The sequence below is a fragment of the Hymenobacter miniatus genome (assembly GCF_016427455.1).
Taxonomy (GTDB): Bacteria; Bacteroidota; Bacteroidia; order Cytophagales; family Hymenobacteraceae; genus Hymenobacter; species Hymenobacter armeniacus.
On sequence record NZ_JAELXR010000011.1, the window covers coordinates 114,632 to 162,972 of the forward strand.

At 64.4% G+C, this 48,341-nt stretch carries 37 protein-coding genes (1 of these 37 cut by a window edge); 9 read left to right on the top strand and 28 right to left on the bottom strand.

The genetic code is table 11. The annotated features are described in order from the left end of the window. On the top strand, positions 1 to 306 hold the 3' portion of the coding sequence (locus JAO73_RS17220) for a DUF3140 domain-containing protein (protein ID WP_198978378.1). 45 nt of this gene lie to the left of the window's left edge; the window shows 306 of its 351 coding nt (coding positions 46–351); its start codon lies off the left edge, out of view; its stop codon occupies positions 304 to 306. Positions 307 to 335: 29 nt separating this feature from the next. Here the strand turns inward: JAO73_RS17220 and JAO73_RS17225 are convergent, their stop codons facing one another. The 4 genes from JAO73_RS17225 to JAO73_RS17240 all read right to left on the bottom strand — a co-directional run bounded on the left by JAO73_RS17225 (position 336) and on the right by JAO73_RS17240 (position 5,209). Then, entirely contained in the window at positions 336 to 1,646 is a 1,311-nt protein-coding gene (locus JAO73_RS17225) for an amidohydrolase family protein (protein ID WP_198978379.1), read from the bottom strand. A gap of 333 nt (positions 1,647 to 1,979) precedes the next feature. Further along, entirely contained in the window at positions 1,980 to 3,302 is a 1,323-nt protein-coding gene (locus JAO73_RS17230; RefSeq protein ID WP_198978380.1) for a glycoside hydrolase family 28 protein, read from the bottom strand. A 111-nt stretch (positions 3,303 to 3,413) separates the two neighbouring features. Next, positions 3,414 to 4,100: a spondin domain-containing protein gene (locus JAO73_RS17235; RefSeq protein WP_198978381.1), complete on the bottom strand. Its 687-nt coding sequence runs from the start codon at positions 4,098 to 4,100 to the stop codon at positions 3,414 to 3,416. Between the two features lie 245 nt (positions 4,101 to 4,345). Beyond that, on the bottom strand, positions 4,346 to 5,209 hold the full coding sequence (locus tag JAO73_RS17240) for an ETX/MTX2 family pore-forming toxin (RefSeq protein WP_198978382.1): 864 nt from the start codon (positions 5,207 to 5,209) through the stop codon (positions 4,346 to 4,348). A gap of 338 nt (positions 5,210 to 5,547) precedes the next feature. Between JAO73_RS17240 and JAO73_RS17245 the strand changes: the two genes are divergently transcribed. Continuing rightward, on the top strand, positions 5,548 to 6,021 hold the full coding sequence (locus JAO73_RS17245; RefSeq protein ID WP_198978383.1) for a hypothetical protein: 474 nt from the start codon (positions 5,548 to 5,550) through the stop codon (positions 6,019 to 6,021). 376 nt (positions 6,022 to 6,397) lie between these two features. Then, positions 6,398 to 7,771, top strand: coding sequence for a phage tail-like protein (locus tag JAO73_RS17250; RefSeq protein ID WP_198978384.1), 1,374 nt, complete (start codon positions 6,398 to 6,400; stop codon positions 7,769 to 7,771). Positions 7,772 to 8,008: 237 nt separating this feature from the next. Here JAO73_RS17250 and JAO73_RS17255 read toward each other — a convergent pair whose 3' ends face one another. The 8 genes from JAO73_RS17255 to JAO73_RS17290 all read right to left on the bottom strand — a co-directional run bounded on the left by JAO73_RS17255 (position 8,009) and on the right by JAO73_RS17290 (position 24,045). Then, a complete protein-coding gene (locus tag JAO73_RS17255) occupies positions 8,009 to 8,419 on the bottom strand; it encodes a putative toxin-antitoxin system toxin component, PIN family (protein ID WP_198978385.1) in 411 nt (136 codons plus the stop codon). Beyond that, positions 8,419 to 8,640, bottom strand: coding sequence for a DUF8507 family protein (locus JAO73_RS17260; RefSeq protein WP_198978386.1), 222 nt, complete (start codon positions 8,638 to 8,640; stop codon positions 8,419 to 8,421). Before JAO73_RS17260 ends, JAO73_RS17255 begins: the two co-directional genes overlap by 1 nt. A gap of 344 nt (positions 8,641 to 8,984) precedes the next feature. Next, positions 8,985 to 9,545, bottom strand: a complete 561-nt coding sequence (locus JAO73_RS17265) for a hypothetical protein (RefSeq protein WP_198978387.1) — start codon at positions 9,543 to 9,545, stop codon at positions 8,985 to 8,987. 36 nt (positions 9,546 to 9,581) lie between these two features. Further along, positions 9,582 to 11,072 carry a P-loop NTPase fold protein gene (locus tag JAO73_RS17270; protein ID WP_198978388.1) on the bottom strand — a complete coding sequence of 497 codons (1,491 nt, stop codon included), beginning with the start codon at positions 11,070 to 11,072 and terminating at the stop codon, positions 9,582 to 9,584. A 113-nt stretch (positions 11,073 to 11,185) separates the two neighbouring features. Then, positions 11,186 to 20,938: a DUF8693 domain-containing protein gene (locus tag JAO73_RS17275; protein ID WP_198978389.1), complete on the bottom strand. Its 9,753-nt coding sequence runs from the start codon at positions 20,936 to 20,938 to the stop codon at positions 11,186 to 11,188. 14 nt (positions 20,939 to 20,952) lie between these two features. Beyond that, entirely contained in the window at positions 20,953 to 21,954 is a 1,002-nt protein-coding gene (locus JAO73_RS17280; protein WP_198978390.1) for a hypothetical protein, read from the bottom strand. Between the two features lie 365 nt (positions 21,955 to 22,319). Then, positions 22,320 to 22,979 (bottom strand): NAD-dependent epimerase/dehydratase family protein, encoded by a 660-nt coding sequence (locus JAO73_RS17285; RefSeq protein ID WP_198978391.1) that lies wholly within the window; start codon positions 22,977 to 22,979, stop codon positions 22,320 to 22,322. Between the two features lie 229 nt (positions 22,980 to 23,208). Then, complete coding sequence (locus JAO73_RS17290; RefSeq protein ID WP_198978392.1) at positions 23,209 to 24,045, bottom strand: CvfB family protein; 837 nt, start codon at positions 24,043 to 24,045, stop codon at positions 23,209 to 23,211. 105 nt (positions 24,046 to 24,150) lie between these two features. Between JAO73_RS17290 and JAO73_RS17295 the strand changes: the two genes are divergently transcribed. Beyond that, complete coding sequence (locus JAO73_RS17295; RefSeq protein WP_198978393.1) at positions 24,151 to 24,687, top strand: hypothetical protein; 537 nt, start codon at positions 24,151 to 24,153, stop codon at positions 24,685 to 24,687. 154 nt (positions 24,688 to 24,841) lie between these two features. Here the strand turns inward: JAO73_RS17295 and JAO73_RS17300 are convergent, their stop codons facing one another. From JAO73_RS17300 to JAO73_RS17330, 7 genes are all read right to left on the bottom strand, one after another. Further along, the gene (locus tag JAO73_RS17300) at positions 24,842 to 25,594 is read right to left on the bottom strand and encodes an SDR family NAD(P)-dependent oxidoreductase (RefSeq protein ID WP_198978394.1); all 753 of its coding nucleotides are present in this window, start codon (positions 25,592 to 25,594) and stop codon (positions 24,842 to 24,844) included. 94 nt (positions 25,595 to 25,688) lie between these two features. Then, on the bottom strand, positions 25,689 to 26,633 hold the full coding sequence (locus JAO73_RS17305; protein WP_198978395.1) for a helix-turn-helix domain-containing protein: 945 nt from the start codon (positions 26,631 to 26,633) through the stop codon (positions 25,689 to 25,691). 107 nt (positions 26,634 to 26,740) lie between these two features. After that, on the bottom strand, positions 26,741 to 27,418 hold the full coding sequence (locus JAO73_RS17310) for an MIP/aquaporin family protein (RefSeq protein WP_198978396.1): 678 nt from the start codon (positions 27,416 to 27,418) through the stop codon (positions 26,741 to 26,743). Continuing rightward, positions 27,418 to 27,930 carry a GNAT family N-acetyltransferase gene (locus tag JAO73_RS17315; RefSeq protein ID WP_198978397.1) on the bottom strand — a complete coding sequence of 171 codons (513 nt, stop codon included), beginning with the start codon at positions 27,928 to 27,930 and terminating at the stop codon, positions 27,418 to 27,420. The genes JAO73_RS17310 and JAO73_RS17315 overlap by 1 nt, the downstream gene beginning before the upstream one ends. 109 nt (positions 27,931 to 28,039) lie before the next feature. Further along, positions 28,040 to 28,471, bottom strand: coding sequence for an arsenate reductase ArsC (locus JAO73_RS17320; RefSeq protein WP_198978398.1), 432 nt, complete (start codon positions 28,469 to 28,471; stop codon positions 28,040 to 28,042). Between the two features lie 30 nt (positions 28,472 to 28,501). Then, positions 28,502 to 28,960: a DUF6428 family protein gene (locus tag JAO73_RS17325; protein WP_198978399.1), complete on the bottom strand. Its 459-nt coding sequence runs from the start codon at positions 28,958 to 28,960 to the stop codon at positions 28,502 to 28,504. An 84-nt stretch (positions 28,961 to 29,044) separates the two neighbouring features. Then, positions 29,045 to 29,383, bottom strand: a complete 339-nt coding sequence (locus tag JAO73_RS17330; RefSeq protein WP_198978400.1) for an ArsR/SmtB family transcription factor — start codon at positions 29,381 to 29,383, stop codon at positions 29,045 to 29,047. A gap of 374 nt (positions 29,384 to 29,757) precedes the next feature. Here JAO73_RS17330 and JAO73_RS17335 point away from each other — a divergent pair, with 374 nt between their 5' ends. After that, positions 29,758 to 30,255: an energy transducer TonB gene (locus JAO73_RS17335; protein ID WP_233169265.1), complete on the top strand. Its 498-nt coding sequence runs from the start codon at positions 29,758 to 29,760 to the stop codon at positions 30,253 to 30,255. A 208-nt stretch (positions 30,256 to 30,463) separates the two neighbouring features. Here JAO73_RS17335 and JAO73_RS17340 read toward each other — a convergent pair whose 3' ends face one another. After that, positions 30,464 to 32,392, bottom strand: a complete 1,929-nt coding sequence (locus JAO73_RS17340; protein ID WP_198978402.1) for a BamA/TamA family outer membrane protein — start codon at positions 32,390 to 32,392, stop codon at positions 30,464 to 30,466. A 229-nt stretch (positions 32,393 to 32,621) separates the two neighbouring features. On the opposite strand from JAO73_RS17340, the gene JAO73_RS17345 reads away from it, so the two are divergent. From JAO73_RS17345 to JAO73_RS17360, 4 genes are all read left to right on the top strand, one after another. Next, the gene (locus tag JAO73_RS17345; protein ID WP_198978403.1) at positions 32,622 to 33,890 is read left to right on the top strand and encodes a putative DNA modification/repair radical SAM protein; all 1,269 of its coding nucleotides are present in this window, start codon (positions 32,622 to 32,624) and stop codon (positions 33,888 to 33,890) included. 95 nt (positions 33,891 to 33,985) lie between these two features. Then, on the top strand, positions 33,986 to 34,168 hold the full coding sequence (locus JAO73_RS17350) for a hypothetical protein (protein ID WP_198978404.1): 183 nt from the start codon (positions 33,986 to 33,988) through the stop codon (positions 34,166 to 34,168). Between the two features lie 116 nt (positions 34,169 to 34,284). Continuing rightward, the gene (locus tag JAO73_RS17355; protein WP_198978405.1) at positions 34,285 to 35,142 is read left to right on the top strand and encodes an alpha/beta fold hydrolase; all 858 of its coding nucleotides are present in this window, start codon (positions 34,285 to 34,287) and stop codon (positions 35,140 to 35,142) included. Positions 35,143 to 35,145: 3 nt separating this feature from the next. Next, entirely contained in the window at positions 35,146 to 36,090 is a 945-nt protein-coding gene (locus JAO73_RS17360; protein WP_198978406.1) for a TIGR03915 family putative DNA repair protein, read from the top strand. 35 nt (positions 36,091 to 36,125) lie between these two features. Here JAO73_RS17360 and JAO73_RS17365 read toward each other — a convergent pair whose 3' ends face one another. From JAO73_RS17365 to JAO73_RS17400, 8 genes are all read right to left on the bottom strand, one after another. Continuing rightward, positions 36,126 to 36,326, bottom strand: coding sequence for a hypothetical protein (locus tag JAO73_RS17365; RefSeq protein WP_198978407.1), 201 nt, complete (start codon positions 36,324 to 36,326; stop codon positions 36,126 to 36,128). A gap of 214 nt (positions 36,327 to 36,540) precedes the next feature. Then, positions 36,541 to 37,989 carry a hypothetical protein gene (locus tag JAO73_RS17370; protein WP_198978408.1) on the bottom strand — a complete coding sequence of 483 codons (1,449 nt, stop codon included), beginning with the start codon at positions 37,987 to 37,989 and terminating at the stop codon, positions 36,541 to 36,543. 51 nt (positions 37,990 to 38,040) lie between these two features. Then, complete coding sequence (locus JAO73_RS17375; protein WP_198978409.1) at positions 38,041 to 39,996, bottom strand: LVIVD repeat-containing protein; 1,956 nt, start codon at positions 39,994 to 39,996, stop codon at positions 38,041 to 38,043. 96 nt (positions 39,997 to 40,092) lie between these two features. Then, positions 40,093 to 42,315 (bottom strand): phage tail-like protein, encoded by a 2,223-nt coding sequence (locus tag JAO73_RS17380; protein ID WP_198978410.1) that lies wholly within the window; start codon positions 42,313 to 42,315, stop codon positions 40,093 to 40,095. Between the two features lie 100 nt (positions 42,316 to 42,415). After that, positions 42,416 to 43,042, bottom strand: coding sequence for a response regulator (locus JAO73_RS17385; RefSeq protein ID WP_198978411.1), 627 nt, complete (start codon positions 43,040 to 43,042; stop codon positions 42,416 to 42,418). 96 nt (positions 43,043 to 43,138) lie between these two features. Then, a complete protein-coding gene (locus tag JAO73_RS17390; protein ID WP_198978412.1) occupies positions 43,139 to 45,139 on the bottom strand; it encodes a tetratricopeptide repeat-containing sensor histidine kinase in 2,001 nt (666 codons plus the stop codon). A 130-nt stretch (positions 45,140 to 45,269) separates the two neighbouring features. After that, the gene (locus JAO73_RS17395) at positions 45,270 to 46,733 is read right to left on the bottom strand and encodes a T9SS type A sorting domain-containing protein (protein ID WP_198978413.1); all 1,464 of its coding nucleotides are present in this window, start codon (positions 46,731 to 46,733) and stop codon (positions 45,270 to 45,272) included. A gap of 33 nt (positions 46,734 to 46,766) precedes the next feature. Beyond that, positions 46,767 to 48,236, bottom strand: a complete 1,470-nt coding sequence (locus tag JAO73_RS17400) for a hypothetical protein (RefSeq protein ID WP_198978414.1) — start codon at positions 48,234 to 48,236, stop codon at positions 46,767 to 46,769. Positions 48,237 to 48,341: the final 105 nt, after the last annotated feature.

Genomic DNA, 48,341 nt, shown 5'->3' on the forward strand with positions numbered 1-48,341 from the left:
TTCAAGCAAGACGTGAACATGACGGCCAGTGAGCTGGAAAAATGGCTGAAAACCGACGAATCCAAGTCGGTGGGCCAGGACAGCGGCGACGGCACCAGCATTGGCCGCCACTCCGGCGAGCACATCATCGACATTCTGCACAAGAAGAAGGCCGACCTCACGCCCGCCGACGAAGCCCACATGCACAAGGTGCACAGCTACGTGGCCCGGCATTCGGCCCAGGGCCCGCACGACAAGAAAGACATCGAAACTTCGCGCTGGCGCTACTCCCTCATGAACTGGGGCCACGACCCGCTGAAGAAATAGGGAAAGCGGCTACCGTTGGCCCCAGGGCGCTACTTCGCCGGTTCGTTTTTGATGATTTTCCCGGCCTTCATCACGAAGCGCACCTTTTCCAGCGCCGTGATGTCGGCCAGCGGGTCGCCGTCAACGGCAATGAGGTCGGCGGCCATGCCCGGCTCCAGCGCGCCTATTTTGCCTTTCAAGCCCAGCAGCTCGGCCCCGTTGACGGTGGCGGCCCGGATGATGTCGAGCGGGGCCATCCCGGCCGCGGCGTAGGCCCTGAACATGAGCAAGCTGCTTTGGCCGCGCGTCATGCCCGGGGCCTGGTAGTAAGAGTCGGAGCCGGCCGCAATGCGCACCCCGGCTTTCACCGCTCGTGCGAGGCGCTGGCGGTTGCTGGCGGCAAAGTCTTTAGCGCCTTTTTCGGCCCGCTGGCGCTGTTCGGGGGTGGCGTTGGCGAGTGCACCGCTGGTGTAGTACTCGGCCGGGAAGTCGGTGGGGACCAGGAAAATTTGTTTGGCCTTCATCATTTTCAGCACGTCGTCGGGGATGGTGTAGGCGTGTTCGATGGAGTTCACCCCGGCCTGCGCGGCCATGCGCGTGGCGTCGTCGCCAATGGCGTGGGCAGCCACGGTTTTGCCCTGTCGGTGGGCTTCCTCCACAATGACCTTCAGCTCCTCAAGCGACACCACCCGCGGGTCAGTGTTCACGATGACCTTGATGCAGTCGGCGCCGTCGTAGAGGGCCTGGCGCACGGCCCGGCGGGCTTCCTCCACGCCGCTGACGGCCACGTACTCCTGCGCCACCAGGGCCTGGGCCTCGGGCGTGAGGCGGCCAAACTGCCCGCCCGCTGCCGACAGCGCGCGGGTAGAAGCCACGATGCGCGGCCCCACCACCTCGCCCCGGTTGATGGCGTCGCGCAGGGCCACGTCGCCGTTCAGGCCGCTGTTGCCGAGGTCGCGCACGGTGGTGATGCCGGCTTCCAGGTCTTCGCGGCCCATGGCGGCGCCCAGCAGGGCCCGGCGCGCGGTGCTCATGGTGGCCACGGTGTGCAGCATGTTGTTGTCGTCGCCGCCCAGCTCGGGCAGGTAGTTTTGCAGCAGGTGGGTGTGGGCGTCCACTAGGCCGGGCAGTACCAGGGCGTTGCCCAGGTCCAGCACCTCGGCCCCGGCCGGAATGGCCACGTTGGCGCCCGCCTGCAGAATGGTGCGGCCCTGCACCAGCACCACGGCGTTGGCGATGACGCGGCCGGTGCGCACGTCCAGCAGGCGGCCGCACTTCACGGCCCGGATGGGGGCGGCTGCGGGAGTTTGGGCAAGGCCATTCCGCGGCTGGCTTAGTAGCAGCAAGCCGGCGCAGGTCATTAGGATGTGTCGAAGAAAAAGTAGTTGTTTTTGCATGGTGAAAGGTAGGGCAACAAATGTTCAGATGAAGCAAAGCCTGGCAGAACCAGCCAGCACAAATCAAACAGCGCCACGTCGGTGAATGCGGGGCCGTGCTCCGGCACCCAGTAGCGCTTACCGGCGCATTATCAGCTTTGGGCGCGATGGCCGGTGCGGCCCTCGCCACCTCTTTTTCGCTTGCCTGCCTGTCCGCCTCCTGGCCGCGCCGCCCGCCGGAGCTGGCGGGTGGGCCAGTAAAGCAAAAAGCCCCGCCAGTGACTGGCGAGGCTTTCCGGGGCTAAGTAAGCTGGGGGCTTAATCGGGCTTCAGGGGTGTGACGGCTTTGGCTTCCTGCACGGTTTGGGCCGTGAGGGGCGCGCCGTTGAGGGCCACGTTGACGAATTTGATGTCGGTGTACTTGTTGGGGAAGGCGGCCTGGTCGGCGGTGGCCGTCACGTTTTTGAAGGTGATGTTGCTCACCTTGTCGGTGGGGTTGCCATTGAGGACGGCAAACTGCTTGCACTTCACCTTCACGTTGGAAACGGTGATGTTGCGGATGGTGCCGAAGGGCTTTTCGGTGCTGCCGGCCATGTTGAAAAACTGCGTCCAGGGCGAGAGCGTCACAATGGTGCCGCACTTGCCGGTGATGCCGTCGACGGTGATGTTTTCGTAGACCTGGTAGGTGTCGGGGCGCATTTTGAAGAGCAGCACGGGGCGCTCGTTGTCCATGCGGCAGTTGCGCAGGGTGATGCGGTTGGCGTGAATGCACTCGCTGCCGCAGGTGAGGGCCGCGTGCACTTCGCCGAAGGTGCAATTCTCAATGAGCACGTCTTCGATGGGGCCGTTTTCGGGCAGCTTCTGGGCCGTGGGGCCCTTGCCGCCCTTGATGGCAATGCCGTCGTCGTTGACGGAGATGTAGCAGTTGCGCACGGTCACCTTGCGGCACACGTCGATGTCGATGGCGTCGGTGCTGGGCGCCTTCACCGGCCGGAAGGGCGAGCGGATGTCGCAGCCGTCGATGAGCACGTTGTTGGACTGGTAAAGGTGGGTGGTCCAGAAGCCGGCGTTGTGCAGCTTCACGTTCTTGATGGTCACGTTGTTGGAGCCCCAGATGAAAACCAGGCGCGGGCGGTGCACCTCCAGGTTGGTGGCGTACTTGCCCAGCTTCTGCATCGAGTCGCGGTAAAACCAGAACCGCTTCCAGAACTTCAGCCCGTTGCCATCGATGGTACCAGGCCCGCTGATGGTGAAGCCGTTCACCTGCTTGGCATTTACCAGGGCGGCGTAGTAGTCCAGCTTCTGGCCTTCCATGCGCGAGGGCACCAAGGGGTAGTCGGCAATGTTGTCGGAGCCCTTCAGCTTGGCGCCGGCCTGCAGGCGCAGGTGGGTGTTGGGCTTGAAAAACAGGGCGCCGCTCAGAAACACGCCCTTGGGCACCACCACGGTGCCGCCGCCGGCCGCGCTGGCCTTGTCGATGGCCTGCTGAATGGCTTGGGTGCTGAGTGTGGTGCTGTCGGTGCCGGCTCCGTACTGCGTGATGACGTAGTCTTTGGGGGGCGCGGGCGTTTTCGGGGGCGTGGGGGCGTGCAGCGAAAAAGCCGCCAGGCAGGCCGCCAGCGGCGCAAGGAGAAGTTTCATGGGGCGGGAAATGGGTTGAACGGCGCAAAGAAGCGGCGGGACCGCGGCCGCACTGTTCTGTAGTTACCCGCCCGCTGCCCCACCGGCGCCCGGTACCCGCACCGGCCCGGGTTAGTTGAGGCGCTCCAAGTGCCAGGTGCCCAGGGGCGGGCCATCGGGCGCGGGGCCCTGGGCGGGGGCTAGCCGCAAGGGCGTCACCACGCCGGCGGGCAGCGTGGGTTGGTCGGGCGCGGTGAAGGTGGGGCCGCTGTCGGTGCCGGCGTCGTAGGCGCGGGCGGGCAGGTGGCGCTGCGTGGCCCACTGGCCGGTGGCGTCGAGCAGGTTTTCGTCTTCGAGGGCCACAAACCAGTCGGGGCTGGGCGCTATCATCGTCACCAGGCTCAGGCGCGGGTGGGCAGCGTCGAGGCGAATGGTGTCGGAAACGCTGCCCGGCGAGTTGAAGTAAGGCGCTTCCAGCAGCCGAAACGCGGCTCCGCTGCTTTGCAGGGCGTTTATCTCGGACCGCAGGGCGGTGTTGTTGCCACGCTCGGCCATGTTCTTTATGCCGAGACTGGCCGCCTGGCCGGGCCGGAATAGCAGCGCATCGGCCCGGTGCGAAGCCCCGATGACGGACGAAAAGTGCGCCCCGGCCGGAAAGTTGGCGTGGGTGCCGGCGCTCCAGGTGGCCTCGAACGTGACGCGGTAAAGAGCTGACCCTATTGCCGGCGCGGGCAATGTTTCCCCGGTGTCGGGGGCTGTGGAGCAGGCGGCCAGCCCGACGGCAAACAGCAGCGGAAGGCGATGGAGCGAACGAGGCATGGCACAAAAAGGATGAAGAACCCGGGGCATGTGCCGGGCCAGACGCTGGCTATGTACTGCCCTTACAGGTTCAACGGTTTTTATTGCAAAGTAGCCGGGGCTGGTAGAAATGCCCCCGGGCCGTCAGTCTTCCCTTCACTGCAGCCGCCGCCGGTTTTCTGCGGCCTTCTCCCCAATGCCGGTACCACGCAAAACGGCCCGGAAACGCAGGGTTTCCGGGCCGTTTTTTTAGGCAAGGGGCAAGGTCAAGCTTCCACGCCTTCGGCGGCTACGGCCAGGATGGGGCTCATCGAAGCCTCGGCCACCGGCTCCAGCGCCTGCGGGGCCGCGGCCTTTGCGCTGGCGGCTGAGCTGCGCAGGGGGTATTGCTTGGCCGTGACGCCCACGCTGACGCCCTGGCTGCCCTGGAACACGCCGGTGGCCTGCGTCGTGACGCCGCCCGACACGATGGAGTAGCCCGAGGTGTCGATGATGTTGTGGTCGAGGCAGTCCTGAAACACGGACTGAATGGGGATGAACCACAGCCAGTGGCCGTTCACCTTGTCGTTGTTCCAGATGGCCACGCTGCCCTGCAGCAGCACCGCTTGCGTGAAATTGACGTCGTAGCTCTGCGTCGAAATCACCATGTCGGCCTTCACCGAGCTGTTCGCCGGCACGTTGATGGGCGAGTTCACGCTCCAGGTCTGCGTGTTGGTCTTGGTCTGGCCCTGGGTGGACGACAGCCCCAGGGTGACGGTCACTTTCTGCGAGCTGGAGGCCACGGCCGGCACGCCTTCGGTGGCCGATATCTCAATGCCCACCGACAGCGACTCGGTGATGGACCAGGTGAAGGACTGCTGCGAGGTCTGGGTTTCCTGGAAGGTGTTTTGCTGCTGCACGCTCGTGCCGTTGTCGTACCACAGCTGGTAGGCCACTTCCGAGCCCCCCACCGGCGGGGTGTTGCTGGTGTACACAATGTCCTGCACCTGCACGTTGGTCTGGTACTGGTGGTAGTTGTCGAGGAAGCTCTGGCTGCCGTAGTTGGTGCTGGCCGTAAACCGGCAGCTCGTGCCGTGCTGGCTCGAATACCAGTTGCCCCAGGCGTCGGTGATTTGCTGTAGAGAGTTCATGCGCTGTGCTGTGTAGAAAGGTGAGAAATTAGGTAGTTGTCTTTTGGTATGGCAAAGTAAAATGCTGATATACAGTGGTGATTAACGTAGAAATACCCGCTTTTGAAAATGGGGTAATTCTACCTACCGGGCGGCGGGTGGCCCCACCAGCCCCGCCCCGAAGCAGGCCGCCCAGGACGCGCGGGCCCGGAAAGCCCGGCCAGCTGCTGTCGGAGCATTTCGTGAAATAATGTTCCGATAAGGAGGTTACCTTGTGCCAGAAATACCACCGGTTTCGTACACCACCTGCCCCGCAGGGCGCGCTTGGCCGGGGCGGCATTGGGCATACTAGCGAGCTTATGCAATACTCCTTCTTACTCCTGCTCGGCGGCTGTGCGCTGCTGGCCGGCTGCGGCGCCGATGAAAAGCCGAGCCTCCCCGTGCCCGCCGCCGGCGACAACCGGAGTACCCTCCGCTACCAAATCAACGGGCAAACCTTCGAGGAAGAGGCCCGGGTGAGCTACCAGCCCGCCGCCCCGCCCACCCGCCCCTTCGACGTGCTCAACGTGGAGGCCGGGGACTCGTCCCGGGCTTCGAGCGGCGCCTACGTGCTGGTGGCCTTTCTCAAAGGCGCGGGCCGGCCCGACAGCAACTACGGCGTAGTGTCCATTCGCTACCGCAACCCGACCATCCAGCTCGCGTGGGGCATCAGCCCGCGCGGCACCCTGGCCCAGTGGAACGGCGGCTGGCGCGGCTCATTTAGCGGCCCTGCCACCGACCAGCTGAGCGGCCCCCGGGTGGCCATCGAAGGCGAGTTCATAAACGTGCGCTGAGGCGCCGCGCGGCTGAAGAGCAAGCGGCTACGCTTTCCTGCCCACGGCTCCCGGCCCGTTTCGCTACCCCCAAGCTCATCGTCTTCGGCGGGGGCGGCCCCAAAAACGACCCCGCCGCGAAGCAGCGCCGCGGGCCGCTCCGGCAGCGGCCGTGCGCCGGGACCGGCTGTGGGCCCGTGTCCTGCCGCCTTGCGGCCGTGAAAGCCGCTTCCGGGCCCGCTGCCGGCGCAGCCACACTCCGTGTGGGCCCGCCGACTTACCGGCTGCGGTCGTTCACATACCGCGCTAGGGCAAAAATGGGAATGCCTTGTATTTTTGATTGGCCATTGAAGTCCTTACTTCAGTTCTTGTGTCCATTATCCACGCTTTTACCGCTATGAAGAAAAACTACGTCTGGAACTGGCTGCTGCCGGCTCTGCTCAGCCTGCCGCTGGCCGCTACGGCCCAATCGGTGGGCATCGGTACCACCACCCCCGACCCGAAGGCGGCCCTCGATGTCTCGGCCACGGACAAGGGCCTGCTGGTGCCGCGCCTGACGGCGGCCCAGCGCACCGCCATCAGCAGCCCGCCCGTGGGCTTGCTGGTGTTCCAGACCGACGGCACCCAACCGGGCTTCTGGTACTACTTCGGCGGGGCCTGGACCAGCATTCCCAACGCCAGCACCAGCGGCGACAACCTGGGCAACCACACCGCCACCCAAACTTTCGACCTGAACAACGAACGACTAACCGGGGCGGCCACCCTGTCGCTGGGCGACTCGACGGCCCAAGTGGAGCTCAGCGCCAACGTGCAAGGCCCCAGCGCGGCCCTGCTGACGCGCAGCAAATCCAACCGATTCTTTAGCCGGACCATGCTTTCCGGCTACGGCCGGGGGCCTTATGGGCAGGACATCGACTACGCCGTGTGGGGCAACGCCTACCGCGCCGACGGCTGGGGCGGCATCTTTTCGGCGGGCAAGCCCGGCGGGCCCGTGCGCTGGGTGGGGCTGGCCCAGCACCCGGGCTTCGTGGGCTCGGGTGGGGTCATCCGCATCGTGGACGGCAGCCAGGGCGCGGGCAAGGTGCTCATGTCCGACGGCGTGGGCTACGGCACCTGGCAAAACCCCAAGGCCAACGCCAACTTCGACCTCGGTCCCTACTTCTTGGTGGGCAACGGCGGCAGCGTGGGCCTGCGCATCAGCAACACCGGCAACGTGGGCATTGGCCCCGACGCGCCGCGGGGCAAGTTCGATGTGAACGGGGGCGGCGACGCCTACCTCGTGGACGACCCCAACAACGGCACCAGCCAGAGCGTGTACCTGCCCGGCCACCTCTACCTGGCCCCCTACAGCGGCACCAGCGGCACGGCCTTCGTGCAGGCCCGCGTGCCCAGCCCCGGGGCCGGCACCAGCATCGGCCTCACCCTGCGCACCACCAACGCCGGCACCCTCACTGATGCCCTGCAGCTGAGCGCCAGCGGCGACGCCCGCTTCGCCGGCACCCTGGACCTGGGCCTGACCACGAGCTACACGGATTACACGCTCAACGGCAACAGCTACGGCCAGTTTACCGCCAGCTGCCCCGCCGGCACCGCCCTCGTGAGCGGGGGCGGGGGCCACCGCGACTTCAACAGCGCCCAGCAGGACATCACCGTCAACTTCAGCTCCCCGGACCCCAACGCGCCCAGCTCCACGTGGCTGCTGCGCGTGAGCAACAGCAGCGGCAGCTCGCGGGCCATTCGGGTGTACTGCAACTGTGCCCGCATCCGGTAGGAGGTGCCTGATGGCGCGGGGGTGGCTGCGCTTCCAGGGCTACCCCAAGCTCATCGTCCTCGGCGGGGGCGGCCCCCAAGACGACCCCGACGCGAAGAAGCCCGCCTAAGCCGCGGAAGAAACGAAAAGCCCCGCCAGTTGCTGGCGGGGCTTTTGTTTGTGGGTAAGCGGTGGGCGCTACCTCCTTCATCTGGGGTTTCGCCGTCGTAGTGCCTGCACAGACGTAGACGCGCAGGGCTAAGGCCAAAACACGTCTAGGAATCCTGCCAATGATATCACTGGTACCAAAGGAAATTCGATGGCCTGCAACACCTGAAAATGACGGTCGTTGGTGACAAGAAATTCGGCGCCGGCAGCAATGGCTACGTCCACGAACTTATTATCGTCGCCATCGGCCGTGATGAGTTGCCAGTTATAGTAGGCTTCCTGAAAATGCGTATTGGGAGCCACCGTGAGAATGGTAAGTACCAAGTTGGCGGTGGCGGCCGAGTAATGCTTGGTTAGCTGTTCCTCGTATTCGGTCAGAATTTCGTTGCTGACCACCCATTCAAACGCCTCGGCTTCGAATAACCGGTAAAGCCGGTAGTAGGGGCTGCGCGGGGAGATGGACGCCAGCAGGCAGTTGGTATCAACGACGACCCGGCGCATCAGGACGCCTGATGGAGCAAGCGGTCGAAATCATCGGGAGTGTAGCCCCGCTCGTCGCTGGCGCGGGTGGCTTCCTGCTGCAACCGGGCCGAATAGTGGCGCACCAGCACCCGCTTCAACTCCAGTACTTGGGCATCGGTCATGCCGTGGCCAAACAGCCGAAGCAGGCTGATTTGAAGCTCATTCAGAGGCGCAGAAGGGGCGGTGGGTTGGGGCGACATGGGAAAAGCGTTTCGGTGAAAACGGGCCGGGCAGCTGGGAAGTTCGGGGAGGGTGGTTGCGTGCTGTCCAAAGATAGAAAACGCCCTACGAAAACTCGCCCACCAAGCACGAAGTGTGGCTGCGCTTCCAGGGCTACACCAAGCTCATCGTCCTCGGCGGGGGCGGCCCCAAAGACGACCCCGACGCGAAGAAGCCCGCCTAAGCCGCGAGCGAAACGAAAAGCCCCGCCAATTGCTGGCGGGGCTTTTTTTGTGGTGGGAGTTGTAATGATGCCCTAACTGAAATGTTTGCGCCTCTTTCTGCGGTATTCTAACTTCAATCACACATTTAACATGAACCCATTTTATGGGTTCATGTTAAATGTTATGAGTTCATGAGTAAAGTGGTCAAAAAGCTCTTCTGAACTCATTGGATTCGTGTGTTCATTCTCTATAACCCATCCATATTTATTGCCAGAAAGCATCATCCTATATGTATTTACGTTTACCCGTTTGGGTTCTTCGCCTGGAAAATAGCCTGAAAGGTTAGACTTGAGTCCGTCAATTGAGATATTGCTTTGCCATGCTGCAATTCTTAATCGTATTCCATCAAAATCCTCTGATTGAGGAATTGAAATCACTAAAGCTTGCCTAGCTGGATATTCTCTTTTGCCACCTATTGAATGTAAAGTGTACAACAGGGTGTAGTTGTAGTGAAAAGGCCCCTCAAGTTTTAAACTGATAGACGCGTCTTTCGACAAAGAACTATCGTTGAATGAATCAACAAGTGTTTTTATTATATTTCCTAGTGCATATACCTCTTGAACAGCAGTTTTTTTTAACGCCGGATGTGTCTCTTCAGCGGCTCGCAATGCTTCAGTGTCTTCGATTACTTTCCGTAATAAATCTTCTGTCTTCTTATTCATTTTGAATTTTTGTTAAGTGGTTGTGAGGAACTAGGGTTATTTCAGTAGTCCATCTCTCAGTAAAACTTCTACCGTTGCCGAAAGAATTTCAAAAAAATCAAAATGAGATACTTCTCCTATTGTTCTCGCGTAATATTGTTCGCGTCTGTTACCGCTTTCGAGTAATTCGTATTGAATGAAGTTGCCGTTTGCTGTAGTATATGAGTAATTGCTTGGTATGTTGGGGTTGTGTACCTTGAATTTATGGGATTTGTAATCTGCTATTGGTAGTAAGTTTCCAATAAGCCAATCGTTGTTGCGTTCGGTTGCAGCATGATAGTCGCTGCTTCTTCTGTAACGAATTACAGTTTTGATGGATTTCAGCAGAGCTTCACCTCCGCCTATTATTCTACTTAGTATCTCTATGGTAACGACGGCAGGGATTTGCCAAACTTCAATTTGCTTTTGATACGGTCCAGGCACATCTATTTTCTTCCCGGATAAGGAGATGCGCAAGCCATAGCTGTTTTTGAACCTACGTATTTTTAACGCGCCGGAGAGAACAAGTTCGGTTAGAATAATAGGAAGTAGTCCCTTTTCACTGTAATTTCTTCCCTGTACAATTTTCTCTTTTACATATGATGCGAAATTTTGGTCTTCGATACGAATGTTATTGACGAAATCATCCACTGCGCTTCCGATTTCGAGCTCATTGCTGAAAAAATAAACCTCTTGGCTGAAAAATTTATCTATGTACCCAGTAAAATCTGTGTCTGTTCCGTATCTGGTATGGAATATATTGCGTATATTCTGGATGTCACAAACAAAAATCACTTTATCAAATCCAAATTTATTGCGTTGTGTTTTGTTGTAATCTAAATGCGCGCTGAATATATTGAATAGACGGAAAATATGTTCGGGGTCAATTCTATCTAAATCGTCAATAATAAGTACCTTGTATTTTGCTTTCTTCTGCTCTGCAAGTCGTTCTAGATTTCTTTCTATAAACTCGGTTGCATAATCGGTTTCATGCTGATAGGACTTGGCAACCTCATTGCCAAGGTCAAGCGCATCACTTGACTCACTAGTGGAATTACGTGCTTTCTCAATTTCTTTGACTGTAGTTGACAATTTGGCGAGAGCAGTTAACACTAATGGTATCGCATCCGTTGGCTTGTTCATTAGCGGCAGCAGCTCTACAAGGCTACTTACGATAGAGTCCATTTTAGTAGGTAAGAGCGTTCCATAAGCGACGCTGCGGCTAACTGATTCTGTATCGAAGGACAAGCCGTGTACAGCACCTAGCTCAAAAAGTATATCATATTTTATTAACTTAAAAATGTCTTCATTGCTAGAAATGGAATAATTAATAGGCGCAAGCTTGACTGCTAAATAGTCTGTTGGTTCAAGTCCGAAAAAATATTTGTCCAAGAAATAGGTTTTACCCATTCCAAAAGGACCAGAGAAGATGATACGGTCATTATCCTCTTCCTCGATGTGTTTTTTGAATAATTCGGCCTGCCGGTCAATTGGAATTTCTAGAGGCATGATTTACGTGGTTGATAGTTTTGTTAGGAAAAGTACTGCTTATAATTGACTTATTGCTACAAAAAAGCCTCGCCAGACACTGGCGAGGCTTTTCGTTACTTAAGCTACGGCACCTACTCCTTCACTAGGCGTTTCACCACCGTGCCTTCCTGGGTGTGGATGCGGACGGTGTACACGCCGGTGGCTAGGCCGTTGAGGTCGATGGTTTCGGAGAGGAAACCCTGCTTGGGGCGCGTGCTCAGCTGGCGCACCGTCTGGCCCAGCACGTTCACCACTTCCACTTTCACCGGGCCCTGCTCGCGCAGGCCGGCCAGCTCCAGGGTGGCGCGGGCGGTGGTGGGGTTGGGGTAGAGGGCGGTGCGGGCGGCGAGCTGGCCGGTGGTGACGGCCGTGACGGTGCCGGCCACGAAGTTGAGGTAGAAGCGCGGGCCGGTGTAGCTGGCCAGCATCGTGAAGGCGTAGGTGGGGCTGGCGGCCAGGTTCTGGCGGCGGTTCAGCACCCGGTCTTCGAGCCACACCTGGGTGCCGGCGGGCGCATCGGTGAGGCCGGTGAGCACCAGCTCGTGGGCGCCATCCTGGCTCACGCGCACCCCGAGGGGGATGACGGGGGCCGTGGCCAGGTCGGGCAGGCCGTTGATGGCGAAGCTCTCGGGGCCGGCCTGGCTCCAGAGGCTGGGGCGGCCGTTGCCGTTGAGCTGCACCTTGTAGGCGTCGTGCCGGGCCGAGAAGCCGAGGGCGGCGCCGGGCTCGAAGTACACCACCGTTTCATCGGCGGTGGCGGTGGCCAGGTTGCGGGCTTCGAGGCGCAGCACCGGGGGCGCCGCGGTGGTGCGGTTGAACACCGGCGAGCCGTAGCTGGTGGCGCGCACGGCGTTGGTCAGGCTCACGCTGGCCGTGGGGGCGGTGGCCCGCACGAAGAAGCCCTGCATGGCGGCCAGGTCCTTGGTGCCGCCGTTCTGGCCGAGGCCGTTCACGTAGGCCTTGTAGGTGCCGGTGTACTGGCCGCTGGGCTCGAACACGTAGAGGGCATCGGCCACGCCGCTGAGCATGCCGGTGGTGCTGCGGGCCACGTCCCAGTCCATGGGGGCGGGGTAGGGGTTGCCGAGCAGGTGCCAGCCCGAGTTGGCCAGGCTGCCACGGCCGAGGCTGTAGCTCACGTTGCCGGTTTGCAGCAGGCCCGAGATGTCCACCGTGGTGGTGGGCAGGGTTTGGGCGGTGTAGCCGCGCAGGGGCAGCAGGTCCTGGGTGGCGGTGGGCACCATCCAACCGTCGTCGAAACCGGGTTTGGAGGCCGTGAGGCGGGTTTCGTCGTACTGGAAGAACGTGGGGAACGGCGTGGCCGAGTTGCCGGCCGTGTTGTAGGCCGGGTTCAGCTCGAACACCGGCAGGTCGTCGGCAAACTCCTGCACGGTGGTGCTGATGCCGGCGGCGCTCAGCTTCATGGGCGAGGAATAGTGGCGGTAGCCGGGCGCCCCGCTCAGGCCGGTGATGAAGCGCTCCATGGTCGAAACGCCCGTCACCACGCCGCCGCCCACGGGGTTCACCACCATGGCGGTGCCGCTGGCGTTGCTCGTGAGGGTGAGGTGGCCGTTGGAGGCCAGGTTGCCGGTGGTCAGGGTCAGCATATGGGTCAGGAACCAGTTGTCGGTGGCCGTCACGCCGCTGCCGTTCTGAATGAACAGGTCGTAAAAGCGCGTGGGCGTGGTCGAGACGCCGCCGATGGTTTGCGGGCCGGTGCCGATGCAGTACCAGCCGAAGGCGCCGCAGTTCACCAGGCCGGTGTTCACGAAGTTGCCGAGCAGGTACACCGGGCCGGAGTAGCTGACGCCGGCGGGGTTCGAGCAGTTCAGGCCGAAGAAGCGGATTTGCTGGGTGCCGCCGCAGGTCTGGGCCACCGTGCCGTTGAAGTACACCGTGTAGGTGGCCGGGTTGAAGGGCCCGTTGCAGAGCCAGTTGCCGGCCACGTAGATGTCGCCGCCCAGCACGCAGCCCACCAGATTGGCCCAGGTGATGTGGTGGAAGTAGCTGCGGGCCGTGGCGCCGGTGGTGGTGATGGTTTGCAGCGCCGTGCCGTTGAAGGTGACGCCGAAGCCCTGGCCGTGGAAGATGCCGGTGTTGTTCCAGAAGCCGGCCACGGTGATGTCGCGCAGCAGCTGCACGTCCACCGCGTTGGTGATGCCCACGTTGTAGAAGGCGCTCAGCACCGTGCCGCCGATGGTTTGCAGGGCCGTGCCGTCGAAAATCACCGTCTGGCTGTTGGCCAGGTAGCCGCCGTTGTTCACCCACAAGCCACTCACGTAGATGCCGTCGAGCAGCGTCACGCCGGCCGCGTTGGCAAAGGTGATGTCGTGGAAGTGAGTCCTGCCGCCGGTGCAGGTGATGCTCTGGGCCACCGTGCCGTTGAAGCGGGTGCGGAAGCCGCAGCCGCAGTAGCCGCCCTGGTTCACGAAGTTGCGCGTCACGTCGATGTTCTGGCCCAGGCTCACGTTCACCGCGTTGTTAAACGTCACGTCGTAGAAGGTGGTCAGGGCCGTGCCGGCGATGGTTTGCAGGGCGGTGCCGTTGAAGTATACCAGCAGCGCGTTGGGCAGGAAGCTGCCGTTGTTGGTCCAGTCGCCCAGCAGCGTGATGCCGAGGTCTTGCCGCACCGTGGCGCCCGTGGCAATGGTGAAGTGGTGGAACACCGTGGCCACCGAGCCACCAATGAGCTGCAGCACCGTGCCGTTGAAGGTCACCAGCTTGCCATTGGCCAGGAAGCCGCCGTTGTTGGTCCAGCTGCCGGTCAGGAAGACGTTGTTTTGCAGGGTCACGCCGGCCAGGTTGGCAAACACCACGTCGTGGAAGGTGAGCGTGCCGGTGGAGTAAATCCCCTGGGCCGCGCTGCCGTCGAAGTAGGTGATGAAGCCGCCGGCCGTGAACAGGGCCAGGTTGCGGAAGTCGCCGCGCACCCGGATGTTCTGGCCCAGGGCCACGCCCACCGCGTTGTTGGTGGTGATGTTGCCGAAGATGGTCGTGCTCGTCCCGCCGATGTTCTGCAAGGCCGTCCCGTTGAAGGTGACGAGGTAGCCCACGCAGCTAAAGAGGCCGTCGTTCACCAGGTTGCCCCGGATGAAGATGGGGCCGCTCAAGCTCACGCCGCCCGCCGTGTTCAGGATATTCAGCCCGAAGAAGGTGGTGACGGCCGTGCCGCCAATAAGCTGCGCCACGCTGCCGTTGAAGAACACCGTGTAGGTGGCCGGCACAAAGACGCCGCTATTGGTCCAGGCGCCCGCCACGCGGATGTTGCTGCCCAGCGTCACGGTGCCCGTGTTCAGGAAGGTGATTCCGTAGAAGTTCGTGACCACGGCGCCGTTGATACTTTGGGCGCCGCTGCCGGCGAAAGTCACCGTGTAATTACCGTGGAGGAAGCTGCCGTCGTTGGTCCAGTCGCCGAGGATGGTGACCACGCGAGCCAGCTGCACGCTGGCGCCACTCACGATGGTGAGGTGGTGGAACTGCGTGAGCACCGTGCCGGCAATGGTCTGCAAGGCCGAACCCGAGAAGAATACCCGGAAGCCGTTGGCGACGAAGCCGCCGTCGTGGGTCCAGTTGCCGTTCAGGTAGATGTTCGAGAGCAGCGTAACCGTCGTCGGGTTGTTGAAGCGCAGGTCAAAAAACCGCGTGTTCAGCCCCGCCGTGATGGTTTGGGCCGCCGTGCCGTTGAAGTACACCAGGTAGCCATTGCCCAAGAACACGCCCGTGCCGGCCCAGTTGCCAAGCACCGTCACGGCCTGCAGCAAGCTCACCGAAACCGTATTGGTGATGGTGACGTGGTGGAACGTGGTAAGCACCGAGCCGCCGATGGTCTGGGCCACGTTGCCAATGAAGTTGACGAGGTAGCCGTTGGCCAGGTAGCCGCCGTTGTTCAGCCAGTTGCCCCACACGCTGATGTTCTGGTTGAGCGTGATGCCCGCCAGGTTGTTCCAGGTCACGTGCCAGAACTCGTACACCCCGCCGCCCGTCAGGCTCTGCGCCCCGCTGCCGCCGAAGGTGAAGGTGTAGCCCGTGTACACGCCGCCCACCAGGTTGTAGCCGTAGAACGTGCCCAGGTTGGCGAAGCCGCCCAGCAAGGTCACGTTCTGAATCAGCCGCATGGAGGACGTGCTGCCGATGTTCCAGCCGTAGAAGCTCAGCGCGGTGTAGCCGCCCACCGTCTGCACCACGCCGGGCTCGTTACCGTTGAAGTACACCGTGTAGGTGCCGGGGTTGAAGCTGCCCGAGTACAGGTAGTAGTTGCCGGCGATGTAGATGTTGGTGGCCAGACTCACGCCCGCCGCGTTGTCGGCGTAGAAGTGGTAGAAGTAGGTCGTGGCGTTGGCCGTAATCACCTGCGCCGCCGTGCCGCCGAAGCGCACGAAGTAGCCCAGGGTGCTGCCGCCGCTTAGGTACCAGCCGTAGAAGACGCCGGTGTTCACGAAGCCGCCCAGCACGTAGATGTTCTGGTGCAGCGTGACGGAAATCAGGTTGTTGAAGGTGACGTTGTAGAAATCCGTGACCTGCGTACCGCCGATAATCTGGGCCACCGTGCCGGCGAAAATCACCGAGTACGTGCCGCCCGAGAACAGGCCGTTGTTTATCCAGTCGCCGAGCACCGTGATGTTGCTCACCAGCGTCACGCCCACCGTATTGTTGATGGTGACGGTGTAGTAGCTGCTGCTACCCGTGCCGCCGATGGTCTGGCCCACCGAGCCACCGAACACCACCCCGTACGTCACGGCCGAGAAGGTGCCGTTCACCACGAAGTTGTTCAGGAAAACGGCGTTCAAACCCAGGTTCACCACCGCGCCGCTGTTCACGTAGGCGTTGTAGAAGGTGGTGACGGACGTGCCACCGATAATCTGCGTGCTGCCCGTGCCGTTGAAGTACACGTTGTAGAGCGGGCCACCCACGAAAGTGCCGAAATTGTACCAGTTGGCGTACACGTTCAGCACGTTGTTCATCGTCAGGGTTGAGCCCGCGGTGATGTACACGTTGCCCACTTGCAACGGGTTAGTGCCGTAGATGAACTGCGTAATCCCGCCCGTGAAGTACCAGCTGGAAGTGCTGCTGGCCAGTACCGTGCCGTTCACCGTCACGTTGCCATACAGGTTGAAAATGCCGTTGTTGGTAAACGTCGCGCCGTTGGCAATGGTCAGGTTCAACGCCAGCGCCGCCGTGCTGCCCGTGATAACCGGGTAGAAGGTCACGCCGCTGGGAATCGTCACCACGCTGGTAGCAGTGGGCACCTGCCCGCAACTCCAGTTGGCGCCATTGAACCAGTCGGTGCTCACGCCGCCGGTCCAGGCATACGTCAGCGCGCCAATGGTCAGGTTGCTGCCGTTGTCGGCACCCACGGCGGCCGGGTTATCGGCCACCACGCGCACGCGGTAGCCGGAGCCGGCCGGGGTGCTGGTGGGGATGACGGCCGCCACAGTGCCGCTGGCCGCGCTGCTGCTCAGCGAGCCAATGCTAACCGGCGAGGCAAATGAGCCGCTGGCGTTCGAAAGCTGCACCGTGAAGGTGTTGCCGCCATTCACGCTGCCCGTCGTCACGCTGTACGGCACACTCAGGGCCGAGCCGGGGCAGAAACTGCCGCTCACGTTGCCAGTAGCAAGCGTGAGCACCGGCGCGCCCACCTGCACCTGCACCTGCCGCGTCACCGAGCAGCCGTTCAGGGCCACGGTCAGGCTGTAGGTGCCGGCATTGGCCGCGTTGGCGTTCGGGATGCTGGGGTTGGGCTGGCTGCTGCTGAAGCTGTTGGGGCCCGTCCAGGCAATGGTGGCGCCGGCCGGCACGCCGCTGCTGCTGAACTGAATCAGCGCGCCCGCGGCCACCGGCGAGTTGGAGCTGGCCACCACGTTGGTCAGGTTCGAGATGGTCAGATTCGTGCCGTTGTCGTTGCTGGTCAGGGCCGGGCCGGTGCTCACCAGCCGGATGCGGTAGCCGGCGCCGTCCGCCGTCGAAGCCGGCAGCGTGAAGCCCAGGCTGCCGCTGCCGGTGCCGCTGAAGTTGATGGTGGTCAGCACCACCGGCGCCGCAAACGAGCCGCTGGCATCCGACAGCTGCGCCGTGAGGCTACCGCTGCTCAGGCCCGCGCCCCCCACGGTGTAGTTCACCGCGTAGCTGGTGCCGGCGCAGAATTGCCCCGAAAACGTGCCCATCGCCAAAGTCGTACTCACGGGCGGGTTCACCAGCACGCGCACGCTGGCCGAATCGGTGCAGCCGCCCTGCGTCACAAACACGTAGTAGAAGCCCGACGAGGCCGTAGTCACGTTGTTGAACGTCGGGTTCTGCTGGTTGCTGATGAAGCTGGTGCCGCCGCTGGTGTAATTCACATACCACTGGTAAGTGGCTGCGCCATTGGGGCCAGCATTCAGCTGCAGGGTGCCGCCCGAGGCAATGGGCGAATTGCTGCTGGCCGTGGCTACCAGCGTGGTGGGCACCGTCAGGTTCGAGCCGTTGTCGGTGGTGCTGGTCACGCCCGGGTTCGAGCCCACCAGCCGAATGCGGTAGCCCGTGCCGGCTGGCGTGCCCTGCGGCACCGTGGCCGAAACCGAGCCGCTGCCCTGCCCGGTGAAGGCCACCGAGCCAATGGCCGTAGGCGCGGCAAACGAGCCGCTGGCATCCGACAGTTGCGCCGTGATGGTATTGCCGCTGGCAAACACGTTGCCCGTCACCGAGAAGCCGATGTTTAGGGCCGTGCCGGGGCAGAGCGAGCCGCTGAATTGCGAGATGGCCAGAATGGGCTGGGCCGACGGATTCACCGTTACCTGCGTGGCCGTGCCGGGGCTCTGGCAGCCGTTCACCGTCACGTAGAGGGTGTAGGTGCCGCTGTTGCTGGGCGTGGCGTTGGCAATGGTCGGGTTTTGCTGGGTCGAGGAGAAGCCGGGGCCGGTCCAGAAATAGCTGGCGCCGGCCACGGCCTGGGCCGTGAGCTGAATGGTGCCGTTGAAGGCCACCGGCGAGTTGCTGCTCGGCGTGGCCGTGGGCTGCGTCGTGATGCTCAGGTTGGAGCCGTTGTCGTTGCTGGTCACGGCCGGGCTGGAGCCCACCAGCCGGATGCGGTAGCCCGTGCCCGAAGACGTGCTGGTCGGGAGGGTGGCCGAAATGGCCCCGCCGCCCTGGCCCGTGAAGGCCGCCGACCCAATCACCGTGGGCGCGGCAAACGAGCCGCTGGCGTCTGAGAGTTGGGCCGAGATGGTGTTGCCGTTCAGGAAGTTATTGCCCGTCACCGAAAAGCCAATGTTGAGCGTGGCGCCCGCGCAGCCATTAAAGCCAAACTGGCTCATGGTGAGCACCGGCACGGCATTGGGCTGCACCAGCACCCGCACGCTGGCCGAGTCCTGGCAGCCGTTGGCGTTCTGCACGTACACGAAGTACTTGCCGCTCTGCGTGGGCTGGGCGTTGGTCAGGTTCAGCGTTTGGCCCGAACCCACGAAAGCCGTGCCGCCGCTCGTGTACTGCGCATACCAGCTGTAGCTGCTTTGCCCCGTGGGCTGCGCCACCAGCTGAATGGTGCCATTGAACACCACCGGCGAGTTGGCGGTGGCCGTGGCCGCCGGCGTGGGGTAAACGGTCAGGTTCGTGCCGTTGTCCGTGCCGATGATGTTTGGGTTGGAAGCCACCACGCGCACCCGGTAGCCGGAGCCGGCCGGCGTGCGAAACGCCACCGAGTCGCGCAGAATGCCGCCGCTGGCGTTCTGGCTGATGAGCGTGCCGTACAGCCGCGAGCCGGCCGTAAACACCCCGTTGGCATCCGACAGCTGGAAGCCAAACACGTTGCCCGTGCCGTAGCTCGCCATGTTGGTCGTGAACGGCACCTGAATGAGCGTGCTGCTGCAAAAAGCCGTGGCCGAAACCGCCCCCGTGGCAATGGCCGGCGGGTAAGCGAAGCTGCCCGCCGAGCAGGCCGTGCCGGCCGGCGTGGTCACGCAAATAGGGCCGGTGGTGCCGCCCACCGGGGCCGTCACCGTCAGGCCGGTGCTCGTATTGTTCGTGATGGTGCTCACCACGGCCGGCACGCCGTTAAACGTCACGGCCGTGGCCCCGCTCAGGTTGGTGCCCACCAGCGTCACCACCGTGCCCGCGGCCCCGCCCGTGGGCGTGAAGCTGGTGATGCTCGGGCTGGCGCAGTTGAAGTAGTAGGCGCCCACGCCGGTCACGATGGTGTAGTTGCCGCCGGTGCTTTGGAACACGAGGCGCAGCACCCGCGCGTTGGTGGCGGGCGTGGCCAGCGTGCGCACCACCGGGTACACGCCGTTGGCGTTGAAGGTGGCCGTGTAGGTGTCCACCGTCGCGAAGGGGCCGGCCGTGCTGGTGGCCGTCTGAATCTGGAGCGTGAAGTTGGTGGGCGTGGCCGAGTTGGTAAACTTCAGCCGCACCTCGCTGATGGTCTGGGCGCTGCCCATGTCGGCCTGAATCAGGGCGCCGTTGTACACGTACACCGAGTTGCTGGTGGTGGGCGTGGCCGGTTCGGCGTTAAAGGCCAGTTCCGGCGAGTTGCCCACGGAGCCGCCCACGCCGTAGCTGCTGGTGGGCAGGCCGGCCGCCAGGTTGGTCGAGCTGGCGCAGCCGTTTTTCACAAAGCTGCGGCTGCTCACCAGGCTCCACTTGCCGTTGGCATCGCGCGAGCGGAAGAAGATGCGGTGGGCGCCGTCGGCCAGGGCACTGGCGTCGGCCGCAAAGCTGAAATTGGCCAAATCCTGGGCCGGCGTGGGCACCGGCACATCGGTGGCCGAGCCAAAGCCGGGGTCGTTGTCGAAGTAGTACTCGACCTTGTTGATGTTCGGCGCCACGGCCAGCACGGGCTCGTAGTAGAAACTGCGCACGTTGGTGAGGCTCCACTTGCCGTTGGCATCGCGCGAGCGCACGCTCAGGGTGTGAAAGCCGCTGCTCAGGCTGCTCAGGTTCACGGCAAAGGCCACGCCGCTCAGGTCGGTGGCCGCCGTCACCGGCACATCGACGCCGTTGCCGATGCCCGGCTCGGCGTCAACAAAGTATTCCACCTTGGTCATGTTGGGCAGTGCATTCAGCGCCGCCGGCTCGTAGTAGAACGTGCGCCGGTTGGTGAGGCTCCATTGACCGTTGGCGTCGCGCGAGCGCACCCCCAGTTGGTGAAAGCCAGCCGTGAGGCTGCTGATGTTCACGTTGAACGCCACGCCGCTCACGTCGATGCCGGCCGTCACGGGCACATCCACCGCTGCCGCAAAGCCGGGGTCGGTGTCGATGAAATACTCCACCTTCGTAATGTTGGGCAGGGCGTTGAGGGCGGCCGGCTCGTAATAAAAAGTCCGGCGATTCGTCAGGCTCCACTGCCCGTTGGCATCGCGCGAGCGCACCCCCAGCTGGTGAAAACCTGCGCTCAGGCTGCTCAGGTTCACATTGAAGGCCACGCCGCTCACGTCGACCCCGGCCGTCACGGGCACGTCGGTGCCCGCGCCGGGGCCGGAGTCGGCGTCAATAAAGTATTCTACCTTATTGATGTTGGCCAGGGTATTCAGCGCGGCCGGCTCGTAATAAAACGTGCGCCGGCTGGTGAGGCTCCACTGCCCGTTGGCGTCCTGGCTGCGCACCCCCAGCTGGTGGAAGCCCGCGCTCAGGCCGCCCAGCGGCACCGTGGCCGAGAGGGCCGGCAAGTCGCTGGCCGGCGTGGGCGGCAGCGCAATGGCCGTGGCCGCCCCGATGCCGGGGTCGGCGTCCACGAAGTATTCGGCGCGGGCGATGGTGGCCTGGCCGTAGCTGCGCACCGCGCTGCCTATCAGCAGCAGGAGCAGCAGCACCAGCGGCAGCAGCCAGCCATGCCCCGGCCCGTCGCTCCGCGTGGGCCGGAAGTCGTAATAGCGTTGCATAAACCGGGCGCCGCTTAGTTATTGGAGCGCGTGCCCAGCGTCACGTTCAGCGAGTTGCCGGTCACGGCCTGGTTCAGTTGGTAGATGGCCGGGATGGCCGGCAGCCCGCCAAAGCGGTAGCCGTAGCCGGTGGCGCTGCCCGTGGCGCCAATATCGACGCCGCCTTGCCCGGCGCCCGTGGCGGGGTTGGTGCCGGTTTTCAGCTTGTACCAGGCGTCGAACTGGCCGGGGGCAGTGGGCGCCAATACGAAGATGGCGGACTGGGGCACGTTGGCCGTGTTGTGCGTGCCCACGGTGCCCAGCGTGGGCAGGGTGGTTTGGGCAAAGAAGTTGTAGTCCCAGTTCGTGTTGGCCGTGGGCGTGAAGGTGCTGGCGAAGTAGTTGTTGCGCACCGTGAAGTTGTTGAGGCTGGTGCCGCCCCCAATCACCGAGTTGTTGCTGAACTCGCCGGAGGCGCCCACCGCGTTGATGTTGGTGCTGCTGTAAATGATGTTGTTGGTGATGAGCGAGTTGGTGCTGATGCTCGATTCCTGCACGCCGTAGAAGTAGTTCTGGCGCAGCACGGCGCCGCTCGTGTTCGAGCCATAGGCCAGGTAGATGTAGCCCGTGAGCTTGCAGCGCTGCACCGTGATGTTGTTGGCGTTGATGTACCAAGACGTGTTCGATTCCAAACCCGCCACCGTGCTGCCCGCGCTGCCGGGCGAGAAGGTAATGGTCGAAATGTTGGCGGTGATGGTGTTGGCCTGCAGCGCCGGCGGCTGGTTTTCGCCCAGGAAATACCCCGGCCCCACGATGGTGAGCTGCTTGGTGCAGTTGAAGGCCGGGTACTGCGTGGTAGAAGGCTCCACCTGGATGATGTCGCCGTTGGCTGCCGCCGTTTGCGCGGCCGTCAAATCGGCGTAGATGTTGGCGCCCGTCACGCCGGCGTTGTTCACCCGGCGAATGGTTTGGGCCGAAGCCAACTGGCCGGCCAGCGCCAGCAACACGAAGAGGAGGGAAGCGGAGAGGTTTTTCATAAAGAAAGAAAAAATTGGATGTGAGCGTAACTGGCTGAGCAGCACAACGGCACCTGCCCGGAGGCAGACAGTCGTTAGACCACTGCTTAGAAAGGTAAAGTTTGTATATATAGTAAAAGATTAATATCCGTGCTGGCACGGATTTTTTACCTGCTTTTCATCCGTGCCAGCACGGATGCCGGCGCCCTCTGCACACCTCCCCCCATCCTCTCCAAAACGCCGCCGGCCCCGCGGCGCGGCCCTCGCCGACGCATCGGGAGCAGCCGCCCCGCAGGGCCGGAGAAAATGTAGGGACGCGTATGCGCGTCTCCTCGCGTAAAGCGGATGAAACACAAGCGGCGCCGCCGAAACGCCACTACGCGTCCCTACCCCGGGCCGGTGGCCAGCTCGTCGGACTCGTGCACGCGCACGCCGCCGCCGTCTTCCTCGGCGGCGCGCAGCATGGCGGCGGCCACGGTGGCCCCCGTCACGGGGCGATACTTCAGCAGCGGGCCGCGCAGCAGCGGGCGCAGCAGGCCCAGCACCACCGCCCCGATGCGCTCGCCCAGGCGGGGCCGGGCGCGTTCGCCCAGCAGCAGCGAGGGCCGGAAAATGTGAATGGCCCGAAACGGCGTTTGCCGCACGGCTGCTTCCATCTCGCCCTTCACCCGGCTGTAGTAGATGCGGCTTTCGGCGTCGGCCCCCATGCTGCTCACCACCATGAACTGCGAGGCAAAATTGGCCGTGGCCACGGCCGCCAGTCGCACCACATATAAGTAATCAACTTTGTAAAACGCTTCCTTTGAGCCGGCCTGCGCCATGGTGGTGCCCAGGCAGCAGTACACGTCGTCGGCAATCAGCTTGAGGCGCACATCCTCCAACTGGTCCAGCTCCGTGGTCACCTGCACCAGCTTGGGGTGAATGGTGGGCACGGCCTTGCGCCCCACCACTATCACCTTGGCGTACCGGCCCGAATCGAGGAGCAACGGCAGCAGCTGCGAACCAATGAGGCCCGTGGCCCCGGCGAGTAAAGCGGTTTTTTGCATAGCGGATGGTGTGCCAAGCGGCCCTGTCAGTGCGAGCGGAGCGAAGCAATCCGTCCTGTTCTCAGCGACCAGCCCCCTGATGTGATGAAACCTGTTGCTGCCCCCGCATTTGGTATGTCGCAGTACAAGGCCGAATACCATACGCCGGAAAAAGCGTCTGGTTGAAAGGAATGTGCTGCGCCGAAGGAAGAAGGACGATTTTGCTCCGCTCGCAATAAGAAAAGGCGGCCTACTTCAGCACCGTCGCTTCCGGCTCCAGCGTCACCAGCCCTTGCCGAAACAGTGCCCCCAGCGCCTTCTTAAACACTTTTTTGCTCATGCCCACGCGGCGGTACACGTCCTCGGCCAGGCTCTTGTCGCCCAGCGGCAGGCGTCCGCCCGGCGCGGCCTTGAGGGCCTTGAGCAGCGTGTCGGTGGCCGATTCCACTTCGCCATAGCCCTCTTTTTGCAGGCGCACGTCGAGCTTGCCGTCGGGCCGGATTTGGCGCAGGAAGCCGGGCAGCTGCTCGCCCAGCCGCAGCGGCCGGAACACCTCGTTGTGAAATAGCAGCCCCTGGTGCGTGCCATTCACGATGACGGGGTAGCCCAGCTCGGTTTCGTCGGCCACCAGCAGGCGCACTTCGTCGCCGGGCTCGCCGGGGAAGGGGGCATTTTTTAGGAACTGCTTCCATTTGGCTGAGGCCACCAGCCGGTCACTTTCCTCGTCGAGGTACACGTACACCAGCACCCGCTCGCCCACGCGCAGGTCGCGGCGCTGGTTGCGGTAGGGCAGCAGCAGGTCCTTTTCCAGGCCCCAGTCCAGGAAGGCGCCAGCCGGGCCGTGGTCCTTCACGGTGAGGGCCGCGAAGCTGTCGACCAGCGCCAGGGGCCGCAGGTTGGTGGCAATGAGGCGGTCTTCGGAGTCGCGGTACACAAACACGCGCACGATGTCGCCCACGCGGGTGCCGGCCTCCACGTACTTTTCGGGCAGCAGCAGGTCGCCGTCGTCGGAGGTGAGGTAGAGGCCGATGCTGGTTTCGCGGGCTACTTCGAGGTCGTTGTAATCGCCGAGGAGGAGGCTGGCCATGGGGTGTGGTATTTAATTGGGGAAAGCAACAAAGGTCGGTTTCTGTGCGGGGTGCTACAAGAAACCGCAGCAGCTTTGTGCCGCCCATCTCTATTCCGCTCGATAATGAATCAGTTAGTGCCCATTAGTGCTGTGAGTTGGGAAGAATTGCAGCAGCACATCTACGATGTGGACGGCTCGTGGCGCGATATTTACGTGCTGGACGCTACCCGGGCAGACTGGAAACTCTGGGCTGACTTCGTCAATGCGAACTACCGCGTGGAATTCTACGACGGCGAAAGCATCCGGCTCAACCAGATTGATTTTGCCGCAGTGGAGCAGCTATGGAACAGCCACGGCCAGGCCAATATGCTTGGGGCAGGCTTTTTCGTGGGTGAAATAGACATTCGGTGCCATTTCTTCCAGGACGACGAGATTGAAAACGACATCGACCCGCGCAACATCACTTCCTTCGCAGTCCATCAGCAGCTACTGGATTACCTTATGCGCCTTTCCCAAGCGTTAGGAAAGGAAGTGGTGCTAACCGCCGAAAACAATAAACCGGCGAACCGTTCCCCTAACTGGCCCGGACCCTGGCTACCGCTGCTCGCAGTCAATGGCGAGGAGGTACAAGTTCAGCCTTACTGGCGCAACTCCAAATAGCCTTAGCACTGCTGGAAGTTGAAAAACCGTTGGACATGGGAGCAAGCGAGCTAGGCGGCCAAGCGGTTTTGAAATAAAAAAAGCTTCCCCACGCTCAGCGTGGGGAAGCTTTTTGGTAGCGTGACCTTTTCAGCTGCGCCAAGGCCTGCTGGCCTCACAGCGTCATGCCGCCCGTCAGTTCCAGGCGCTGGCCGTTCACCCAGCGCCCGGCCTCGGTGCAGAGGAACGCCACCACGCCGCCGATGTCGTCGGGTTCGGCCACGCGGCCGAGGGCCGTGGCCTGGGCTACCCAGGCGCGGATTTCGGGCGTATCCGTCATGGCGCCGCCGCCAAATACTGCGCCGGGTGCCACCACGTTGGCCGCAATGCCCCGGCTGCCCAGCTCCAGGGCTAGGTAGCGCGTGAAGACTTCCACGGCCCCTTTCATGGAGGCGTAGACCGAAACGCCCGCGAAGGAGCTGCGAGTAGTAGCCGAAGAAACATTGACAATCCGGCCGCCATCGCGCAGCAGCGGCAGCGCCCGTTGCGTGAGGAAATACACACCTTTAAAGTGAATATTCAGCATGTCGTCAAACTGCGCCTCCGTCGCTTCGGCAATGGGGACGTTGAGGCTGGTGCCGGCATTGTTGATGAGAAAGTCGAACCGGTCGGTGCCGAAGGTGTCGTGCAACACCGTGGCAACCTGCCCGAAAAACGCCTCGAACGTGCTGATGTCGGCCGCGTTCAGGCGCAGGGCCGCGGCGCGGCGGCCCAACGCTTCGATTTCGGCCACCACGGCCGCGGCTTCGGCCTGCTGGGTATGGTAAGTCAGGATAACGTCGATGCCCTGCTGGGCTAGTTTCAGGGCCATGTCTTTGCCCAGGCCCCGGCTGCCGCCGGTGAGCAGGGCGATTTTGGAAGTACGCATAGGGAGGTTCTTGGTGGTGTTGATTTGAACACGACAAAGGTCCTCTGGCGCGCCGCCGACGGTGTTGTACCCGCCAATCAGCTTCTTGTAAAAATCAAATCGGCACCGCTTCTGCTGTCCGAAACGCGCCGGGGCTCACGGCCGCGTAGCGCCGAAAAAAGTGCGAGAAGTGCGCCACATCGACGAAACCCAGGCCGTCGGCAATTTCCCACAGCGTCCAGTCCGACTGGCGCAGCAGCGCCTTGGCTTCCTGCGCCAGTCGCCCGCCAATGAGGTCGGTGGTGGTGCGGCCGGTGCTGTCCTTGAGCACCTTGTTGAGGTGGTTGACGTGCACGGCCAGGTGGTCGGCAAAGTCTTTGGCGGTGCGCAGGCGCACGCGCTGCTGGGGCGTGGCGAGCGGAAACTGCCGCTCCAGCAACTCCACAAAGCGCGACGAAAGCCGGGCCGCCGCCGTGTGGGCGGGGTGCAGCGTGGCGGCGGGCCGTTGCTTCTGGCCCAGGTGCAGCAGCTCCAGCACGTAGGCCCGCAGCAAGTCGTACTTGTGGGCGTAGTCGGAGGCTAGCTCCTCGTGCATGCGGGCAAAAATGGCCTCCGCCCGCCCCACTTCGGCCGGCGTCAGCTGAAACACGGGGTAGCCGTCGGCCTGGAACAAGGGCAGCTCATCCGGGGCAAGGCCCCCAAGTACCGGCAGCAGAAACTCGGCCGTGAAGAGGCAGAAATGCCCACGCTGCGGCTCGGCGGGCCACCACTGAAACGGCACCTTGGGCGTCGAAAACACCAGCGCATCGGGCGCAATGGCGATGGTCTCGTTGGCGTATGCGGTGCAGCTGCGGCTGCGCAGCAAGCTGATTTTGTAGAAGGAGCGGCAGGCGTAGGGCGTAGCGGGCCGTAGCGAACTGGCCTCCCAGAGGTTGCTCAAATCAAACGCGTTGAAATGGCCGATTTCGCGCTGAATGCCCGGGGGCAGCAGGGAGTTCAGGTCGGGGCCAGTGCAAGGGGCCAATTCCTCGTAGAGGGCACTCAGGGCGGCGGTGGTCATGGCGGCAGCTTGTAAGATTCAAAGCGCAGCAACTCGCCGCTGGGCAGAAAGTTTGCTCTTGGTCCCACGAGGCAGCCCCAGGTTTTCAACAGGGACCCTGGTTACTATTAGAGGGGAGGCTCCACCGTTGAAGAGCTTTGCAAATACTTATCCACCGCCACGGCCAGCAGCGCGCCGGCCACCGGCCCCAGCACATACACCCACCAATCAGTCCAGTTGCCGCTGAGCAGGGCGGGGGAGAAGGACCGCGCCGGGTTCATGCTCGCGCCCGTGAGCGGGCCGGCCACCAGCGCCTCCAGCGCCACCGTGGCGCTGATGGCCAGCCCCGCCAGCATCCCCACCTCTTTCGAACCAGCCGTGACGCGCAGAATCACCAGCATCAGCCAGAAGGTGAGAAACATCTCGATGCCCAGCGCCTGCCCGGCGCCATGCGCGGGCAGCGTGGCGCCCAGGTTGGAGCCTTCGCTGGCAACGAGCTTCACCAAGGCGCTGCCCAGCGCCGCCCCGGCCAGCTGCGCACCTATATAAGGGAGCACCCGCCGCCCCGGAAACCGCCCCATGGCCCAGAAGCCAACGGTCACGGCCGGGTTCACGTGGGCGCCGCTGGTGTCGCCCAGGCTCTGAATGAGGATGAACACCACCAGCCCAAAGGCGGCGGCCACGCCGCCGTGCCCCAGGGCGTGGGTTTGCTCGTTCACCACGGCCGCGCCCGTCCCAAAAATCAACAGTACGGCCGTGCCCAGCGCTTCGGCCAGCAGGCAGCGACGAAGGGTTACCGGCTGCATCAGGCCGGGGTGTGGGCGGCGCCCACCGTGGCGCTGCGGCGCTCCAGCAGCAGCGTGTCGCGCCACTGCCCGTGCAGCTGGCCAATCCGCTCCCGGCGGCCCACCACCCGGAAGCCCGCGGCCTCGTGCAAGCGCACGCTGGCTTCATTTTCGGGGAAAATGCCTGCCTGCAAGGTCCACAGGCCTTGGTTTTCCGATTCTTTCACCAGCGCGGCCAGCAGGGCCCGGCCCACGCCCTGCCCGCGCGCGGCTTCCGCTATATACACGCTCACCTCGGCCACGCCGCCGTACACGCAGCGGCTCGACACGGGCGAGAGGGCCGCCCAGCCCAGCAGCTGCTCCGGCGCATCATCGGCGGCCACCACCAGCCGGCAGGCGGCCAGGTGGCTGGCGTCCCAGGCCTCCCAGGTGGGGGGCTCGGTGGTGAACGTGGCGTTGCCGGTGGCCAGCCCTTCGGCGTAGATGGCGCACACGGCCGGCCAATGCGCGGCCGTCATCGGAAGAATGCTCATGCGGTGGAATGAAAAGCCCGCGGATAAAACCCGGCTTCAAGGTAGCCTCTACGGCCCAAAATGGTGCCCCGGATTGCGGAAGCCGCGTTAAGAAACTGTTACCGGCCGATTACGCAGCCTGAAACTGCGCCCGCACGAAGTCGTGGGCGTAGGCCTTCACCTGCTCGCGCACGGCCCGAAACTGCTCCATGATTTCCTCCTCGCTGCCGGTGGCCTTGGCGGGGTCGGGGAAATTGTGGTGCAGCTTGCGGGCCGACGACGGGAACACGGGGCACACCTCGTTGGCGTGGTCGCACACGGTCAGCACGTAGTCGAAGGGCACGTGGGCGTACTCGTCCACGTGGTTGCTGGTGTGGGCCGAGATGTCCACGCCGTCTTCGGCCATCACGCGCACGGCGCGCGGGTTCAGGCCGTGCACTTCCACGCCGGCGCTGTACACGGCGGCGCGCTCGCCCAGCAGCTGTTCGAGGTAGCCGTGCAGCAGCTGGCTGCGGCAGGAGTTGCCGGTGCACAGCACCAGCACGTTTTTCTGGTCAGGCATGAATGCAGCTTTTTTAAGTGCGAACCGGAATTAGCAGCACCCGCCGCCGGGCGTGCAGCAGGCTGTTTGGAGCTGGGGCAGGGCCAGCAGCTCGGCCGGAATGCCGCAGGCATCCTGCGCCAGGCAGGCCGTGTGCTTGGCCGTGAGCACGAAGTCGGTGCCGTCGAATTCCAGCCCGAACTTGCCGATGGTGGCCTGCTGGTATTCTACCTCAATGGCCAGGTCCTCGCTGCCCAGAATGCGCTCCGAGAGCTGCAGGATGTGCAGGAATTTCTGCGGCGCCAGCCGGTGGTCGTAGTCGCCGGCTTCCCACAGCTGGAAGTTGGCCACGGTTTCGCGCCGCTCCACGCCGCCGCAGTCGATGAAATGCTTGTTTACCAGCCCCACTTCCGTCACGTGGAAATGGGCCGGCAGGTGAGTGCCGTCCGGCAGCCGGAAGTTCACGGCCGCCGCGGTGGCCAGGGCCTGCTTCATCTCGGAAATATTCATGGCGTTGTTGGGGAAAAGGAGAGTGGGAAGTAGGAGAAAAGGAGAATGGGGAAGTAGGGGAAAAGGGAAAGGACGAGGGCGTCTTTAGCAGGCGCATTGGGGTTCGGGCGGTGCGGGCAGTTCGGCCAGCAGGTCGCCCAGCAGGTGGCGGGCCCGGGCCCAGCCGGTGGGCGAGAGGCAGTAGCACACCCGCGGGCCGTCCACGTCGCCTTGCACCAAGCCGGCGGCTTTCAATTCCTTGAGGTGCTGCGATACGGTGCTTTGCGAGAGCGGCAGCTCCAGCACCAGCTCGCCGCACACGCAGGCCCGCCGCTGCGCCAGCAGGCGCACAATGGCCACCCGCGCCGGATGCCCCAGAGCCTTAGCTACTTGCGCCAGTTCTTGGTCCTGGTCCGTGAAGGCTTGCCGCTTGTGTATGGCCATGGTGCTGATTTGTTTATCGTCGATTTACGATTACAAAAGTAAGCCCTTTTTTGTCTTCGCAAGCCTATTCTGAATAATCTTGAAATAGTGAAATTAAATTTTAAATAAAATTAGCATTGCTCATATTTGCAGAGTGCCAAAACTGCATATCTTTGTTGCATAATTGAAGCCATTAAATGACTATAAAGGTGGTCTAAACGCGTTTTGCTTGTTTAGGCAGTCCATTTATTAAAGCTTTTGCACTTTACGATTTCGAAATTATTTTTACGCCGAAAAGACAATTTTGACAAAACCTATTGTATCTTTAATCCGTTAGTGCTGGCAAGCGGAAGCCCAGGTTCCGCCATTATTTACCTCTTACCCCTTTGCTTGTGATGCATTATCTACGCTACCTCTCACTCGCAAGCCTGACCGGGCTGCTGGCCACGGGCCAGGGCCACGCACAGGCCGGGGCCACGGCCTCGCTGCAAACCGGTCCTGCCACTGTTTCCGTGGCCCCGCCCTTGCCGGCCGTGCTCAAGGCCGTGGTGTCCGCGCCCGCTTTCAATCCCGACTCGGTGTTCATCAATCCCGAAGTGCGGCCCCAGTTTGTGGGCGGCGACAAGGCTTTCGCGGCTTACCTCGCCAAGTCCATTCGCTACCCGCAGGTGGCGCTGCAGCGCCGCATCTCGGGCAAGGTGTACGTCAACTTCATCCTCAGCGCCCAGGGCAAAGTCACCGACGCCCACGTCATCAGCGGCCCCGGCAATGGCCTCAACGACGAGGCCCTGCGCCTGGTGTGGCTGATGCCGCCCTGGGAGCCCGCCCGCGTAAACGGCCAGCCCGTGCGCGTGGCCTGCACCATTCCCATTGCCTTCTCGGCCGACCGTTAGTTCCGCTTCGGCTTCGCCCCGCACGTTTACCGACTGCAATACCAGCGCATTGCTACCTATTCGAAGGGCGGTTGTGAGCCGCGCTACTCACAACCGCCACCTTATCCTGCTGCCCTATATTCTATCCGAGTTTTAACGAGTGCTTTATACTAGCTTATAAAAAAGCCCCGGTCCTGCATAGGCCGGGGCTTTTTGCTGGCGGCGCGGCCTACTGATACGGGGCCGTTCCGGGCGCGCCCAGGCCGAAGTCGTTGAACGTAACCGTTTCGCGGGCCGACTCGAACAGGCGCACGCCGTTGGCCGCCGTGAGGCCGCGCGGGTAGTAGCCAATCAGGATTTGGAAAGTGCGCAGGGCCGTAAACTCGTTGCGAAAGCGCATGCCCAGCCCAAAGCCCGTGTAGGGCGCCCGGCCAAAAGGCGAGCCCCCGCGCGGCTGCTCGCTCACCCAGGCGGCATCGGCAAAGGCCAGGCCGGCCAGCCGGAAGCCCAGCAGCGACAGCGGCGTAAACAACGTGGTTTCGTAGTTCACCACGAAGCGGCTGGTGGCCAGAATGGGCGTGGCCGGCGAAAAGCCCCGCAGGCCCCGGTCGTTGGTGATGCCCTGCAGAATGTCGCCGGGCCGCCGGTTGATGCCAATGGTGCCCCGGCTGCTGAGGAAGTGCCGGTACTGCCAGTCGCCCAAGTGGTAAAGGCGCGTGAAGGAGGTGAGCTCGGTGGACAGCACGCCCTGTTCCCACTGGCGGTTTTGGTCGAGGCGCTGAAAGGCGCCGATGTCGACGGCGCCGTAGAGGTAGCCGCTGCGGGTGTTGAAGCCCGCCGCGGCGATGCGGGCGGCTAGGTAGCGGCGCGGCACCACGCGGTTCACGTCGTAGCCGGCCGTGAGGCTGAGCAGGGTGCCCGCCGGCACGTCTTCGGTGCGGCCGAAGCCGAACAGGTACCGGTCCTTGTAGTAGCGGCGCACGGAGTAGCCCACCGTGCCCAGCAGTAGGGTGCCGTCGTGGTAGTCGGGGGTGGGCACGCCGGTGCCGGGGTCGGGCCGGGGCACGGCGCTGAAATCGGTGCGAATGAGGCGGCCGGCCACAGTCACGCGGCCCGGGTTTTCGTAGCCCAGGTCGTAGGAGCGCAGGCGCAGGGCGCGGCCCACCCAGGCGTCCTGCACCAGGGACTTGAGCGGGTAATACACGTAGGGCTGGCCGGGCGGGGGCGCCACCAGGGCCACGTCCTGCGAATAGCTGTCGAAGGTGATGGCGCCGGCGTAGCGGGCACTGGGCGAGTAGAAGTCGCGCTTGAGCGTGACGCCGCCCGAGCGGTAGTTGTTCTCGTTGCGGTAGCGCGCCTGCCCGTACACGAAGTTGCGAAACGGCGCGGTGTAGCTGCCCACGTACGACCATTGCTGCGGGGTTTCGCCGTTGTCGGTGCTCAGGCCGCGGCCGTACTCGTAGGCGTTTTCGAGCTGGTGGCCCTGGCCCAGAAAGTTCTGGTCGCCGAAGGTGACGATGCCGGCCGTGGCCGAGCCCACCTGCAGCCCGGCCGTGATGCTGAACACGTCGGTGGTGATGACACGGATGTCGACGCTGTCGCGGGTGCTGCTGGTTTCGTTCACCAGCACGCGGGCGTCCAGGATTTCGGGCGTCTGGCGCAGCAGGCGTTCCGACTCGGCCAGGGCCTGGGGCTCCAGGGGCTGGCCCGGCCGAAACAGCAGCACCTGCCGGATGCGCGAGCGCGAGGTTTTCAGGTGCAGGGCATTGCCCGACTTCTCCCAAAAGCTGCGCGGCACCTTGGTCGAGTCGCTGAGGCTGTAGCCGAAGGCGTCGAGGGTGGTAATCTCGACGCGGCGCACGACTTTGAAATTGTGCTGGTCGAACTGCCGGTTCAGGAGCACGGCGTCGAGGCCGGCCTGCTCTTCCTGGCGCTGGGTGAAATTGAGCAGGCCAGAGAGGGCCTTGCCCACGATGGTTTTGCGGCGCGAGTAGGCCTTGAGGCGGTTGATGATGCGCTCCTGGTCGAAGCGGCGGCGCAGGGAGTCGGGGCGGTGCGGCAGGATTTCGTCGCTGGCCTTGAGCGAATCGGGCGGCACGGCCGAGCGCGGGTCAAACGTCTGCCCCGCCGCGGGCCGGGCGGCCCCGGCCAGCACCACAACAAGGCAAAATAACCAACCGCGAAAGCTCATAATGGGGCGCAACGCTGCAAAATACGAAAAGGAGCCGGGCCCGTTGGCCGGCCGGGCCATTCTTGCTAAAAGTCCGCGCAATGGTCGAGATTTATTTTCCAGAAAAAAGAAACTATTCCCAAAAAAATTAGCTTAAGAGATGTTGCCTGTTTGGCCACTGCGTATTACTTTTAAGCCCGAAAGCCAGCCCTTCCTCATGAACGAGCGCATTCAAGAGAAACTAAGCATATTAGCCGATGCCGCGAAGTACGATGCTTCGTGCAGCAGCAGCGGCGCCAAGCGCAAAAACGAGAACAAAGGCCTGGGCAACGCCGAGGGCATGGGCATTTGCCACAGCTACACCGAAGACGGCCGCTGCGTGAGCCTGCTCAAAATCCTGCTCACCAACCACTGCATTTTCGACTGCGCCTACTGCGTGTCGCGCCGCTCCAACGACGTGAAGCGCGCCGCCTTCACGGTAGATGAAGTGGTGGACCTTACCATTAATTTCTACCGCCGCAACTACATCGAAGGGCTGTTTCTGAGTTCCGGCATTTTTTCCAGCCCCGACTACACCATGGAGCGCCTCGTGCGCATCGTGAAGAAACTGCGCACCGAGCACAAGTTCAACGGCTACATCCACGTCAAGACCATTCCGGGTGCCTCGGAGGAACTGATTCAGGAAGCCGGCCTGTATGCCGACCGCCTCAGCGTGAACATTGAGCTGCCTTCGGAGCTGGCCCTGCAAACCCTGGCGCCGGAGAAGAACTACCAGGAGATTCTAACGCCGATGAGCCAGATTCGGGATGGCATCATGCAGAATAAAGAGGAAAAGGCCCTGTTCAAGAAGGTGCCCAACTTCGCCACTGCCGGCCAGACCACGCAGCTCATCGTGGGCGCCAGCGCCGAGACGGACCTGCAAATCATCAAGCTCACCGACTCGCTCTACCAGGGCTACGGTTTGAAGCGTGTGTACTATTCCGGCTACATCCCCGTGACCGACGACGCCCGCCTGCTGCAGGTGACGCAGCCGCCCGTCATTCGGGAGCACCGCCTGTACCAGACCGACTGGCTGATGCGCTTCTACGGCTTCCAGGCCGATGAAATCCTCGACCCCGCCCACCCGCACCTCGACCTCGAAATCGACCCCAAGCTGGCCTGGGCCCTGCGCAACCGCCACGTGTTTCCGGTGGATGTGAACACGGCCGAGTTTGAGATGATACTGCGCATTCCCGGCGTGGGCGCCCGCTCGGCCAAGCGCATTGTGGCCGCCCGCCGCTTTGCCCGGCTCAACATGGAGACGCTGCGCCAGCTGGGCGTGGTGCTCAAGCGGGCTAAATACTTCCTCACCTGCGAGGGCGAGCACCAGCCCATCATCGGCGAGCTGAGCGAGCAGCAAGTGCGCCGCCAGATTCTGTTCGGCGCCGGCTCGGTGCGCTCGGCCCTCGTCACCCAACAACTCGACCTGTTCGCTCAGGCTTCTTAGCAGCTATGCCCCACGACGCTCCATTTTCCAACGGCCTCCCCTCGCTGTCGAAAAGCAGCTTGGGCGGCGTGCAACACGACATCTTTTTTTCTGTCATGAAAGTCATTCACCGCCAAAACCAGCCCATCCCCGCCACGCCCTCGTCGGATAAAGTGGCTCGCCTTTCCTGCGTGTGCCGCCTCAGCGAGCTCATGCCCCTGGTGCGCCAGATGCACGACGAGGCCCGTGCCCGCCACCAAGCCCAGCTGGGCACCGAGCAGAGCCAGCAGGCAGCGTAACGCCCGTGGCGTAAACTCAGCGAAACCGCACCTCCTTGGTCTCGTTCGAGTCGGTGCGGACTCGCTGAGCCCACGCCATGCGCAACCCCCGCCGGACTCTGGGGGTACAGCTAAGCATGCCCTATGCCGTCGAACACCACCGCGTGCCCACCAACGGCCTGCATCTGCACGTGGTGCAATGCGGTCCGGCCACGGGCCGTCTGGTGCTGCTGTTGCACGGCTTTCCAGAGTTTTGGTATGCCTGGTGCAAGCAAATTGAGGTGCTGGCCGATGCCGGCTACCGGGTGTGGGCGCCCGACCAGCGCGGCTATAACCTGAGCGACAAGCCAGACCACGTGCGCAGCTATGTGATTGACGAGTTGGCCGCCGACGCGGTAGGGCTGATGGACGCGGCAGGGTGCGAAACGGCCGTCGTAGTTGGGCACGATTGGGGCGCGGCGGTGGCGTGGCATATGGCTGCGCATTATCCTAGCCGCGTGAGCCGGGTAGCCATTCTCAACGTGCCGCACCCGCGCGTGATGGGCCGGGCGCTGTTGCGTAAGCCTGGCCAACTGCTGAAAAGCTGGTACATTTTCTTCTTTCAATTGCCGTGGCTGCCCGAGGCGCTGGTGAAGCGTAGCCGCTGGCGGTTTGCCCGCCAGGCCTTACGCGGCACCAGCCGTCGGGGCACCTTCAGCCCCGCCGATTTGGCCTTGTACGAAGCGGCCTGGACGCAGCCCGGCGCCATGCACCGCATGATAAACTGGTACCGTGCCGCCGGACGCTACGCCAGCCGTCTGAGCAAAGCGGGACGGGTTACGGTGCCCGTCCGCATTATCTGGGGCGAACGGGATGCGTTTTTGAAACGCGAGCTGGCCCAGGAAAGCCTAGCGTACTGCGATGACGCCGAGCTCACGTACCTGCCCGCCAGCCACTGGGTGCAGCACGAAATGTCCGCCGAAGTAAACGAGCTGTTGCTCCACTTTCTGAAGTAGCCCATGGCCAACATTCGCCCCCTTCGCCGGCCGCCGGCAACTCCTGCGCCAGCTGGCAAGGCCGTGCGCCGCCCCGTGCCCGCTTTCACGGGCCCGACGCGCGACTACACCTACGACGGCACGTTTGAGGGCCTGCTCACGGTGCTGTTTGCCGTGTACGACAGCAAAGCCGCGCCCAACAGCATTCAGCCCGAAGCTGCCGTGCAGGGTGGCTTGTTTGCCGCACCTGCGCCCGTCGAGACCAGCGAAACCCTGGCCGCCCGGGTGTGGGACGGCCTGCTCAACACGATGGACGCCGAAGCTCGCACGCGCCTCTACCACGTGTTTCTGAGCGAAGACGCGGACCGGGAAATGCTGGTGTTCCGGTACGTGGACCTGGCCCTGCGCTCCCCGCAGGACATTGCCGAGAACTACGCCAACGCCGACGTGCGCCGCGTGCAGCGCCTGGCCCAGCAGATGTTCCGCGAAAAGCACCGCATGGAAGCCTTCGTGCGCTTCGAAAAAACCACCGACGAGCTGTTTCACGCCACCGTCGAGCCCGACATGGACGTGCTGCCGCTCATTGCCGCGCACTTCACCACGCGCTACGCCAACCAGCGCTGGCTGATATACGACCGCCGCCGCCACTACGGCCTCTACTACGACCTCACGCGCACCGACGTGGTGCAGTTTGAAACGGCCACGGCTCCTCGCGGCACGGGCCTCTCGGCTACTGTGCTCGATGAGCGCGAGCCGCTGTTTAAGGTGCTGTGGCAGGCGTATTTCGACCACGTCAACATCCCGGAGCGCAAAAACCTGAAGCTGCACCGCCGCCACATGCCCCTGCGCTACTGGAAATACCTCAGCGAAAAGCGGCCGCGCGAAACGCGCTTCCAGCCCATCGCCAACAAGCAGCCGCCCACGGCCGGCACCCTGCGGCTGCCACCCGCTCCCCAACCAGAACAGTAAAGCCGCCCGCGGGGGCGCAGCCGCGGGCCGCGGGCTCACCCGAGGCGCTGCAGCACTTCGTCGATGGTGAGCTCGCCGGCCACAAAGCGGTCGAGGAGGGCGCGTTCGTACGCTTGCGGGGCCAGGGCAGTGTTTTCCGTAAGGCGCAGGGCAGTCATCACCAACCGTTGACGGCCTTGAGCGGTAGCCAGCACCGAAGCTGACGGTCCAGCTTGCAGTAAATCAGGCGTTTTCATGAGGGTGCGTGAGAAGTACAGGGCAAAGGTCGGACCTTTTAACGCCCGATTGTTACGTATTTAAGCGGAGGTTTGAGCAGATTGTACTTATTTCTTACGTAGGTAAACCACGTAATGGGACATGCAGAAGTCATCCTAAAATAAGTCGGGCGGGTGCCGGACAATATGCCGGCACCCGCCCAAAAATCCTGCGGACGAAACATGATTCGCAGGCTTATTCGCGCACCACTTTCAGGCCCACCTGATGGGTGCCTTGCACCAGGCGCAGCACGTAGGGACCAGTGGCGAGTTCGCCCAGCTCGGGCAGCGCCACGGAGGTGAAACCAGCCGGCAGGTCGAGCGCGCGGCGCAGCAGCGCGCGGCCCAGGGCGTCGAAAAGCTGCAGGGTGGCCGGGCCGGCGGTGGCCGTGCGCACGCTCAGGGCCGTGCCGTGGGCCCCAAACGGGTTGGGTGCCGCCGTGGCTGCCAGGCCCAGCGGGGCCGCTACTTTCAGCGAGCGCATGGGCGAGAAGGCGGCCGAGCCGTCGGCGTCGACCTGGCGCAGGCGGTAATACACCACGTCGGCGGCGTAGCGGGCCAAGTCTTTGTCGAGAAGCTGGTAGCTCTGCGGCTGGGCGGTGCTGCCGTGCCCCTTCACGGTGCCAATGCGCCGGAACACGAGGCCGTCGGTGCTGGCTTCCACGTCGAAATGGTCGTTGTTTTTCTCCGAGGCCGTGGTCCAGCGCAGCAGGCCGTCGTAGTCGCCCGCGTGCTCGGCGGTGAAGGCGGACAGCTCCACGGGCAGCGGGTTGGCGGCATTGCTCACGGTGAGGCGGCCCAGCGCGGCGGTGCTGAAGGAAAAGCTGCGCGTGCTGCCGCTCACGGTGGCGGCTTGTTGGGCGCTGGCCGGCCCCCAGAGCGCTGAACCCACATCGGCGCGCCAGGCCTGGGCGCTGGCAAAGGACGTGAGGCCGTTGTCGTCGTCGGCCAGCCACTGCAGCACCACCTCCACCGGCGCGGCGGGGGCCACGGCCGTTTCCACGGTCCAGATGCGGTCGATGCCCTTCAGGGCCGGGGTGGTAAAGTTGATGCCGCGGCTGAGGTTGTCGGTGAGCAGCCCAGCGGTGCGCGTGACGGCCACCTGGCCCAGCCCGCTGCGGTTGAGGGCGAAGCCATGGCCGAAGTCAAGCAGCCCGCTGCCCGCCGCGCGCACAATGCGCAGGTTGCCTTGCACGTAGCGGCCCGGGGCTTCGCCGCTGAGCGTGGCGCCGTTGGGCAGGGTGAGCATGGCCGCCGGCGCGGTACGCAGCAGCCCGCTTTGCAGCGTGAGGGCCGATGTCACGGTGAGGTCGGCCGGCAGGGCGAGGGTGCGCTGGCCGCTGGCGCCGGTATTGTTGAGGGTGAGGCTGGCCACGGTGGCCGCGCCGGGCGCGAAGGTTTGGTTTGTCGTACCCGCGAAGAGGAGCAGGCCGCTGGAATTCAGGGTGCCGGCGTTGGTGAGGTCGCCGGTGAGCTGCACGGTGCCGGCGTTGGCCAGGGTGCTGCCGGCGTTGTTTTTTACGCCGCCTTCCACGTAAATGGTGGCACCGGCCTGCACCGTAATGGTGGCACCGTCGTTGGTGAGGGCCTGGGCCGAACCGCTCAGTGCGGGCAGCGCAAGCAAAAGCGTATACAGTGTTTTCATGAGGTAGTACAAAGCCGGGCAGGCGTGTGAGAAAGCGGGGCGTTGAACGCGCTACTGCTCGTAGGTGATGAGAATGCGCGCCGTTTTGCCCAGCACCGAGGTCGAGGTGCTGCCGGCTCCGGCCCGCAGCACTACCCGGCCGTTGTTAAGGTAAGCATAATACAGTTCACCGGCGTTGTCCGTGAAGCTAGGCGGCGAATGATTGCCGTTGCCGCAATCCACCAGCACTTGCAGGCCCAGGATTTTGCTCACGGTCAGGCCGTGGTCGAGAACAATTTGGGTGCCGGCCGTGGTGGGCATGGTGGCCGTCAGTTTCAGAAACGCCACGCTCGGCACCGTGCCCGCGGCGGGGGCGTCGCTGGCGCCAGCCACGCGCAGGTAGCCGTTCACGTCGAGCTTGGCGTTGGGCGTGCCGGTACCGAGGCCGGCGTTGCCGGCGTTGTCGATGCTCAGGCCCTGGCTGCCGCCGTTGCCCACCAGTTGGTTGGTGCCCAGGTTGAGGTTGCTGCCCAGGTTCACGGCCGAGGTGCCGCGCAGCAGGCGGGACCCCAACGACAGGTCGGCGGTCAGGGTGACGGGGCCGGAGCTGCTGGTGAGCGCGAAGCCGTTGAGGTTGAGGGGGCGGGTGGCCGTGTGGCTGCCCAGGTTGTCGCCGGGCAGGGTAATGATGTCGTCGGCCACGGCCAGGCTGCCGTCGGCCAGCAAGCCCAACGCGCGCAGGGAGTTGATGCGAAAGGGTTGCAGCGTGTTGGCAGCGTAGTTCACCACGTACGCCGTGGTGCCGCTCACGGCCACGGCCCGGGGCTCCTGGCCGGTGGCCGTGCCGCCGGTGGTGCCACCCGCCGTGGTCGGGTTGAGCAGAAATGGCACGGCCGGGTTGCTCACGTCGAAGGCCTGCAGCGTGGAAGAAAACGAATTCACCACGTAAGCGCGCGACCCGTTGAGGGCGATGCCGGCCGGGCGGTTGCCGGTGGCGGTGCCGCCGGTGGTGCCGCCGGCCGTGGCGGGGTTGAGCAGGCGCGGAGCCGCCGGGTTGCTCACGTCGAAGGCCTGGAGGGTTCGGCCGCCATCGTTCACCACATACACCGTGCTGCCGCTCACGGCCACACCTCTGGGGGTGTTGCCGGTGGCCGTGCCGCCGGTGGTGCCGCCGGCCGTGGCGGGGTTGAGCAGGCGCGGGGCCGCCGGGTTGCTCACGTCAAATAGTTGCAGGGTGTTGCTGCCGTTGTTCACTACATACACCGTGCTGCCGCTCACGGCCAGGGCGGCGGGCCGGCTGTCGGTGCGGGTGCCCATCGGCGAGGCATTGTTGACCAGCGTGGGGCTGGCCGGGTTGCTCACGTCAAATAGTTGCAGGGTGTTGCTGCCGTTGTTTACTACGTAGACGAGGGTGCCGCTCACGGCCACGGCGCTGGGGGAACTGCCCGTGCGGGTGCCCGCATCGCGCGCGGCCCCGTTCAGGAGCGTGGGCTGCGCGGGGTTGCCCACGTTGAATACCTGCAGGATGTCGTCGTCGGCGTCTACCACGTAGGCGGTGGTGCCGCGCACGGCCACCCCGCTGGGGCCTGCGCCGATGAGCGTACCGGCAGTGCCCCCATTTAGGCCGCCGCCGCCCGCGCCCGGACTGGTACCGTTCAGCAACACCGGATTGGCCGGGTTGCTCACGTCGAAGGTTTGCAGCGTGTTGTTGCCGTTGTTCACCACGTAGGCGGTGGCGCCGTTCACGGCCACCGCCACGGGCCCCTGGCCGGTGGCGGCACTGCCGAGCTGGTTGGGGGCGGTGCCGGTGGGGCTGGAGTCGGCGTTGTCGAGCAGGCCCAGGGTGCCGTCGGGCAGCACCTGGGGCAGGCGCGCGCCCTCGCCGCTCAGGCCGCGCACGCGCAGGTTGCCGTTTACGTCGAGCTTTTGGGTGGGGGCAGTGGTGCCGACGCCCACGTTTTGGGCCAGGGCCGCTGTCGGGATGGCCAGGGCAAGCGCCGCACCGAGTAGAAAGGAGAGGTTTTTCATTAACTAATGCAGGAAAGGGGCTTCGGCACGGGGGCCAGGGCAAAGACAAATTTCTTGAGCCGGCGCGCGGGGCGCAAGCCCATCTTGATGGGGGGGCTAGCGGCCGGCTTCGGCGCAGGCCCCGGCGGCTTCCAGGGCGCGCAGGCGCTGCTCGAAGCCGGCGGTGCTGGCTTCGGCGCGGTCGGCGCGCTGGCGCTGGGCGGCGGCATCGGCCTTGAGGGCTTCAATCTGCTTCTGCTGGTCCTGAATGGCCTGGATGAGCAGGGGCGTGAGGCGGCCGTAGTCCACGGCCCAGGCGTCGCGCACCACGGGGCCGGCGTCGCCCTGCTTCACGGCGTCGGGGTAAACCTGAAACAGGTCCTGGGCCAGCAGGCCGGTGGTGCGGGCCGTAGCCGGCTGGCCGATGAAGTTGTAGTCCTTCACCTGCAGCTTCAGCAGGTCTGCCAGCCCGAAGTGGGTGGGCGTGATGTGCTCCTTCATGCGCCGGTCCGACGTGGTGGCGTACACCACCGCGTTGCCGCTCAGGTTGGCGTAGATGCTGCCGAGGAAGTTGCTGCTGCCGGCCTTGAAAAACTCCACGAACTCCGAGCACGTGTTGCAGGCGGCGTTGGTGGCTGGCACCGTGAGCGTGAGCACGCCGTTGGGGTCAGAGGCCGTGCTGGCAAAGGCGGCCGTGGTGTTGGCCGGGCTGGTCACGTCGAGGCGCACGGCGGGGGCCACCGTGCCGATGCCCACGCGCTTGTTGTTTTCGTCCCAGGTCATGAGCGGGTCGGCGGTGCCGTTGTTCACGGCTTCGAGCACGAGGCGGTCGGCAGAGCTGCCGCCTTCGCTGGCGCCGGTGTTGTGGCGCAGGTTCCAGCCGTACACCAGGTTGCTTTCGCGGAACTGCAGGGTGCCGCCGGCCAGCTGGCCGTTGCCGCTGGAGTGCAGCAGCACCGTGGGCGCGTCTTGCCCGGCCAGTTCCAGCTGCTGGGCCGGCGCCGCGGTGCCAATGCCCACGCGCACGGCGTTGCTGCCGGTGCCGCCCAGCACCAGCGAATTGCTCTGGCTCACAGATGCTTGGTAGCCCAGCGCGGTCGTATTGGTGAGGTCGCTCGAAGACGGGCCGGCGGCGTGGCCCAGGGCGGTGTTGTAGGTGCCCGTTTCGTTGTAGTAGCCGGCCGAGTAGCCCACAAACAGGTTGTTGCTGCCCGTCGAGGTGGCGTAGCCGCTCGTGAAGCCCATGAACTGGTTGGAGCTGCCTTCCGAGTTGTTGTAGCCCGCTTGGTAGCCCACGAACAAATTGTTGTTGCCGGTCTGGTTGTAGAAGCCGCTTTCGTAGCCGCTGAACTGGTTGTAATTGCCCGATATATTGAAGTAGCCGCTGTAGTGGCCGGTGAATTGGTTGTAGTTGCCTTCGAAGCTGCCCCGGCCGCTGGAGTGGCCTATGTACAGGTTGTTGCTGCCCGTCGAATTAGAAGAGCCGCTCTGGTAGCCGCTGAATAAGTTGTTTTCGCCCGTGGTGTTGGACAAGCCACTGTTGTAGCCCGTGAACTGGTTTTGGCTGCCCGTCGTGTTGGAGGAGCCGCTCTGAATGCCACTAAACAGGTTGCTGCTGCCGGTGGTGTTGTTCCGGCCGCTTAGGTAGCCCGTGAATTGGTTGTTGTTGCCCGTTGTGTTGGCGTAGCCGCTCTGGTAGCCGCTGAAAAAATTGTTGCGGCCCTGGGTGTTGCTGAAGCCGCTCTGGTACCCGTTGAACAGGTTGTTGCTGCCGCTCACGTTGTTGAACCCGCTTTGGTAGCCGCTAAACTGGTTGAAGCTGCCGAAGGTATTGGCGTAGCCGCTTTGGTAGCCAAAAAACAAATTGTTTCGGCCAAAGCTGTTCCAGCGCCCGGCTTGGTAGCCCACGTACAGGTTGTTGCCGGTCGTGTTCTGTCCCAGGTTGAGGCCGCCGTCGCCGCGTATGCCCACCCCCGTGGCCGTGCCGATGTCGGCCCCGTTGCCCACCAGGGCGTAGGCCTGCAGGTTGAGGTTTTGGGTGGCGGCGTGGCTGCCGAGGTTGTCGCCGCCGAGGCGCACCCAGGCCGTGCCGTCGTAGGCGTAGAGGCCGGGCGCGTTGTCGGTTTGGTACAGCACCAGGCCGGCCGCCGGCGCCGCCACGGCGTTGCGCTGGGCCAGCGTGAGGCGGGGCAGCAGCAGCCCCTGCGTGGTGCTGCGCACTTCCAGCGCCGCCGAGGCATCGGGGGCCCCGGCCGCGCCAACGGTGACGCCACCGGTTTGGGCCAGCGCGGCGCCCGAAACCACGAGCAGCGCCGCCGTCAGAAGGGTGCGAAAAGGCATAGACAGAACAAGCGAATGGCCCTGGCACCGCGCCAAGGGCGTTCGCAAAGTTCCCGGCCGCCATCCTGCCGCACAAGTACATCTTGATGGGGGGCGGGCGCTACCAGCGCCGGTTGCGCGCCAGCAGCTCGCCCTTGGAGTTGATGTGCAGCTTGCCGTAGATGCTCTTGATGTGGCCGCGCACCGTGTCGAGCCCGATGCCCAGGCGGGCGGCAATCAGCTTGTAGCTCAGGCCTTCTTCAATGGCCTGCACCACCTGCTGCTCGCGCGGGGTGAGGGGCTGCGCCGGCGCGGCGGCCGGTTGGAAAAACCGGACCACCTGCCGGGCCACCGCCGGGCTCATGCTGCTGCCCCCCTCCGCCACCGAAAGAAGCCCGGCCTTGAGGTCGGCCAGCGGCGTGTTCTTCAAAAAATAGCCCACCGCGCCCGCGCACAGCCCCTGAAATATCCACTCCGGGTTGCCGGGTGGGGTGGTGAGGAGCACCACGTCGGTGCCCGGCAGCTGCGCCCGAATGAGCCCCACGCCCTCAATGCCCGACTTGCCGGGCAGGCCGATGTCGGACAGCACCAGCCGGGGCGGGGCCGCCAGCGTTTTGGCCTGCGCCAGAAATTCTTCCACCGAGCCCACGGCCAGCACGCAGTCGAATTCGGGTTGGGCGCAGAGGTAGGTATGCAGGGCCTGCCGCACGGCGGGCACGTCTTCAATCAGGGCAAGCGAAACGGGCATGGGGCAAAAGTACCGGCCGGCCGAAAACGCCGCCAGTACATCTTGATGGGGGAGGGCAGGGGGTTGCGCGCTGCATGGCGTGCTGGGGGCTAGCAACTAGCTCACCGGTACTTCCACCAGCACGCCAAAGCCCGGCTGGCCCGGCACCGCGCCGAAGCCCGTGCGGCAGGTGCCGCCCAGGGCCTCGGCGCGGGCCTGCATGTTGCGCAAGCCGTGGCCCGAAGCGCGCCCGGAGCCGGTGGCGGAAGGCGGGCCGTCGTCGGCAATGGCCAGGGTGAGGCGCTGGCCCGCGGTGCGCAGCGCCACCTGAATGTGCGCAGCCGGCGGGGCGTGCTTTTGAATGTTGGCGAGGGCTTCCTTGAAAATGAGGTAGAGGGCGCGGCGGGTTTCCACGGGCAGCACCGTGGTTTCGCTGGCGGCATCGGGGGCGAAGGTGATGGTGGCGTCGCCGTATTGCAGCACCTCGTAGGCGTGGTCGCGCAGGCGGTCCAGCAGGCTGCCCACGGCGTCGTTGCGGGCGTCGAAGCTCCACACCACGTCCTGCAGCTGGGTGGCGGCCCGCCGGCTGGTGGCGGCCACTTCGCGCAGCTGGGCCTGCTGCTGGGCCGGGGCGTGCACGCCGGCTTCGAGCAAATCGGTTTGCATGGAAATCTGGGTGAGCAGGGCGCCCACTTCGTCGTGCAAATCGGCGGAGAGGCGCGTGCGCAGGGCCAGCTCGCGGCGCAGCTGCCGGCGGCGGTATTCCTGCAGGGCCACCGCCCCCACGGCCAGCAGCAACACCGCCGCCAGCCCGGCGCCCAGCAGCTGGCGCTGGCTGCGCAGCTCGGTCACCTGCTGGCGCTGAGTGAGTTCGCGCACGCGGGCCTCGGCGCGGTCGGTTTCGTAGCGGGCGCGCTGCTCCTCGGTAATGCGGGTGTCGGCCAGGGCGCGCAGGGAGTCGCGCAGGGCCTGGGCGCGGGTTTGCCAAGCGTAGGCGGCGGCGAAGTCGCGGCGGTGCGCGGCCACCTGGCGCAGCACGTCCAGCGCGTCCAGTACCTGGTTCGATTCCAGGGCCTGCCGGGGCAGGGCCAGCACCTGGCGGGCGTAGCTTTCGGCCTGCGGCCACTGGCCCTGGCGCAGGTAAAAGCCGGCCAGGCTTTTCAGGGCCACGCTCAGCTCGGCGGGCCGGCCGATGCGCCGGCGCTGAGCCAGCACTTTGGCAAAGTAGTAACGGGCCGAATCGGGCCGGTTCAGGTGTTCGTAGGCTTTGGCCAGCGTGTTCCAGGTGATGGGCGCGGCGCCAGTGAGGTGGGCGCGCTGCTGCAGGTGCAGGGCCAGCCGCAGGCAGGGGAGCGCGGCGCGGGCGCTGTCGCGGCTCAGCAGCACGGTGCCCAGGTTGAGCCACGACGTGGCCAGGGCCACGGTGTCGCGCAAGGCGGTTTCCAGGGCCTTGCCCTGCCGGGTGTAGGCGGCGGCTTCGGCCCAGCGCTTTTGCTGCGCGTAAATCAGCGCCAAATTGCCCAGGGCGGCGGCTTCCGAGCCCCGGTTGCCGCGGCGGTGGTGCAGGCGCACGGCCCGAAACAGATTGACGGCGGCCGAGTCGAGCCGGTTTTGCCGCGCAAACAAGATGCCCCGCGAGTTCAGAATTTCAGCCCGCAAATCGGCGTTGGTGCCCGCCAACTGGTAAGCTTCGCGGTACAATTGAAACGCCTGAGCCGGCTGGTTCAAGTCGCCGTGCGCCATCCCCAAATGGTAGCGGTAGTTGGCCAAGACGGCGCTTGGTGCGGTGCGTAGCAGCGGGCCGGCCTGTTGCAGCAGGCCCAGGGCGCGGGACACGTCGCCGGCTTCGCGGTAGTAGTTGCCGCGCAGGTCCAGGGCGCGGCCGGCCAGCACCGGCTGCTGCGCCCGGCGGGCCACGCGTTCGGCTTCCTCCGCGTACTGCACCACGCCGGCCGAATCAAACGGTTCCCAGTAAGCATCGGCGATGCGCAGCAGGACGGCGGCCCGGGCCGCCCCGGCAGCCGGCGCGGCCTTCAGAGCCGCGCGCAGGCTGTCGGGAACGGGCGGCAAGGAAGCGACTTGCGCCCGTGCCGCCAATGGCAGCAGCGCCTGCAGCATCAGCCCCGAAAAAACAAGTTGGAAGCGAGGCCAATGGCGTAAACGAAACGGCATGCAGGAGCGGTGGTGCTAGGAGGGCGACGATTTTTTCGAAAAATAATCGTCGCCCTCCTTCTTTCCGCCTGCGGGCCTATTCCCGCACGAGCTTCAGCTGCGCGTGTTGGGCGCCCTGGTTGAGGCGCAGCACGTACACGCCGGTGGCCAGCGGTCCAAGCTCGGCCAGCGGCAACTCCGTGCTGCCCGCCGGCAGGTTGAGGGTGCGGCTGAGCACGAGGCGGCCCAGGGCATCGTGCACGATGAGCGCGGCCGGGCCCGCCGAGGCCGTGCGCAGGGTGAGGGTGGTGCCCGCCGGGCCGAAGGGCTGCGGCCAGGCTTCGGCGGACAGGCCCAGCGGTGCGGCCACGCGCACCTGGCGCACGGGCGAGTAGCTGGCCGTGCCATCCTTGTCCACTTGGCGCAGGCGGTAATACACGGGGTCGGCGGCGTAGCGGGCAATGGCCTTGTCGGTGAATTGATAGTCAACGGGCTGCGTGGTGCTGCCGTGCCCGGCCACGGTGCCGATGCGGCGGAAAGCGCGGCCGTCGGCGCTGGCTTCCACCTCAAAATGGTCGTTGTTTTTCTCCGAGGCCGTGGTCCAGCGCAGCAGCGCATCGTCGCCCAGCGGCTCGGCCGTGAAGCGCGCCAACTCCACGGGCAGCGGGGCCGAGACGTTGCTGACGGTGAAGGCGCCAAACTCCGTAACGTCGGCCGCAAAGCTGCGGGTGGCGGCGCTGCCGGGCGCGCCCACTTTGCTCCAGGGCCCGGCCGCCGAAGCTGCCCGCCAGAGCTGGGCACTGGTGCCGGGCACGAAGCCGTTGTCGTCGTCGGGCAGCCAGCTAAGCGAGGCCATGACGGCCGCCGTTGGCGTGCCGGTGGCGGCCACGGTCCACACCCGGTCAATGCCGTTGTTGGTGCCGGCCAGGTTCTGGCCGAAGCTCAGCCCGGCCGTTTGCAGGCCGGCGGTGCGCGTGACGGTGACGGTGCCCAGGCTCTGGCCGTTGGGGTTGAGGGTGACGCCGTTGGAAAAGGCCACGGGCGCGGTGCCGCTCACGGCGGCGCGCACGGCCCGCAGGTTGCCCTGCACGTAGCGGCCAGCTTGCTCGCCCAGGAGGGTGGCGCCATGGGGTAGGGTGAGGGCGGCGGTGGGAGCCGTGCGCAGCAGGCCGGCGCTAAGGGTGAGTTGGCTGGTGACGCTCAGGTCGGCGGGCAGGAGGAGGCGGTTGGTGCCGGTGCTGCCGGTGTTGGCCACTTCCAGATTGGCCAGCGCGGTGCCGGCCGGCGCGGTCAGGGTCTGGTCCTGGGTGCCGCTGAAGCGGAGCAGGCCCGCGCCGCTCAGGCTGGCTGCTGGGGCGGCGTTGGTGAAGTCGCCGGTGAGCTGCACGGTGCCGTCGTTGGCGAGGGCACCGGCTTGGTTCAACAAGCTGCCGCTCACGTATAGCGTTGCGCCAGGTTGCACCGTGAGGGTGGCCCCGTTGTTGGTGAGGGTTTGGGCAACGCCGGACGCTGACGCCAGCAGCAGGGCCGCGAGCGGCAGGAGAGCGTATGAGTTTTTCATGTTCATCCAATGCGAGGGTGGAAGACGACGGGATTACTGCAGGCGCCAGCCCCCCGCCAGATAAATAAAATTCCGCAGGCCATTCGCCCCCAGCGTGACGGTACCGTTGGCGTAAGCCACCGACAGGTTTTGCGGGTCGAAATTGCCCACCGTCAGTACCTGGCCCTCGGTGCCAGTGCCCAGCGTTACGGTGCCGTTGTTGGCATTCGAGCCGTTGGTGGTGTAGTAGTGCACCATGGCCGTGGGGGCGAGGGTGGCGCCGGCGGTGGGCGCGGCGGCACTGGCGGTGCTGTGCGTGGCCAGGCCGCTGGTCACTTTCAGGGCCAGGTTGCCGGCGCCGGCTTCCACGTCGAGGCGAGCGTCGGGCGAGATGGTGCCGATGCCCAGGTTGCCGTCTTTGTCGAGGCGCACCCGTTCGGTGTTGCTGGTCGAGAAACGCAGGTCGGCCAGGTTGGTGCTGCCGTCGCCCTGGTAATAGCTCTTGATGTCGGCGCTGGGGGCGTAGCCCACCGCCCCGTTGCGGCCGGCCACAAACGCCAACCGGCCAATGTAGTCGCCGGTGGCCAAGGCCACCGGCGCGGCCAAGGTGCCGTTGGCCCGGCGCATGTAAATGGTTTGGTCGCCGCCGCCGTATTCGTCAAAGAGGTAGTCGTCGACGGCGCCGCCCCCGCCGGCGTCGCTCACCAGGTGCAAGTGCCCCTGGGGCGCGCCGGTGCCCAGGCCCACGTTGCCGTTGCCGCGCACCGTTAGCAAGGAGGTCCCCGGCGTGCCGGCGTTGGCGTGCCGGCTCACGTCGAGCGCGAGGGCGCTGGAACTGGCAATCTTCACGCCCAGGCCGTTGGCGGCGGCGGAGGTGGGCGAGGCGTTGAAGAAGCCCCCCACGAAGCCGTTTTGATTGGCCAGCCAGGTCAGCGTGCCCGGGTTGCCGCCGTTGCCGTCGGAGCCGACGATGTTCTGGTCGGTGTTGGCCAGCTGGGAGAAGGGCGCGGGGGTGCCCAGCCCAATGAAGCCGTTGGCCTTCACCGTCAGGTCGGCCGTCGTCGCGTCGTTGTCGCCGTTTATCTGGACCGAGGAATAACCGCGCAGTTCCAGGGCCCCGGCCCGCGGGCCCGTTTCGGTGCTGCCAATGTAGTCGACGAAAGCCCGGCCGGCGCCGGTTTTCACCAGGTTCAGGTGGGGGCCGGTCTGGCTGCTTTCCAGCGTGGCCATGTTGTAGGTGATGGTGCTGCGCAGGTGCAGCGGCGTGGCGGGCGCGCTGATGCCAATGCCCGTCCAGCCCTGAAAATTGACGCTCAGCCCGGTGGTACCGCCGTTGCCCACCAGCTGGTAGGCGCTTAGGTCGAGGTTGCGGGTGGCGGTGTGGTTGCCCAAGTTGTCGGCAGCCGGCAGGTTGAGGAAGTTGCTGGCGTCGAGCACCGGGGCGGGCACGCCGCCGGGCGCCAGGCCGCCGGGGTAGAGGCGCACGTAGCCGTGGCCGGCCCGCTGGCCGGGCGTGTGCACCACCGCGCTGGTGCCCGCGCCCGCAAACGACGACCCGCCGCCCCCGCCGGCCCCGCCCGCGCCCCCGCTGCCGCCACCACTGCCGCCGCCCGTCCCCTATACACATCT

What these genes read in the sequence shown, in the direction of transcription:
- JAO73_RS17290 (WP_198978392.1), bottom strand. Translation starts at nt 24,045, where the DNA reads ATGGCCAGCCTCCTCCTCGGCGATTACAACGACCTCGAAGTAGCCCGC.
- JAO73_RS17305 (WP_198978395.1), bottom strand. Translation starts at nt 26,633, where the DNA reads ATGACCACCGCCGCCCTGAGTGCCCTCTACGAGGAATTGGCCCCTTGC.
- JAO73_RS17265 (WP_198978387.1), bottom strand. Translation starts at nt 9,545, where the DNA reads ATGAATAAGAAGACAGAAGATTTATTACGGAAAGTAATCGAAGACACT.
- JAO73_RS17300 (WP_198978394.1), bottom strand. Translation starts at nt 25,594, where the DNA reads ATGCGTACTTCCAAAATCGCCCTGCTCACCGGCGGCAGCCGGGGCCTG.
- JAO73_RS17235 (WP_198978381.1), bottom strand. Translation starts at nt 4,100, where the DNA reads ATGCCTCGTTCGCTCCATCGCCTTCCGCTGCTGTTTGCCGTCGGGCTG.
- JAO73_RS17275 (WP_198978389.1), bottom strand. Translation starts at nt 20,938, where the DNA reads ATGCAACGCTATTACGACTTCCGGCCCACGCGGAGCGACGGGCCGGGG.
- JAO73_RS17315 (WP_198978397.1), bottom strand. Translation starts at nt 27,930, where the DNA reads ATGAGCATTCTTCCGATGACGGCCGCGCATTGGCCGGCCGTGTGCGCC.
- JAO73_RS17390 (WP_198978412.1), bottom strand. Translation starts at nt 45,139, where the DNA reads ATGCTGCAGGCGCTGCTGCCATTGGCGGCACGGGCGCAAGTCGCTTCC.
- JAO73_RS17350 (WP_198978404.1), top strand. Translation starts at nt 33,986, where the DNA reads ATGAAAGTCATTCACCGCCAAAACCAGCCCATCCCCGCCACGCCCTCG.
- JAO73_RS17320 (WP_198978398.1), bottom strand. Translation starts at nt 28,471, where the DNA reads ATGCCTGACCAGAAAAACGTGCTGGTGCTGTGCACCGGCAACTCCTGC.
- JAO73_RS17230 (WP_198978380.1), bottom strand. Translation starts at nt 3,302, where the DNA reads ATGAAACTTCTCCTTGCGCCGCTGGCGGCCTGCCTGGCGGCTTTTTCG.
- JAO73_RS17255 (WP_198978385.1), bottom strand. Translation starts at nt 8,419, where the DNA reads ATGCGCCGGGTCGTCGTTGATACCAACTGCCTGCTGGCGTCCATCTCC.
- JAO73_RS17345 (WP_198978403.1), top strand. Translation starts at nt 32,622, where the DNA reads ATGAACGAGCGCATTCAAGAGAAACTAAGCATATTAGCCGATGCCGCG.
- JAO73_RS17240 (WP_198978382.1), bottom strand. Translation starts at nt 5,209, where the DNA reads ATGAACTCTCTACAGCAAATCACCGACGCCTGGGGCAACTGGTATTCG.
- JAO73_RS17250 (WP_198978384.1), top strand. Translation starts at nt 6,398, where the DNA reads ATGAAGAAAAACTACGTCTGGAACTGGCTGCTGCCGGCTCTGCTCAGC.
- JAO73_RS17295 (WP_198978393.1), top strand. Translation starts at nt 24,151, where the DNA reads ATGAATCAGTTAGTGCCCATTAGTGCTGTGAGTTGGGAAGAATTGCAG.
- JAO73_RS17380 (WP_198978410.1), bottom strand. Translation starts at nt 42,315, where the DNA reads ATGCCTTTTCGCACCCTTCTGACGGCGGCGCTGCTCGTGGTTTCGGGC.
- JAO73_RS17335 (WP_233169265.1), top strand. Translation starts at nt 29,758, where the DNA reads ATGCATTATCTACGCTACCTCTCACTCGCAAGCCTGACCGGGCTGCTG.
- JAO73_RS17325 (WP_198978399.1), bottom strand. Translation starts at nt 28,960, where the DNA reads ATGAATATTTCCGAGATGAAGCAGGCCCTGGCCACCGCGGCGGCCGTG.
- JAO73_RS17385 (WP_198978411.1), bottom strand. Translation starts at nt 43,042, where the DNA reads ATGCCCGTTTCGCTTGCCCTGATTGAAGACGTGCCCGCCGTGCGGCAG.
- JAO73_RS17395 (WP_198978413.1), bottom strand. Translation starts at nt 46,733, where the DNA reads ATGAAAAACTCATACGCTCTCCTGCCGCTCGCGGCCCTGCTGCTGGCG.
- JAO73_RS17330 (WP_198978400.1), bottom strand. Translation starts at nt 29,383, where the DNA reads ATGGCCATACACAAGCGGCAAGCCTTCACGGACCAGGACCAAGAACTG.
- JAO73_RS17360 (WP_198978406.1), top strand. Translation starts at nt 35,146, where the DNA reads ATGGCCAACATTCGCCCCCTTCGCCGGCCGCCGGCAACTCCTGCGCCA.
- JAO73_RS17245 (WP_198978383.1), top strand. Translation starts at nt 5,548, where the DNA reads ATGCAATACTCCTTCTTACTCCTGCTCGGCGGCTGTGCGCTGCTGGCC.
- JAO73_RS17370 (WP_198978408.1), bottom strand. Translation starts at nt 37,989, where the DNA reads ATGAAAACACTGTATACGCTTTTGCTTGCGCTGCCCGCACTGAGCGGT.
- JAO73_RS17280 (WP_198978390.1), bottom strand. Translation starts at nt 21,954, where the DNA reads ATGAAAAACCTCTCCGCTTCCCTCCTCTTCGTGTTGCTGGCGCTGGCC.
- JAO73_RS17365 (WP_198978407.1), bottom strand. Translation starts at nt 36,326, where the DNA reads ATGAAAACGCCTGATTTACTGCAAGCTGGACCGTCAGCTTCGGTGCTG.
- JAO73_RS17375 (WP_198978409.1), bottom strand. Translation starts at nt 39,996, where the DNA reads ATGAAAAACCTCTCCTTTCTACTCGGTGCGGCGCTTGCCCTGGCCATC.
- JAO73_RS17355 (WP_198978405.1), top strand. Translation starts at nt 34,285, where the DNA reads ATGCCCTATGCCGTCGAACACCACCGCGTGCCCACCAACGGCCTGCAT.
- JAO73_RS17270 (WP_198978388.1), bottom strand. Translation starts at nt 11,072, where the DNA reads ATGCCTCTAGAAATTCCAATTGACCGGCAGGCCGAATTATTCAAAAAA.
- JAO73_RS17310 (WP_198978396.1), bottom strand. Translation starts at nt 27,418, where the DNA reads ATGCAGCCGGTAACCCTTCGTCGCTGCCTGCTGGCCGAAGCGCTGGGC.
- JAO73_RS17260 (WP_198978386.1), bottom strand. Translation starts at nt 8,640, where the DNA reads ATGTCGCCCCAACCCACCGCCCCTTCTGCGCCTCTGAATGAGCTTCAA.
- JAO73_RS17285 (WP_198978391.1), bottom strand. Translation starts at nt 22,979, where the DNA reads ATGCAAAAAACCGCTTTACTCGCCGGGGCCACGGGCCTCATTGGTTCG.
- JAO73_RS17225 (WP_198978379.1), bottom strand. Translation starts at nt 1,646, where the DNA reads ATGACCTGCGCCGGCTTGCTGCTACTAAGCCAGCCGCGGAATGGCCTT.